General features: G+C 65.2%; 54 protein-coding genes and 1 tRNA gene (1 of these 55 running past the window's edge). 32 read left to right on the top strand and 23 right to left on the bottom strand.

The genetic code is table 11. The features are described 5' to 3' along the window. Nucleotides 1-280 precede the first annotated feature (280 nt). On the bottom strand, nt 281-934 hold the full coding sequence (chpT, locus tag UNPF46_RS27945) for a histidine phosphotransferase ChpT (RefSeq protein WP_181770147.1): 654 nt from the start codon (nt 932-934) through the stop codon (nt 281-283). Nucleotides 935-1,133: 199 nt separating this feature from the next. Here chpT and cysQ point away from each other — a divergent pair, with 199 nt between their 5' ends. Beyond that, nucleotides 1,134-1,949, top strand: a complete 816-nt coding sequence (gene cysQ, locus UNPF46_RS27950; protein ID WP_100178117.1) for a 3'(2'),5'-bisphosphate nucleotidase CysQ — start codon at nt 1,134-1,136, stop codon at nt 1,947-1,949. Here the strand turns inward: cysQ and UNPF46_RS27955 are convergent. Further along, a complete protein-coding gene (locus tag UNPF46_RS27955; protein ID WP_142252140.1) occupies nt 1,943-2,428 on the bottom strand; it encodes a YHS domain-containing (seleno)protein in 486 nt (161 codons plus the stop codon). The genes cysQ and UNPF46_RS27955 overlap by 7 nt on opposite strands. A 139-nt stretch (nt 2,429-2,567) precedes the next feature. Here UNPF46_RS27955 and UNPF46_RS27960 point away from each other — a divergent pair, with 139 nt between their 5' ends. The 4 genes from UNPF46_RS27960 to UNPF46_RS27975 all read left to right on the top strand — a co-directional run bounded on the left by UNPF46_RS27960 (nt 2,568) and on the right by UNPF46_RS27975 (nt 6,089). After that, nucleotides 2,568-3,173 carry a DUF1134 domain-containing protein gene (locus UNPF46_RS27960; protein ID WP_097657748.1) on the top strand — a complete coding sequence of 202 codons (606 nt, stop codon included), beginning with the start codon at nt 2,568-2,570 and terminating at the stop codon, nt 3,171-3,173. 120 nt (nt 3,174-3,293) lie between these two features. After that, nucleotides 3,294-4,586 carry a coiled-coil domain-containing protein gene (locus tag UNPF46_RS27965; RefSeq protein ID WP_142252141.1) on the top strand — a complete coding sequence of 431 codons (1,293 nt, stop codon included), beginning with the start codon at nt 3,294-3,296 and terminating at the stop codon, nt 4,584-4,586. A gap of 161 nt (nt 4,587-4,747) precedes the next feature. After that, nucleotides 4,748-4,822: transfer RNA gene (locus UNPF46_RS27970), tRNA-Val, on the top strand. Between the two features lie 265 nt (nt 4,823-5,087). Beyond that, entirely contained in the window at nt 5,088-6,089 is a 1,002-nt protein-coding gene (locus UNPF46_RS27975) for a winged helix-turn-helix transcriptional regulator (protein WP_142252142.1), read from the top strand. Between the two features lie 25 nt (nt 6,090-6,114). Here the strand turns inward: UNPF46_RS27975 and UNPF46_RS27980 are convergent, their stop codons facing one another. Next, a complete protein-coding gene (locus UNPF46_RS27980; protein ID WP_142252143.1) occupies nt 6,115-7,332 on the bottom strand; it encodes an ABC transporter substrate-binding protein in 1,218 nt (405 codons plus the stop codon). 112 nt (nt 7,333-7,444) lie between these two features. Here UNPF46_RS27980 and UNPF46_RS27985 point away from each other — a divergent pair, with 112 nt between their 5' ends. From UNPF46_RS27985 to UNPF46_RS27995, 3 genes are all read left to right on the top strand, one after another. Beyond that, a complete protein-coding gene (locus tag UNPF46_RS27985) occupies nt 7,445-9,145 on the top strand; it encodes an AMP-binding protein (RefSeq protein ID WP_246668751.1) in 1,701 nt (566 codons plus the stop codon). A gap of 134 nt (nt 9,146-9,279) precedes the next feature. Next, entirely contained in the window at nt 9,280-10,086 is an 807-nt protein-coding gene (locus tag UNPF46_RS27990) for an enoyl-CoA hydratase/isomerase family protein (RefSeq protein ID WP_142252145.1), read from the top strand. 93 nt (nt 10,087-10,179) lie between these two features. Beyond that, a complete protein-coding gene (locus UNPF46_RS27995) occupies nt 10,180-10,689 on the top strand; it encodes a VOC family protein (RefSeq protein WP_142252146.1) in 510 nt (169 codons plus the stop codon). 114 nt (nt 10,690-10,803) lie between these two features. On the opposite strand, the gene UNPF46_RS28000 is transcribed toward UNPF46_RS27995, so the two are convergent. Continuing rightward, nucleotides 10,804-11,577 carry an outer membrane protein gene (locus UNPF46_RS28000; RefSeq protein ID WP_142252147.1) on the bottom strand — a complete coding sequence of 258 codons (774 nt, stop codon included), beginning with the start codon at nt 11,575-11,577 and terminating at the stop codon, nt 10,804-10,806. Nucleotides 11,578-11,728: 151 nt separating this feature from the next. On the opposite strand from UNPF46_RS28000, the gene UNPF46_RS28005 reads away from it, so the two are divergent. Continuing rightward, on the top strand, nt 11,729-12,502 hold the full coding sequence (locus UNPF46_RS28005) for an SDR family NAD(P)-dependent oxidoreductase (protein WP_142252148.1): 774 nt from the start codon (nt 11,729-11,731) through the stop codon (nt 12,500-12,502). A gap of 153 nt (nt 12,503-12,655) precedes the next feature. Here the strand turns inward: UNPF46_RS28005 and UNPF46_RS28010 are convergent, their stop codons facing one another. The 4 genes from UNPF46_RS28010 to UNPF46_RS28025 form a co-directional block, all read right to left on the bottom strand. Next, nucleotides 12,656-13,333 (bottom strand): hypothetical protein, encoded by a 678-nt coding sequence (locus UNPF46_RS28010; RefSeq protein ID WP_142252149.1) that lies wholly within the window; start codon nt 13,331-13,333, stop codon nt 12,656-12,658. 123 nt (nt 13,334-13,456) lie between these two features. After that, nucleotides 13,457-13,939, bottom strand: a complete 483-nt coding sequence (gene greA / locus UNPF46_RS28015; RefSeq protein ID WP_142252150.1) for a transcription elongation factor GreA — start codon at nt 13,937-13,939, stop codon at nt 13,457-13,459. 60 nt (nt 13,940-13,999) lie between these two features. After that, nucleotides 14,000-14,479: a hypothetical protein gene (locus tag UNPF46_RS28020; protein ID WP_142252196.1), complete on the bottom strand. Its 480-nt coding sequence runs from the start codon at nt 14,477-14,479 to the stop codon at nt 14,000-14,002. Nucleotides 14,480-14,660: 181 nt separating this feature from the next. Then, complete coding sequence (locus UNPF46_RS28025) at nt 14,661-14,996, bottom strand: hypothetical protein (RefSeq protein WP_142252151.1); 336 nt, start codon at nt 14,994-14,996, stop codon at nt 14,661-14,663. Nucleotides 14,997-15,275: 279 nt separating this feature from the next. Between UNPF46_RS28025 and UNPF46_RS28030 the strand changes: the two genes are divergently transcribed. Further along, nucleotides 15,276-15,509 (top strand): DUF3551 domain-containing protein, encoded by a 234-nt coding sequence (locus tag UNPF46_RS28030; protein ID WP_100178109.1) that lies wholly within the window; start codon nt 15,276-15,278, stop codon nt 15,507-15,509. Nucleotides 15,510-15,931: 422 nt separating this feature from the next. On the opposite strand, the gene UNPF46_RS28040 is transcribed toward UNPF46_RS28030, so the two are convergent. Further along, nucleotides 15,932-16,129 (bottom strand): hypothetical protein, encoded by a 198-nt coding sequence (locus tag UNPF46_RS28040; RefSeq protein ID WP_142252153.1) that lies wholly within the window; start codon nt 16,127-16,129, stop codon nt 15,932-15,934. 229 nt (nt 16,130-16,358) lie between these two features. On the opposite strand from UNPF46_RS28040, the gene UNPF46_RS28045 reads away from it, so the two are divergent. Beyond that, nucleotides 16,359-16,568, top strand: coding sequence for a hypothetical protein (locus UNPF46_RS28045; protein ID WP_142252154.1), 210 nt, complete (start codon nt 16,359-16,361; stop codon nt 16,566-16,568). Nucleotides 16,569-16,962: 394 nt separating this feature from the next. Here the strand turns inward: UNPF46_RS28045 and UNPF46_RS28055 are convergent, their stop codons facing one another. From UNPF46_RS28055 to UNPF46_RS28075, 5 genes are all read right to left on the bottom strand, one after another. Next, nucleotides 16,963-17,157, bottom strand: a complete 195-nt coding sequence (locus UNPF46_RS28055) for a hypothetical protein (RefSeq protein ID WP_100178105.1) — start codon at nt 17,155-17,157, stop codon at nt 16,963-16,965. Between the two features lie 328 nt (nt 17,158-17,485). Further along, a complete protein-coding gene (locus UNPF46_RS28060) occupies nt 17,486-18,292 on the bottom strand; it encodes a transglutaminase-like domain-containing protein (RefSeq protein WP_142252197.1) in 807 nt (268 codons plus the stop codon). A gap of 78 nt (nt 18,293-18,370) precedes the next feature. After that, nucleotides 18,371-18,562: a DUF3606 domain-containing protein gene (locus UNPF46_RS28065; RefSeq protein WP_142252155.1), complete on the bottom strand. Its 192-nt coding sequence runs from the start codon at nt 18,560-18,562 to the stop codon at nt 18,371-18,373. A gap of 230 nt (nt 18,563-18,792) precedes the next feature. Continuing rightward, nucleotides 18,793-19,311, bottom strand: coding sequence for a hypothetical protein (locus UNPF46_RS28070; RefSeq protein WP_142252198.1), 519 nt, complete (start codon nt 19,309-19,311; stop codon nt 18,793-18,795). A gap of 37 nt (nt 19,312-19,348) precedes the next feature. Next, on the bottom strand, nt 19,349-20,896 hold the full coding sequence (locus tag UNPF46_RS28075; protein WP_142252156.1) for an acetolactate synthase large subunit: 1,548 nt from the start codon (nt 20,894-20,896) through the stop codon (nt 19,349-19,351). A gap of 243 nt (nt 20,897-21,139) precedes the next feature. On the opposite strand from UNPF46_RS28075, the gene UNPF46_RS28080 reads away from it, so the two are divergent. Both UNPF46_RS28080 and UNPF46_RS28085 read left to right on the top strand, forming a co-directional pair. After that, nucleotides 21,140-21,718, top strand: coding sequence for a L,D-transpeptidase (locus tag UNPF46_RS28080; RefSeq protein ID WP_142252157.1), 579 nt, complete (start codon nt 21,140-21,142; stop codon nt 21,716-21,718). Nucleotides 21,719-21,955: 237 nt separating this feature from the next. Beyond that, on the top strand, nt 21,956-22,771 hold the full coding sequence (locus tag UNPF46_RS28085; RefSeq protein WP_181770149.1) for a DUF2927 domain-containing protein: 816 nt from the start codon (nt 21,956-21,958) through the stop codon (nt 22,769-22,771). Between the two features lie 261 nt (nt 22,772-23,032). On the opposite strand, the gene UNPF46_RS28090 is transcribed toward UNPF46_RS28085, so the two are convergent. Next, complete coding sequence (locus tag UNPF46_RS28090) at nt 23,033-24,160, bottom strand: threonine synthase (RefSeq protein WP_142252159.1); 1,128 nt, start codon at nt 24,158-24,160, stop codon at nt 23,033-23,035. 138 nt (nt 24,161-24,298) lie between these two features. Here UNPF46_RS28090 and UNPF46_RS28095 point away from each other — a divergent pair, with 138 nt between their 5' ends. The 5 genes from UNPF46_RS28095 to upp all read left to right on the top strand — a co-directional run bounded on the left by UNPF46_RS28095 (nt 24,299) and on the right by upp (nt 28,991). Next, nucleotides 24,299-24,841 (top strand): hypothetical protein, encoded by a 543-nt coding sequence (locus tag UNPF46_RS28095; protein ID WP_246668752.1) that lies wholly within the window; start codon nt 24,299-24,301, stop codon nt 24,839-24,841. 2 nt (nt 24,842-24,843) lie between these two features. Then, complete coding sequence (locus UNPF46_RS28100) at nt 24,844-25,476, top strand: VOC family protein (protein ID WP_142252161.1); 633 nt, start codon at nt 24,844-24,846, stop codon at nt 25,474-25,476. A gap of 225 nt (nt 25,477-25,701) precedes the next feature. Then, on the top strand, nt 25,702-26,958 hold the full coding sequence (locus UNPF46_RS28105; protein ID WP_100178097.1) for a GTP cyclohydrolase II: 1,257 nt from the start codon (nt 25,702-25,704) through the stop codon (nt 26,956-26,958). 7 nt (nt 26,959-26,965) lie between these two features. Beyond that, the gene (locus tag UNPF46_RS28110) at nt 26,966-28,204 is read left to right on the top strand and encodes a URC4/urg3 family protein (protein WP_142252162.1); all 1,239 of its coding nucleotides are present in this window, start codon (nt 26,966-26,968) and stop codon (nt 28,202-28,204) included. A gap of 157 nt (nt 28,205-28,361) precedes the next feature. Further along, entirely contained in the window at nt 28,362-28,991 is a 630-nt protein-coding gene (upp, locus tag UNPF46_RS28115) for a uracil phosphoribosyltransferase (RefSeq protein ID WP_100178095.1), read from the top strand. A gap of 192 nt (nt 28,992-29,183) precedes the next feature. On the opposite strand, the gene UNPF46_RS28120 is transcribed toward upp, so the two are convergent. After that, entirely contained in the window at nt 29,184-30,296 is a 1,113-nt protein-coding gene (locus tag UNPF46_RS28120; protein ID WP_142252163.1) for a M48 family metallopeptidase, read from the bottom strand. Nucleotides 30,297-30,299: 3 nt separating this feature from the next. Beyond that, nucleotides 30,300-31,445, bottom strand: a complete 1,146-nt coding sequence (locus tag UNPF46_RS28125; RefSeq protein ID WP_181770156.1) for a DUF898 family protein — start codon at nt 31,443-31,445, stop codon at nt 30,300-30,302. 302 nt (nt 31,446-31,747) lie between these two features. Here UNPF46_RS28125 and UNPF46_RS28130 point away from each other — a divergent pair, with 302 nt between their 5' ends. Beyond that, a complete protein-coding gene (locus tag UNPF46_RS28130) occupies nt 31,748-33,013 on the top strand; it encodes a cytochrome P450 (protein ID WP_100178092.1) in 1,266 nt (421 codons plus the stop codon). A gap of 182 nt (nt 33,014-33,195) precedes the next feature. Next, nucleotides 33,196-34,470: a cytochrome P450 gene (locus UNPF46_RS28135; RefSeq protein ID WP_100178091.1), complete on the top strand. Its 1,275-nt coding sequence runs from the start codon at nt 33,196-33,198 to the stop codon at nt 34,468-34,470. A gap of 266 nt (nt 34,471-34,736) precedes the next feature. Here UNPF46_RS28135 and UNPF46_RS28140 read toward each other — a convergent pair whose 3' ends face one another. Beyond that, nucleotides 34,737-35,657, bottom strand: coding sequence for a LysR substrate-binding domain-containing protein (locus tag UNPF46_RS28140; RefSeq protein ID WP_142252165.1), 921 nt, complete (start codon nt 35,655-35,657; stop codon nt 34,737-34,739). Nucleotides 35,658-35,782: 125 nt separating this feature from the next. Between UNPF46_RS28140 and UNPF46_RS28145 the strand changes: the two genes are divergently transcribed. From UNPF46_RS28145 to mdlC, 4 genes are all read left to right on the top strand, one after another. Further along, nucleotides 35,783-36,952, top strand: coding sequence for an acyl-CoA dehydrogenase family protein (locus UNPF46_RS28145; protein WP_142252166.1), 1,170 nt, complete (start codon nt 35,783-35,785; stop codon nt 36,950-36,952). A gap of 9 nt (nt 36,953-36,961) precedes the next feature. Continuing rightward, nucleotides 36,962-38,065 carry a CaiB/BaiF CoA transferase family protein gene (locus UNPF46_RS28150; RefSeq protein ID WP_100178088.1) on the top strand — a complete coding sequence of 368 codons (1,104 nt, stop codon included), beginning with the start codon at nt 36,962-36,964 and terminating at the stop codon, nt 38,063-38,065. 15 nt (nt 38,066-38,080) lie between these two features. Then, on the top strand, nt 38,081-38,926 hold the full coding sequence (locus UNPF46_RS28155) for an HTD2 family dehydratase (RefSeq protein WP_142252167.1): 846 nt from the start codon (nt 38,081-38,083) through the stop codon (nt 38,924-38,926). 175 nt (nt 38,927-39,101) lie between these two features. After that, nucleotides 39,102-40,724 carry a benzoylformate decarboxylase gene (gene mdlC / locus UNPF46_RS28160; protein ID WP_142252168.1) on the top strand — a complete coding sequence of 541 codons (1,623 nt, stop codon included), beginning with the start codon at nt 39,102-39,104 and terminating at the stop codon, nt 40,722-40,724. An 88-nt stretch (nt 40,725-40,812) separates the two neighbouring features. On the opposite strand, the gene UNPF46_RS28165 is transcribed toward mdlC, so the two are convergent. Then, the gene (locus UNPF46_RS28165) at nt 40,813-41,589 is read right to left on the bottom strand and encodes an SDR family NAD(P)-dependent oxidoreductase (protein ID WP_100178085.1); all 777 of its coding nucleotides are present in this window, start codon (nt 41,587-41,589) and stop codon (nt 40,813-40,815) included. A 75-nt stretch (nt 41,590-41,664) separates the two neighbouring features. Between UNPF46_RS28165 and UNPF46_RS28170 the strand changes: the two genes are divergently transcribed. Then, entirely contained in the window at nt 41,665-42,126 is a 462-nt protein-coding gene (locus tag UNPF46_RS28170) for a MarR family winged helix-turn-helix transcriptional regulator (RefSeq protein WP_181770150.1), read from the top strand. Nucleotides 42,127-42,266: 140 nt separating this feature from the next. Here UNPF46_RS28170 and UNPF46_RS28180 read toward each other — a convergent pair whose 3' ends face one another. Continuing rightward, entirely contained in the window at nt 42,267-43,061 is a 795-nt protein-coding gene (locus tag UNPF46_RS28180) for an SDR family oxidoreductase (protein ID WP_142252170.1), read from the bottom strand. A gap of 67 nt (nt 43,062-43,128) precedes the next feature. After that, nucleotides 43,129-43,824: a PAQR family membrane homeostasis protein TrhA gene (trhA, locus tag UNPF46_RS28185; RefSeq protein WP_142252171.1), complete on the bottom strand. Its 696-nt coding sequence runs from the start codon at nt 43,822-43,824 to the stop codon at nt 43,129-43,131. Nucleotides 43,825-44,001: 177 nt separating this feature from the next. On the opposite strand from trhA, the gene UNPF46_RS28190 reads away from it, so the two are divergent. Continuing rightward, on the top strand, nt 44,002-45,471 hold the full coding sequence (locus tag UNPF46_RS28190; RefSeq protein ID WP_142252172.1) for a YcjX family GTP-binding protein: 1,470 nt from the start codon (nt 44,002-44,004) through the stop codon (nt 45,469-45,471). Beyond that, nucleotides 45,468-46,496, top strand: a complete 1,029-nt coding sequence (locus UNPF46_RS28195; protein ID WP_142252173.1) for a YcjF family protein — start codon at nt 45,468-45,470, stop codon at nt 46,494-46,496. Before UNPF46_RS28190 ends, UNPF46_RS28195 begins: the two co-directional genes overlap by 4 nt. 114 nt (nt 46,497-46,610) lie before the next feature. Here UNPF46_RS28195 and UNPF46_RS28200 read toward each other — a convergent pair whose 3' ends face one another. Then, the gene (locus UNPF46_RS28200) at nt 46,611-48,176 is read right to left on the bottom strand and encodes a glycosyltransferase family 39 protein (protein WP_142252199.1); all 1,566 of its coding nucleotides are present in this window, start codon (nt 48,174-48,176) and stop codon (nt 46,611-46,613) included. Nucleotides 48,177-48,588: 412 nt separating this feature from the next. On the opposite strand from UNPF46_RS28200, the gene UNPF46_RS28205 reads away from it, so the two are divergent. From UNPF46_RS28205 to UNPF46_RS28225, 4 genes are all read left to right on the top strand, one after another. Next, nucleotides 48,589-50,322, top strand: a complete 1,734-nt coding sequence (locus UNPF46_RS28205) for an adenylate/guanylate cyclase domain-containing protein (RefSeq protein WP_142252174.1) — start codon at nt 48,589-48,591, stop codon at nt 50,320-50,322. 216 nt (nt 50,323-50,538) lie between these two features. Then, entirely contained in the window at nt 50,539-51,738 is a 1,200-nt protein-coding gene (gene sorA, locus UNPF46_RS28210) for a SorA family sulfite dehydrogenase catalytic subunit (protein ID WP_142252175.1), read from the top strand. Nucleotides 51,739-51,750: 12 nt separating this feature from the next. Then, a complete protein-coding gene (gene sorB, locus UNPF46_RS28215) occupies nt 51,751-52,059 on the top strand; it encodes a SorB family sulfite dehydrogenase c-type cytochrome subunit (protein WP_174719006.1) in 309 nt (102 codons plus the stop codon). A gap of 396 nt (nt 52,060-52,455) precedes the next feature. Then, nucleotides 52,456-52,656: a cold-shock protein gene (locus UNPF46_RS28225; protein ID WP_008563500.1), complete on the top strand. Its 201-nt coding sequence runs from the start codon at nt 52,456-52,458 to the stop codon at nt 52,654-52,656. A gap of 173 nt (nt 52,657-52,829) precedes the next feature. Here UNPF46_RS28225 and UNPF46_RS28230 read toward each other — a convergent pair whose 3' ends face one another. Further along, nucleotides 52,830-53,291, bottom strand: a complete 462-nt coding sequence (locus tag UNPF46_RS28230; protein ID WP_142252177.1) for an Lrp/AsnC ligand binding domain-containing protein — start codon at nt 53,289-53,291, stop codon at nt 52,830-52,832. Nucleotides 53,292-53,405: 114 nt separating this feature from the next. On the opposite strand from UNPF46_RS28230, the gene putA reads away from it, so the two are divergent. After that, nucleotides 53,406-55,688, top strand: partial view of a bifunctional proline dehydrogenase/L-glutamate gamma-semialdehyde dehydrogenase PutA gene (putA, locus tag UNPF46_RS28235; protein WP_142252178.1) — the 5' portion only. Its footprint extends 729 nt past the window's final position; only the first 2,283 of its 3,012 coding nucleotides appear in the window; it begins with the start codon at nt 53,406-53,408; its stop codon lies off the right edge, out of view.

Genomic DNA, 55,688 nt, shown 5'->3' on the forward strand with positions numbered 1-55,688 from the left:
CTGCTCGAACTTCACCAATTGATTGTCCACGGTGTCCAGGCTCTCGCTGGTCTCCGTCAGAAACTCCCGCAACAGATCATCCATGAAAACAGGCCTTCATACAGGAAGGGCGCGCACGAGGTGTGATGCGCCATTTCGGAATGGTGCCAGCTTCACCGCAAAGCGTTTAATATTGGTTGAGTATGTGCAAAAGAACGGAACCAACAAAGAGATAAGGCGCTCCGGACAAGCCGAAGCGCCTCGTAAAGATTTGCTTAAGAGACCGAGCGCGTCGCGCTGTTTACGAAGCGGTAACTGTGATGGCCTCGCCCTCCAGCGCAAGCTTCACGGTGAGTCCGCAGGCCTCTGCCAGCAGCCGCGTATAATAAGGCTGGATCGCGTGCGCATCCGCGGCCGGTCCCCGCTCGCCGCTCAGCAGCTCGGAGATGTTCTGCGGCAGGCGCGCATTGTGTCCGGTTGCGGTGATGCGAAAGCTCATCGTCTCGCCCTCGCCGATCGGGTCGATCGTCAGCATGCCGCCGCGCGGAATCGTGTGCTGGGACACCACCAGCATGTTGAGCAGCAGCTTGACGCGGTTCTTCGGCAGCAGCAGCCGCGGCAGATTCCAGGTGATCGAGCACTTGCCGTCCTCGATGTGGCCCTTCGCCATGGTCTGGGCATCGCCGAGATCGATCTGCGCGCCCGAGGAGCCGGCCGCGCCGAAGGCGAGACGGCAGAACTGGAGCCGGGCGGAGGCGGTCTTGGCGCTCTTGCGAATCAGGTCGAGCGCGAACTCGCGGTCTTCGGGCTTGGGATCGTCGTCGAGCACTTCGAGCCCGTTGACGATGGCGCCGACAGGGCTGATGAGATCGTGGCAGACCCGCGAGCACAACAGTGCCGCGAGTTCGAGCATATCGGGTGCAGTAGCGGTCGCGGGCGACGAGGCGTCAGACATATAAAGGGGTCCTGGAGGGTTCCTGGAATTGCACGGCGCGGGACGCCGCGAATCACGCATGCTTGACGGATGCTGCCGGTTCTAACATTCGCCAGCCCGCGGCAGCTAGCTTGCGATAGGTTCGAAGCGGCCATAAAGGGCTGCGGGCGAATCAACCGAGGGGGCGAGACTTGCTGACGAATGAGGCACACAGGTGAGGATGATCGACGCCGAGGCCGCATCCCGTTTGATGGAGCCGCTCACCGCGCTGGTGGTAAAGGCGGGCGAGGCGATCCTTGCCGTCAACCGCGCGGCGATGCGGGTCGATTCCAAGCAGGACAGCTCGCCGGTAACCGAGGCGGACCTTGCCGCCGACCGCATCATCGCCGAGGGCCTGGCACAGCTCGCAGGCGACATCCCGACGCTCTCGGAGGAACGGGCCCAGCTCGCCTCCCCGCCGTTCGAGGACAGCTTCTTCCTGATCGATCCGCTCGACGGCACCAAGGAGTTCGTCGCCGGCCGCGACGAGTTCACCGTCAACCTCGCCCTGGTGACGTCGGGCGTGCCGCTGCTCGGCATCGTCAGCGCGCCTGCGCTCGGCCTGATCTGGCGCGGCATCGTCGGCCGCGGCGCCGAGCGCGTCAGGTTTGACGGTGCAACCATCGGCGCGGCCGAGCCGATCCACACCCGCAAGCTGCCGGCACACGGCGAGCCCTGGATCGCAGCGGTCAGCCGCTCGCATGGCGATCCCAGGAGCGAGGCGTTCATCGACGACAGGCCCAATGCCGTCCGGAAGACCTGCGGCTCCGCGGTGAAATTCGGCCGGATCGCCGAAGGCAGCGCCGACATCTACCCCCGCTTCGGGCCCACCTGTGAATGGGACGTCGGGGCCGGCTCGGCGGTCGTGACCGCGGCCGGCGGCCGGGTGACCGACGGCAAGGGCGGCGAGCTGCGCTTCGGCGAGCGGCACGCGAGCGGCTTCATCATTCCGGAGTTCATCGCCTGGGGCGACCCGCAGGCGGTAGGCCGTTACTGACCGAGCTGTTCCAGGAGCGCCGGCCAGCGCTTGCCGACTTCATAAAGGAACCGCTCGGGATCGGCGGCGAAGGCATCGCGATTGGCTTCCCGGCTGAACAGGTAAAGCCGCTGCGCCACGATCGCGAAGAAGCGGGGATTGCCGGCGATGGTGACCCCGCGGGCGATGTCGGCGGGATCGTAGCCGCCGAATTGCGGACCATAGACCTCGGGATGGGCCAGGAAGGAGGCCCGGTTGCCCTCGTTGCGGAAGCGCCAGACCGCGCCCCAGAGGTTCGCCTCGAACTCCGCCGTCCCCTGCACCGCCCGGCCATCGACGAAATAAGCGACGGGATCGAAGCCCTCGATGGCGACGCCGGTGAAGCGGTTGACGACGACACGCTCGGTGGTGGCAGCCTCCGCCGGCGCCCCCGAGCCGGTCAGCCATATGCCCGACAGCAGGCAGATGAGAAGGCCGATCAAGGCAATTCCGGGGCGCAAAGGGCTATCTTCCTGCCGTTGTGCCGTCATAGTTGCTGCGGATAACATCCGAGTCGAGGGGACATCCGGCGCAACCTAGGACCGTGCCTGTTGGCGTCAGGTTAAGGAAGCAACCGGATTCGGTACCAGGGGTTCTTTTATGACTTTCGCATCACGCCTTGCTGCGCTCGCGCTTGCCGCGATGGTCGGCTGGATCGTGCCGGCCTCGGCCCAGCAGGCACCGCCGCCCAATCTGCCGCCGCCGCAGCGGACCCCGACGCCCAACACCTACGGGCCCGACGAGCTCGTCGGTGCCGGGCACCGCTTCTTCGGCAACGTCTCGCGCGGACTCGCCTCGATCATCGAGAAGGCGATCAGCCAATGGGGCCTGCCCAACGGCTACATCCTGGGTGAGGAGGGTTCCGGCGCGTTCGTCGCCGGCCTGCGCTACGGCGAAGGCACGCTCTACACCAAGAACGCCGGCGACCTCCGGGTCTACTGGCAGGGCCCCTCGCTCGGCTTCGACTGGGGCGGCGACGGCGCGCGCACCATGACGCTGGTCTACAATCTGCCCGCCACCAACGCGATCTATCAGCGCTTCGCCGGCCTCGACGGCTCGGCCTACATCATCGGCGGCTTCGGCATGACGGCGCTCACCGCCAACAACATCGTGCTGGTGCCGATCCGCTCCGGTCTCGGCCTGCGGCTGGGCGCCAATATCGGCTATCTCAAATACACCCCGCGAGCGACCTGGAACCCGTTCTAGGCTCCCCCTGCTCCATCCAGCGACGGATCAAGGTTAACGACAGAGCGGGGCTGGCTTTTTGCCGGCCCGCCATGGCATGGTCGTTGGTGAATTTTTCCTTAAGCTTGGGAGTTCTGGCCCATGGTCGAACCGATCATGTACCTGGCGATCGGTTTCCTGCTGTCGATGCTGTGCGGGCTCGCGATCGTGCCGCTGGTGCATAACCGCGCCGTGCGCCTGACCACGCGCCGGCTCGAGGCCGCAACGCCGCTGTCGATGGCGGAGATCCAGGCCGACAAGGACCAGCTCCGCGCCGAATTCGCCATGTCGGCGCGGCGGCTCGAGATGAGCGTCGACCAGCTCAAGAACAAGACCACGAGCCAGCTCGCCGAGCTCGGCAAGAAGAGCGACGCCATCAACCGCATGAAGATCGAGCTCGGCGAGAAGAACGCCACGATCTTCGCGCTGGAAGCGCGCGAGAAGGCGGTGAAGGAGCAGCTCCGCGCCACCGAGGAGGAATTCAACGCCAAGACGGAAGCCTTGCGCGCCGCCGAGAACGCGCTGAAGGACAAGCAGAACGAGCTTGCCAAGATCAACTCCGAACTGTCCGACCGCTCGATGATGGCGGAGAGCCGCCAGGTCGAGCTGGTCGCCGTGCGCGCGCAGATCGAGGAATTGAAGAACCGCGTCGGCGATGCCGAGAAGGAATTTGCCGCGACGCAAGCGCGGCTCGCGCAGGAGCGCACCGAATCCGAGACCGCCTCGCGTGAGCTCGGCGATGCCCGCGGCCGGGTCGAGAATCTGAGCCAGCGCGTCACCGAGCTCGATCGCCAGCTGCTGTTGCAGGTGAAGGAAGCCGAGATGCTGTCGGGCCGCGTCGCGGACCTCGAAGGCCGCCTCGCCACGCAGGGCAAGCTGCTCGCCGAGCGCGAGTACGAGAACAACCAGCTGCGCCAGGCCAATGAAGGCAATGAGCGCACCATCAAGGAGCTGCGCGTCGAGATCGCGGGCCTCAGCGGCGGCAAATCGTCGGCCGCGATGGAGCAGCTGCGCGCGGAAAAGACCGCGCTGGAGGAGCAGCTGCGCACCGCCCGCGACGAGCGCGCCAAGCTCCAGCGCGACATCAACGCGATCCAGCAGCAGGCCGAGAGCTCCTGGGCGACCGAGCGCATGGAGAACGCGCTGCTGCGCGAGCGCATCAACGACATCGCCGCCGAGGTGGCCAAGCTCGCGATGCAGCTCGAAGGCCCGAACTCGCCGATCGAGGCGCTGCTCGCGGCCGAGGCCGGCCAGCCGCCGAAGCCGGCGCCCCGTCCGGCCAACGACGCCGCGACCAACGGCGCGCCGAGCCTGCCCGAGGGTGGTGGAACGCTGGCCGAGCGGATCCGGGCGCTGCAGGCCCACGCCTCCCGCGCCCGCCAGCAGGGCGCGTAAGCACCCCAAAACCGGCCGTTCCGTCGCGCGCCGCGTGGTTGCCGCAAGCTTTTCCGGCTTCGAGCCACCTGGAAACTTGACACCTCAAGCCCGCACTTCTAAATCGCGGGCTCCAATGCGTCGGCCGGCCGAACAGGTCCGGCCGTCTGCATGATGGTCCCGGGCGCATAGCTCAGCGGGAGAGCGTTCCCTTCACACGGGAGAGGTCCAAGGTTCGATCCCTTGTGCGCCCACCACGCTTCGCCAAAAGGCTTCGCGTGGCGCAGCCACGCCCAATGATTGCGAAGCGTGTCCGGCATAGCTCGAAGAGCGTCGACGGACCGGGGCGTCTTGCTCCCGCTCCGGCAAAATCGCGAAAACAACCCCATGCACAGTAGCCGGCGCCAGTCGGATCAAGGGGTTACGGCTTTGCCGAATCCCCTGCTGGCCGGTTGCGGAAGAGAACCTACCTAACGGTCGCAAGCTGTGCTTAAGTGAAGGCAGCTCAATCCGCCTGGAAACATGACGAGACAAGTCCAGCCACCTCCGAAGCCATCGCTTTCGCCACTGGATTACGCGCTGCAAGCGATCGGAGACCCGTGGAGCTTCTTGATCCAGCAGGAAGCATTCTTCGGGGTGCGCCGATTCGGCGAATTTCAGCGCAACCTTTCGATCGCCAAGAACACGCTGACCGATCGCCTTTTGCTTCTCGTCGAATGCGGCTTGCTCGAAAAGCAGAAGCTCCCCGATCGGGTGGACCTGCATGAATACCGCCTTACGCAGCGCGGGCTGAACACGTATCCCTATGCCTTGATGCTCATGAAATGGGGCGATGACTGGCTGGATGGCGAGCCGCCGGTCGTTCTATCCCACAAGACCTGCCGAAGCGTTCTGCACCCGAAGGCGATCTGCGCGGCCTGCCGCCGCGAGCTGCGTGTCGAAGACATCAGGACCGACCTCAACGAGATTACCCAGACGGTGCGCGAGGAGAGCGCATCCGTCCGTGTGTCGTCCCGGCCCGAACTCTATACATCGGGCCGTCCGACATCCGTCAGCCGCACGCTCGCGATCATCGGCGACCGGTGGGGTTTCTTCGTGCTCTGGCTCGCGTTGGCGGGCGTCACGAAATTCGAGCACTTCCGGAGTGTGCTCGGGATCGCCCGCACCACGTTGACCTCGAGGCTGAATCATCTGGTGTCAGGCGGCCTGTTCGAGCGTGTCGAATATCAATCGCGGCCACCGCGTCACGAGTATCGGCTGACCGAGAAAGGCAAGGCCGTTTGCCCCGTGCTCCTCACGCTCAACCAATGGGGACTGGATTCGAGGTCGAAAAACGTGCGCGCCGCGACGCCGCTGCATCTGTCGTGCGCGCAGCCGTTGCGCGTCGAAGTCGTCTGCGATGCTTGCGACACACCCGTCCGGCCCCAGGACGTCGAGGTCAAGCAGGTCCGCCCGGTACCGGCCGTTGCGGAGACTGCGCAGACTCACGGAACGACGAAGGTCGCGAAGCGCGCTGCTCGCTGATCGCGCGCCCGCGAAGGTCGCTGGACTATCTTTTCGTCACCGACGAGGCGACATCACCGAAGGTCTCCCAACGCTCTCCCTTCAGCCGGACCATTCTCAGCTCTTTCATCGGAGCGAAGTCGGAGGGGCTGGTGGTGATATTGACCCCAGGCAGCAGCATGTCCGGCCGGAAGTTCAGGTTGGCGGCCTGACGCATGACGTTGGCCCGCGTGAGATCGCTTCCGCATTGCTGAAGCACCTTCACGAGCGTCTGCGACACGACATAGCCGTAAGTGACGAAATAGTCGTTCTTGTCCACGTCAGGCAGGTATTTCGCCAGGAACGCCTCGAATCGCTTGTTGTCGTCGTCATCCTGCCACTGCGGATCGGACGGATCCTTCAGGTACATGGTGGAAATGATGCCTTGGGCGTTCTCAAACCCGGCCGGACGGATGACGGTGCCGATCGACGCACCGATGCTCGAAAGGATGAACATCGGCTTCCAGCCGAGCTCGGCCACCTTGCGGATCGATTGCGCGGCCACCTTGGGCAACGCGATCGAGACGAAAACGTCCGCGCCGCTGGCCCGGAGCTTGACGATATTCGAGTCGATGGTGGGCTGACTGACCTCGTAGCCTTCTTCCATCGCGATGGCGGAAGCGTGCTCCCCAAGTCCGTCCTTCAGACCTTTCAAATAATCCTTGCCGAGGTCGTCGTTCTGGAAGAGCACCGCGATTTTCGCGCCGGGCTTTTCTTTCAGAATGTACTTGGCGAAGATGCGGCCTTCGGCCTGATAGTTTGGTTGAAATCCCATTGTCCAGGGAAACCCTGCCGGGTTGTCCCAACGGGTCGCACCGCCTCCGACAAATAGCTGCGGCACCTTCTTCGAGTTCATGTATTTCTGGATGGCGGCGTTTGTCGGTGTGCCGACAGGGTTGAAGATCAGGAGCACCTCGTCGCTCTCGACCAGCCGCCGCGCCTGCTCGACGGTTTTGGGCGGGCTGTAGGCGTCGTCATAGGAGATGAAGTTGATCTTCCGTCCGTTGATGCCGCCTTCGTCGTTGATCTTCTTGAAATACGCGGCTTCGACGCGGCCGATCACGCCGAGGCTGGAGACCGGCCCGCTATACGCCAGGATGTTTCCGACCTTGATCTCGGTATCGCTCGCGCCGGGATCGTAGGTCCCTTGAGCCGAGGCGCCGGATGCGAGGCCCAACGGCGCGAGAAGTCCGAGCACGAGTAAACTGATCGACCTGATCCGCATTCTGATCCTCCCGGGTGCGACGGCCTTGATGGCAGTCGGTTGCACAACGATACTCTACATGATAAGTAGCGGTATGCAACCGCCATCCTCGCCCTGGCCATGGAGCGATGTCTTGACCGACGTACGAAACCCCAACGGCAGCTGGTTCCGCGGCGACAGGTCGACCAAGCTCATCGAGAGCACGATCAGCAGTGCCCTAGACGAGACAATCGCGCGATTCCCCAATGCGTTGGCCCTGGTGGTGCGACATCAAGGGATCAGGTTGACGTACGAGCAGCTCGGGCGGCGGGTCGACAGCGTCGCAGCCGGCTTTTGGAAGCTTGGTCTCAGGCCGGGCGAGCGCATCGGCATCTGGGCGCCGAATTGCGTCGAATGGACGCTGACGCAATACGCTGCGGCAAAGATCGGCCTGATCCTGGTGAACCTCAATCCCGCCTATCGCGCCAATGAAATCGGCTATGCGCTCGCCAAGGTTGGCTGCAAAGCCCTGGTTTGCGCACACACCTTCAAGGACAATCGTTACGTGGAGATCCTCCGGAGCCTCGTGCCGGAGCTGGCGGGTCCAGCATCGCGCGAGCTGCGATCAAGCGCGCTGCCCGGACTCAAATCGCTGATCTGCACGTCCAGCGACGAATTCGAAGGCGTTCACAGATTTTCAGACGTCGAGGAGACGGGGCGTTCGGCCTTGACGGAGGGCTTCGACGCATGGCCGACGGAGCTGAGAGCGTCCGACCCGATCAACATCCAGTTCACCAGCGGCACCACGGGCGCACCCAAGGCCGCGACACTCAGCCACCGCGGCCTGCTCAACAGCGCCTGGTTCACCGGCGAGATCTGTCAGGTGCGCAGCCACGACACGATCTGCATGCCGCTTCCGCTCTTTCATATCTTCGGCATGCTGACGGGAAACCTGCTCTCGATGCTCCGTGGCGCGACCATCGTTTACCCGAACGAGGCTTTTCTGGCGGACGACGTGCTGCAGGCCGTCGAGGAAGAGAACTGCACGTATCTCTACGGCGTACCGACCATGTTCATCGCGGAGCTTGCGAGCCTCGAGACCCGGCCGCGCGACCTGTCCTCGCTACGCGGCGGCATCATCGCGGGCTCCGTCGTGCCCATGGAGCTGCTCCGCCGGATCATGGCAGAGATGAACATGAGCGGTGTGGTGAACGGCTACGGCATGACCGAGACCAGTTCGGCGATCATGGTGACGTCGCCGGCCGACACTCCGACGAGGCGCGTAACTTCGGTCGGCCGGGTCGTCCCGCACATGGAGGCGAAAATCGTGGATCCTGCGGGAGCGGTCGTTGCGATCGGCGAGCCCGGCGAGATTCACGTGCGTGGCTATGGAACGATGCTGGGCTATTGGGAAGATCCCGAGGCGACGGCGCGGACGATCGACGAAGGCGGATGGTTGCGAACCGGCGACATCGGATCGTTCGACGAGCACGGCTACGGACGGATCGTCGGACGCCTGAAAGAGATGGTGATCCGCGGCGGCGAAAATATCTCTTGCGGTGAGATCGAAGACTTCCTTGCGGGACACCCCTCCATCAGCGGCGTTCAGGTGGTCGGCGTTCCCGATCCGAAGTACGGCGAGGAGCTTTGCGCATGCGTCATTTTGAAAGCGGGCGCGGAAATGAGCGTCGAGGCCTTGCGCGCATACTGCAAGAGCAACATCGCGCATTACAAGGTGCCGCGCTACGTGAGGTTCGTGCAGTCGTTTCCGCTGACTGCAAGCGGCAAGGTGCAGAAGTTTGTGCTCGCATCCGCCTCTGCGCAGGAATTGGGACTGGCGCCTCCCGGCACCTGACGCTCACCCGCGTTCGATGAGACAGCTGCGGACCGCTCGCCAAGCACGGAAGAGTTTCCCACGATAATGGTTGCATAGCTGGACTGACTATGTTTTGTTAGTATCGCTACGCAACCACAAGGAAGGAACGCGCTTTGTCCTACAAGCACATCATCTTCGAACGTGAAGACACGATCTCGCGCATCACGTTCAATCGCCCACAGGCCCACAACGCACTCGACCGCGACATGTCCGACGAACTCGCGGACGCCGTGCGCAAGGTCAAGAAGGATCGGCAATGCCGCATCCTCGTCTTCCGCGGAAATGGCGATACGTTCTGCGCCGGCGACGACATCAAGGACTTTCTCGCCTGGAACGACGAGGACCCGTACTGGCAGTGCCGCCAGTATCAGGAGACGGCACAGATGATCGAGGATCTCACTTGCATCACGATCGCGGCCGTCGACGGCGTGTGCACGGGCGGCGGCCTCGAGCTGACGCTGACCTGCGACTTCGTCGTCGCGACCGACCGCAGCCGTTGGGGCATGCCGGAGATCGACTGGGATATCACGCCCGGTTGGGGTGGCGTCACCCGGCTTCAGAAATTCGCGGGCCGTCGCAAGACGAAGGAGTGGAATCTGATCGGTCAGCTTTTCGATGCCGCGACCGCGGAGCGCTACGACCTCATCAATCGCATCTGCAAGCCGGCTGATCTCACCAAGGAGGTCGATGCCCTGATCGCCGTCATCGCCGCGAAGAATCCCGTGACGCTGCGGCGCTCGAAGTTCGTCCTCAACAAGAGCGCGGATCTGCCGACGCACGCTGCGATGGCCTTCGAGGTGCCGATCCAGCCGTTCGACAGCAAGCCCGGGCGTTTCGCGACCGACGGCATGGAAGATTTTGCCAAGCCGGAAACGCGCGCTGCTCGCCGCAAGGTTTCAAAGTCGTTCTGGCAGACCTGAGCCTGCACGAAGTGCAATTCACACAGATCGCAAAGGGCCGCTCAGGCCCTTCGCTTTCGGGAACCGCATGTCAATTCAGCGCCGAGGCATAGGATGAGCAAGATCGTCATTCGTCAGTGGGTCCACGCGAACATCTGCGTTCGCAGTCTGGAGCAAAGTATCCCCTTCTATGAAATGCTGGGCTTCGAGACGTTCGACGACAACACGTTCGAACGGGGCGCCGGGGTCTGGCAGGGTCTGGGTCTCCCGGACGGCAGAAGGTTTCGTGCGGTCTTCCTCCGCATCCCCGGGGGCGCGCCACGCCCATTCCTCGATATGATCGAATTCATCGATCCGCCGACGGCGGGAGAAGCGTATCCGACGCTGCACAATGTCGGCATCGGACGGCTGTGTTTCGAAGTCGACGACCTGGTTCAAGTCGAAACCCTGCTGAAGGCCAACAACGTCCCCTTCGTGGGTCCCATCTCGCGTTATGAGACGGCAAAGGGCGTCAAATCGCACGGCATCGACTGCGAATTCCTCTGCTTCGAGGATCCGGACGGGACTGTTCTGGAATTCATCGCCTTCAGACGGCAGAATGTGACCCCCGCCTGGGAAAGCTGAAGCCGACATCGCGCGCGGATCGGGTAGCTGGCGTCCGTAGCCAACGGCGGCTCGGACGGCATCTCCGCAGGGACAGCCGGCGGCTGGAAACTCAGCAGGACAGCGGCACCTGCCCTAGTATTTCGCGATGATGGGGCCACCCCAGCGATAGTTCAATCGCACGAGGCCGATGTCGACATCCTGGCCGATCCGCTCCCTGCGCGTAAAGGCGCCGGCAGCCACGCCGCCAAAAGCGCCCGTCCCGGTGAAGGTGACATCGCGATGGCCGAGGAAGATGTGGTCGTACTCCACGCCCAGCGTCCAGTTCGGTGCCAAGCCGAATTCAAGGCCGCCGCCGATGACGCCGCCCCAACGCGTTTCGCTGGCCCGATCGAATGCCAGGCCGGTGACGACGTCGTTGGTGCGGTATTTGTCGGCCACTGCCGCGCCGCCGCCCTTCACGTAGAGAAGGACGTTGTTCCAGGCATAGCCGATCTGCCCGGTGATCAGGCCGAACGCTTCGATCTGGGACCGATTGCGAAGACCGGTGGGCGGGAAGAGCGCCGTGCTCACGTTATCGCCCGTGAAGTCGGCCCAGTTGCCCTGGCCTTCGATGCCGAACACCCAGTTGACGGACTGCCACCGAAACCCGATCTGCCCGCCGGCCGTGCCGCCCGTAGCATCGTGGCACCCTTCGGGAACGATGACGCCGAGCCCGGGAGAAATCAGATCCCAGCACTTGCGGCTCGATCCGCCGCCGCCGTTGACGCCGATGTAGAAGCCGCTCCAATCGTAGACGGCGGCGATCATCGGCGGCGCCTTGGTATAGGGACGCGCCGCAAGATCGGCGGCGTTGGCGCCGGTGCAGGCCATTCCAAATGCTGCGATGGAAAGCAGGAACTTCTTCATCAGCGTCCCCCACGAATCTTATGCGTCATGCAATTGGGCGTGAGCTTATCGTTTTTTGGCTGGTTGTATGTGATCCGCATGCAACACCTTGGGGCGACCTTGCCGCGGCGGGCATCGTAGAGTGCGCGCTGAAATATCCGAGGAGAACCGCATGGCGACCATCTTCATCACCGGCAGCACCGACGGCCTCGGCCGGGCGGCGGCGCAATCGCTGCTCGACCAGGGACACCGCGTGGTTTTGCACGCGCGGTCGGCCGATCGCGGCCGCGCGCTCGGCGAGCTGAGCACGCGAGCCCAGGGGATCGTGGTCGGCGATCTCAGCAGCGCGGCCGAGACCAGGGCGATTGCCGATCAGGTCAACGCGATCGGGCACATGGACGCGATCATCCACAACGCCGGCGTCTACACCCGGCCCGGCCGCGGCGCGACGGCGGAAGGCCATGCCGAGACCTTGGCCATCAACACGCTTGCGCCGTACATGCTGACGGCGCTGATCGAACGGCCCGGCCGGCTGGTGTATCTCAGCAGCGGCTTGCACCGGGGCGGAGAAGGCTCGCTCGACGACCTCGACTGGACCAGGCGTCCCTGGGATGCAGGCACGGCCTACGCCGAGAGCAAGCTGCACGTGGTCGCGCTGGCCTTCGCGCTGGCGCGGCGCTGGCCCAAGGTTCTCTGCAACGCCGTCGATCCCGGCTGGGTGCGCACGAAGATGGGCGGCGCGGGTGCGCCGGTCGATATCGCGACGGGGGCACGGACACAGAGCTGGCTCGCGGCGAGCGAGGATCCCGCCGCCTTGGTGTCGGGTCGCTACTGGCATCATCTCGCGCAGCAGCAGCCGGCCAAGCAGGCGACCGATCCGGAATTTCAGGACGAGCTCATCGACAGATTGAGCAAGCTGACGGGCGTCGAGCTGCCGGAGGCGTAGGGCGATGATCCTTCGTCATTGCGAGCCAACGGGTCCGCGCGAAGCGCGGCCCGATGACAGGCTCCGCGAAGCAATCCGGAATCTGTCCAAGGTGGCAGCCTGGATTGCTTCGTCGCACGAGCTCCTCGCAATGACGGTGGAGAGGGCGCCGCGTCACACCGCCCGCCCGGTCCGCCACACCGTGTAGAGACCAGCGAGGGTGCCGATCGCCACCAGCGCTGCTGCGAGCAACAGCTGCAATTCCCCGTCATCGGTGGGGCCGACGGACGACACCAGCCTGGTCACGATGACGAACAATATGCCGACGGCGGCCGCGGCCCCCGCGCAGAGATAGGCGAGCTCTCGCGTCAGATTGCGGCCGAGCAATCCGAGCGCGGTGAAGTACATCGCGCTGGCGTTGGGATGAACGAACAGTGCAATGCGCGCGTAAGCGCCATAGGCATCGAACAGGGATTCGCAGCGGCGCAGAGCCGCCTTCGAGGCGACGCGCTGCAGGAACGGCCGAAAGAAACGCGCCTGTCCGTAGCTGAGGACGGCACCCACGATGATGGCGAGCCACGCCGCGACGAAGACGGAGCCATCCACGGCCTTCGGACTGAGCGCCACCGACATCAGGATCAGGGCCGTGCCGGGAAAATAGCCAAAATACGGGAATACCGCTTCCAGCAGCACGCAGACGAACATGAAAGCCGGAAACCATGCCGACCCGGTCGCGCCATGGACGATGGCGTTCAGGTCGAAAAGGCTCGTCCTGTACAGGACGAGGTACATGCACATGGCCAGTCCAGCCAGCGCGTAGAACGGCAACGCTCCAGATAGAAACCGTCTCATCCGACCATCAGGCTTTGCTTGGCGGAGACGACGGCCTCGCGCAGTTGCGGATCATGCATTAGGCGAATGACACTGCTCCTGTCGATAGCGCCCTTTGCCACGCAATCCTTGCCGCGCCGGCCCCTACCCGATCGACAGGATCTCGATCTCCTGCGCGCCCGCGCCGACGACGTCGCCCACCGCCTTCCCCATCAGCGACCGCGCCACCGGCGCGACGAACGAGATCGTCCCCGCCTTCGGGTCGGCTTCGTCCTCGCCGACGATGCGATAGGTCTGCACGCGGCCGTCGGCGCGGCTGAAGGTCACGGTGCTGCCGAAGGCGACGACGTCGCTCCCGACTGGATCGGGAACCACCTGCGCGGTGCGCAGGCGCTCCGTCAGATAGCGGGCATCGCGCAGCGGCACCGCCGATTGCCGGCGCTTCTCGTTGACGTCCTCGATGGTCTGCGCGGCTTCATAGGCTTCGCGCGCCTGCCGAAGCTGCGTTTGCAACGCCTGCAGGCCGGCCTCCGTCACGAGGTTGGGATGCGGCGAGATCGGGCGATCCGGCAACAGCGTCTCGGACGCGGTTTCGGCGCTTTCTTCCTTGGTAAAGGCGACGCTCAATTCGAAAATCCTGTCGAACTCTTCGGGGTGGCGACGCCACGCGTCGCGGATTGTCCCGGACTATATCTCAAGTTCGACGAAACGACGGAGCTTGAAGACGATATCCGGCATGGTCTGGCGGAACCGCGTCGCGTTCTGGAAGCTGGTCGAGAACGGCGCGAAGGTGAGCATGGCGTTCCAATGCCGGTAGCCATAGACCGTGACCGAGACGCCGGTGGCCGGAAAATCCTCCAGCTTGCGCAGCTCGCCCAGCACCAGATCGGCGATCGCCTCGGCCGGCAGCAGCTGCTTGCCATCCCGCGTCGTGACGATCCTTGCGGGCTGCTCGGCCGGCTCCACGGTCGCCGGGGCAGCTTCAGGAGGCTTCTCCTGTTTGATCGGGGTCGGTTCGGTGGCGGACGCCGCTTCCGCTCCGTTCGACGGGACGGTCGGCGGCCCTTCGGTGAGCGGCGGCGGTGCAACAGGGTCTGTACGCTTGCTGCCTCCGAGGATGCTGCTGATCATGGCCACGAGGCCAGCATCCTTCACGTCGTCACTCATCATTCCCCCCGGGATTCGGCCTACTCTAGCATTGCGCTCGCAGACCGCCACCAGGGATGTGAAGCCGCCCGGCGGAGGCGGCTCGTCACAGGCTGTTCGGCTCGCCTCGTTCGTCGACGGGCCGTTGGTCGAAGGCACCAGCGGCGCGAAGCCGATCACTCCGCGCCGCGGTGCGGGTCCGCTACTGCTTCTCGAACGGAATATACTGCTGGTACTGCTTGGGCACCGAGCTGCGGTAGCGCGCCGGCACGGTGCCGGTGTCGACGGAATGATCGATCTCCTGCTGCCGCGTCATCTTCTTCTTCGCCGGCTTCTTCGACGCGCTCTTCTTGGAGTCGGATGACTGGCCGGAGCCGTCGGTGGTCGCAGCCGGTGCCGCCGTCGTTGCCGGCGCGGCGGTTGTCGCCGCAGGCGCCGTGGTCGCACCGGCGGCCGGTGCGCTCTGCGCCGGTGCGAGCGACGTTTGCGCGAGGAGCGCCAGCGCTGCTGTCGCAGCCAGCAAATATGACCTTTGCATCAGAACCTCCAAAAATGAGCCGACCCGAATCAGGAAAGCGTGAGCCGTACGGGAGCAACGCGGGCAAGTCCGGTGACGATAGGCCGGAAAGCCCGTGGCGAACTGTGGCGGAGATCACATTGCTCGCTGCGGCTTGGCGCATCATAAACGCACGTCGAACGCAATGCCCACTGCGGACACCAAGACAAGTACGACAAAGTGTCGGGCAGATCCCGGAACCTGCAGATCGAGCTGCGTGTTCCCTCTTTCAACCGCTCCCGCAACCCAATGGAGACTGAAATGCGTCGCACCATCCTCTCGCTTGCCTCGTTCGCGGCCCTGATGGCCGCCATGGCCCCGACGGCCCAGGCCCACCCCGCAAACGACAGATACTGCCTGCAGGGCCGCATGTGGGGCTATCCCGGCAACTGCCAGTTCGCGAGCTATCAGCAGTGCCAGGCCACCGCCTCCGGCACCTCGGCCTATTGCGGCATCAACCCGCGCTACGCGTATTCGCAGCAGCGCTATTACTGACGACGTTGCGGCGTGCGCGCATCACGCGCGCGCCGCCACACTTTTCACGTGCAGATGATCCGCCGCGCCTGGAAAACTCCAGGCCCTCTTCGTCGGGAAACGGCTCGTCCTCGTCACGCAGATCGAAGTAATAGATTGGCGTCGCAAAGCGCTCACAGACCGTAGCGTAGGCGGGAGCGTGCGTCTCTCTCGGCCACCGGATGCCAGCAGCTGGGTGATGGCCGGTGATCGGAGCCAACCGGAAGAACGTCGGAAGGTTGCTCACGAATTCGGGCATTCAGGCCTTGGCAAACAAAAACGCCGCCCGCTTAAATGAAGCGCAGGCGGCGGTTGACCAGCCCCGGGAGGGAGATTGTAAAATCCCGATATAAGTCTGTCTCCACGTGGAGAGCGAAGGTTCACCGCATCGGGCAAGAGCCAATTCAGGACGGTGCCTGAAGTCCCGGCGAAGTCAGCCATTTGTTGACTTCTCCGGCGACATCGATCTGCCGCGCCTTGCGCAGAAGCTCGTTGCGTCGGACGCGAAGAGGCATTTCCTTGGCCTGCGTGCGGAGATTGATGGCCTCTTGCGCGAGGCGAAATTCGAGGGTGGACGAGTGTCCTGACGGCCGTCGCGCCATGCTTGATGCTCCGCTGCGGGGTTGAGCGGGAGCGCGACCTGCGTCCACACCACCGATAGTTGCTAAGAGCCGCTCGGTGGTGATGCGACAGTGCGCCTTTGTCCGGCGGATAGCCAGCGCTTTGTTTCGGTTCCCGGCAGGAACCATTTTGAGAAATGGCCGAGCGCGAGCCGCGCGCCTCTCGGTCATGCGGCGCGCGCTGTGAGCCAGCCTCCCTTGAGCGCGTCTATTGGTGCTGCTGCTCCCTGAGCAAGATATCGATCGCACGCCGAACAGCGGCGACTGCCTCGGCTCGATTGACGGCGATTCCCGTTCTGGGGGAGCGGCCATGTCGTTCAAACGACCATTTCCAGCCCGGCGGATTGATGGTCTGGACCACCATGTATTCAATCCCCCGATGTTCGTGCGCCATCATCACCCCATGTCGAATCCATCCTGAGCAGCGTTCGCTGGCGGAGCAGCCGACGACCTCCGGCTTCTTCCTGGGTCATCTCATCGAGCTATGAAGCAGACATGTTCGGCTCGACGGCGCTGTCGGCGAAACTCAGCAACCGCGGCAGATATTCTTCAGCTTTGCGGCGGTTCGGGCTTCTTCCGCGAGGAAGGGGTCCTTGTATCCTGACGACGGGCCGTGGCCGGTTTCGGCAGGTTTCCCGGGTTTGGGTGGAAACGCCGCGTCGTAACAGGAGAGGCGTGCACTGGTGCTCTCGATCGCCCGGCAGTTCGGTTCCGCGGCGGATGCGGCTGGCGCTGACGCGCCCAGTGCCGATGCAAGCAAGAGCGCAATCGTCCATGCGGCGGCTCGCACTGTCTTCATGCCGAGTGTCCCATCGCTACCTGCTTTTGCTGGCCCAGGCCGGCTTCTCGCCGGTCCAGGCTGGAAGAGAATCCCATTCAGACCAGCGCATCCGGCGCTCCTCATCTCCGACTTTCACGAAGACGAAAGGTGCATCGTCGCGGCCTGTTTTGGAGCCGACGAAGATCGCCGGAACTCCATAAGCGTCCCTGATGATTGCCGTGTTTGCCATTTTGGGCTCCCGTTTCGCTTGAACTGGCCCCGCCCCGGGCTGCAGTTCGCACGCCGAATGAACTTGCCCCTACAGAACGGCCGCAACCGCGATCATCAGAACGATGAAGACCGGCACCAATATCGGTGGCACGAGCCATTCACGAATTTCGAATTTCGCGGGATCCGACATTTGACCGCCTTGGCTTGGGCTAAGGCGGGAGCGCGAAGCTCTCAGTCACCGATAACAGCCACGAAGCGCGCGGTGATGCCTGCGGTGTAACAGTGTTCTCGCCAATTGGCGAGATCAATCTCGGACCGATCGGCGCTTAACCGCCGGGGCAAGCGCGCTACACGAGTTCATCGGTCCACACCTTGAAGCTGACCAGCGTGTTGGGTCCGAACGTGTGGGTGATCGGAACATCCGCCGCATCGCGGCCCTGCGCGATCAGGACGCGGCCAATTCGCGGCGTGTTGTTGCGCGCATCGAAGGTGTACCAGCGACTGTCAAGATAGACTTCGAACCAGCCTGCAAAGTCCCCGGGAGCGTGAGGCGGAGGGATGCCGATGTCGCCGAGATATCCCGTGCAATAGCGCGCAGGAATGTTCATGCAACGGCAGAATGCGATGGCAAGATGAGCATAGTCGCGGCAAACGCCTTTGCCCTCGTTGAATGCTTCCCATGCCGTCTTGGTGGCTCGCGCGTGCTCGTAGCCGAACGCGATGTGATGATGCACGAAATCGCAGATCGCCTGGACCCGCAGCCACCCCGGCGCCGCCTTCTCGAACAGCTTCCACGCGATGTCCGAAAGTCGATCGGTCTCGCAGTAGCGGCTGCCGAGCAGATAGACGATCGTATCGGGTGGAAGATCCTCCACCGGGTGTTGCGAAGCTGAAGGGGCGATCACGTCAGGCAAACCGCTATCGCGCAAGATGCCGTTGGCGGAAAGGCGCATGCGGCCGGCCGGCGCAACCAACCGACTGCACCAGTTTCCGAAGCCGTCGCGGTAGGCCGAGACCGGCACGGAGGGCTCGGTCGTGAGGTGGTCCGGCACAATGACGTCGGATGCCCGGGTGAAATGCGTTCCGACCACCGCAATCAACGGCGTCGCTTGCGGGAAGTCGTAAATCATCTCGAAGCCGACACGTATCTTCATGCTTGGGCCCGACTCCAACTGCACCGGCGCGAACCGCCCGCGCGGAAGACGCACGCCGGCAACATCCCCGGCGGCTCGCTACTTCGAGGCACAGACTTCCTTCAAGGCGGAGGCCTCCTTGGTGATGGCGGCGATCGAGCTGCCAGACTTGCGAACGACGCTGGCGAATTGCTGATCCGACAGCTTGAGCCGCTTGCGCAGGACCTTGACCTGCACTTTATCTCTCAAATCCAACGAATTGCGGAAATAGGTCGGCTTGTGTCTGAGCATCTCGTCTTCTCGCGATGAAGGGATGAAACGATCGCGACCGGGCGGGCATTACGCCGCTCCGGCCGCGATGGTGACTGTCCCGCTGCTCGCGAAGATTCGGTCTCCATGGGTTCAACATTCCCCGAGCATCAACGTTCCACCGCTTCCGGAATTAACCCGGCGTCGGCGCTGGCGGGCCAGGCAAGCGACCGCGGCTTTGTCATCGAATCCGACGTTTGCACGCACACGCCCTATTGCGCCCCCCCGAGGCCGATCTCCTGCTGTCGCGCCGCGAACCAGCGCGACAGCGGGTCGTCGACGAAGCCGCTGACATAGACCTCGGACATCGTCACCTCGCCCTTGTCAAGCACCAGCAGCACGCCGATCCAGTAGGGAAACCAGACGTTGACGTCGGTCAGCGCCCGCAGCTTGTGCTGATCGTGCTCCAGCGGCGTGTGATTGCTCGCCTTGCGGATCTCCACAGCGAGCAGATTGTTCGGGATCTCGCGCTGATGCACGACGACGTCGGGGTAGATCGACTTTCCCAGATGGTCGTCGGTCGAGATGACGGTGCCGTGCGGCAGATGCAGCGTGCGTTCGCCGAGCCGGTCGTAATTGCAGTCGACCGACCAGCCGGAGAACTGCTTCTCCAGATGCACGGCGAAGCGGTGCGTGACCGCGCGCTCGCCGACGTCCTTCTCGAACAGGAAGCCTTCGTGGGCGTAGAAGTCCCGGAGCGCCGCGATTACCTTGTTCAGCTCGGTCTGCATCATGCCTCCGGGCCCTCGGCGCTCTGGATGCTTCGCCCTACATCTGGACTTCGATCAGCCGCGGGCCGGGCTCGGCGACGGCCTCGGCCAGCGCCTTGTTGAACTCGTCGGCATTGGTGACCGCGCGGCCCGGCACGCCCATGCCCTTGGCCAGCGCCACGAAGTCGAGCGTCGGACGGTCGAGCCGGAGCATGTCGTTGGCGCGCTGGCCGGGTTCGCCGGCGCCGACATTGTCGAACTCGCCGCGCAGGATCTGATAGATGCGGTTGGCGAACACGATGGTGACGATGTTGAGATTTTCTCGCGCCTGCGTCCACAGCGACTGGATCGTGTACATCGCGCTGCCGTCGCCGACCATGGTGATGACCTTGCGGTCCGGGCAGGCGATCGCAGCGCCGATCGACAGCGGCGTGGAGAAGCCGATCGAGCCGCCCATGTTCTGCAGCCAGTCATGGGGAGCCGCCGCCGCGGTCGGTGGGAAGAAGCCGCGGCCGGTCGTCAGGGACTCATCGACCATGATCGCGTTCTCGGGGATCGCACATGCGATCGCCTGCGCGATCGAGGCGAAGGTCAGCGCGCCGGTCGGCATGACCAGTTCGGCCAGGGCCTGCGGCTTGACGTCCCTGGCGCTGGCCTTCACGGCGCCGGCGAGCGCTTCGAGGGCTGCGACCGAATTCTCTCCCCATGAGGTCATGCGATGCACGTCGCAGCCTTCGGGCCTGAGCACGCTCGGCTTGTTCGGATAGGCGAAGAACGCGACGGGATCGTCGGACTCGACCAGCACGATGTGACGGAATTTCGCCAGCATCGGCAGCGCCTGGTCGATGACATAGTGGATGCGGTCGATCGAGAAGCGGCCACGGCCGCGCGCCATCTTGGGGCGGAAGGTCGGGCCCATCACGGTGCAGCCGGTCTTGCTGGCGATGCGCTCGGCCAGCGCGAGGCCCTGCTCGCTCAGGGCGCTGCCGGTCATCAAGAGCAGCGTGCCCTCGCCGTCACCGTGCAGGATCTTTGCGGCCTGCTCGACCGCCTGCGGCGAGTAGCTGGCGCGCTGCTGCTCGGCCGGCACCTCGGCGATGCCGTCGGCCTCGTTCCAGGCGGTGTCGGCCGGCAGAATGAGGGTGGCGATCTGCCCCGGCGCGCTCCTGGCGGCGGCGATCGCCGCGGCGCCGTCGGCGGCAACCGACTTCGAATCCGGCGAGGTGCGGACCCAGGACGACATCGGCCGGGCCAGGCCCTCGATGTCGGAGGTCAGCGGCGCGTTGTAGCCGATGTGGTAGACGGCGTGCTGGCCGACGATGTTGACGATGCCGGAATTGGCCTTCTTGGCGTTGTGAAGGTTGGCAAGGCCGTTGGCGAGACCCGGGCCGAGATGCAGCAGGGTCGAGGCCGGCGTGCCCTTCATGCGGTAATAGCCGTCGGCGGCGCCCGTCACCACGCCCTCGAACAGGCCGAGCACGCAGCGCATGCCCGGCACACGATCAAGGGCTGCGACAAAATGCATCTCGGAGGTGCCTGGGTTGGTGAAGCAGACATCCACCCCACCCTTGACCATCGTCCGTACCAGGCTTTCCGCACCGTTCATCCCAAGCTCCCGCAGCATGTCCAGATATTCGTTCGGTCAATCATTGTTCGCGCTTCCCGTCAAAGCAAGAGCCGCCATCGCGGCCCTGCCCCGCGCGGCGACGCGCCGGCCTGGGGCAAGCCGGCATGGTTGCCGATTTGATAACGCCGGTCCGGGACGAGGCCCTCACGGGGCCGTGGCTTGCGGAAAGCCCGCAAATATGGCCTGTGGCCTTTGTTGAATCGATTTTTTCTGGGGGAGACAATGATCCGGTTTTTTGCCGCGCCGATTGCCGCCGTCGCACTGCTGTCGGCCACTGCGGGCGGCGCGCTCGCCGAAGAGTTCGACTCGCGCGACATCATGGGCGGCGGCCCGAACTTCTTCCGTTCCGGCGCCAATCCGATCCCCCGCACCACCGTCATGTACAACGGCAATTACGCCCCCGGCACGATCGTGGTGAACACCAGCGAGCGGCGGCTATATCTGGTGCTCCAGAACGGCCAGGCGCTGCGCTACGGCATCGGCGTCGGCCGCGACGGCTTCCGCTGGGGCGGGGTGCACAGGATCACCGCCAAGAAGGAATGGCCGGACTGGACGCCGCCCTCGCAGATGCTGGCCCGCCGGCCCGATTTGCCGCGGCACATGAAGGGCGGCATCGACAATCCGCTCGGCGCGCGCGCGATGTATCTGGGCTCGACGCTGTACCGCATCCACGGCTCTAACGAGCCGGAGACGATCGGCCAGGCGGTCTCCTCGGGCTGCTTCCGCATGACCAACGACGACGTCAGCGATCTCTATAGCCGCGTCGGGGTCGGCACCACGGTGGTGGTGCTGAACAACTGACCAGGCGAACTATTACAGCTGCCGTAGGGTGGGCAAAGCCGGAGGATCGCGCGAACGCGTGATCCTCAGGCGTGCCCACGACTTAGAGATGGTGGGCACGGCGCTTGCGCGCCTTTGCCCACCCTACAGCACTACGGCATCTGTAACTCATTTGCGACACACACCACCGGGAACCCGCAGGCCGCGTAAATCTGCGGTCTTGTGCGCCCGACGCGAATACGGCAGCGTCGTGCGACGATGAGCGCATTGAATCCGTCCTCGGCTGCCCTACGCATCGCGCTGCTGGCGTTCGCCGCGCTCGCATGCGCGCCTGCCCCCGCGGCCACGGCGGTGGCGGGCGAACTGCCCGCGATCTCCTCGCGCCAGCGCGCCGAGAAGAAGACCTTCACCGACGGCGAGATCGTCGACGGCTTTCTGAAGACGGCGTTCGGCGCCGAATATCATCTCGCCGGCCGGGTCGACCGCATCCGCAAATTCGACGGACCGGTGCGCGTCTACGCCGAGAGCGACCGCGCCGACCGCAAGGCGCAGCTGGCCAAGGTCGTGGCCGACATCGGCAGGCGCGTGCAGCATCTCGACATCGACATGATCGCGACCTCCGAAGCGGCGAATGTGCGCGTGAAGCTGGTGCGCGACCGCGATCTGTTCCGCACCCTCACCAGCTTCTACGGCGTGGAAAAGGCGCGCGAGATCCGCTCTTCGCTCGACCCGCAATGCCTGTCCGGCTTCCGCAAGAACGACAATTTCGAGATCGAGCACTCCGACGTCATCCTCACCGTCGACAACGGCGATTTCACCTTCCTCGACTGCGCCTACGAGGAACTGCTGCAATCGCTCGGGCCCATCAACGACACCGCGAGCGTGCCCTGGACCATGTTCAACGACAACGTCTCGATGGGCTATTTCGACGTCTACGACCAGTACATCCTCAATCTCTTGTACGATCCCCGCATCAAGGCGGGAATGACCGTGGCCGAGGTCAAGGCGCTGCTGCCCACCGTGCTCGCCGACGTGCGAACGTGGGTGAAGCAGGTGAATGATCTGAAGGAGTGAAGTCATCCGTCATCCTGAGGCGCGAGTGGCGCGATGCAGAAGCATCGCGCCGGGAGCCTCGAAGGATGAGCGGCCTCGCTGCAGCAGTTGGGCCGTCGCCCTTCGAGGGCCGCTGAAGAAGCGGCCGCCTCAGGGTGACGGTCAGCGACCGTGAGTGTGGATTAGCCTTAGCGTCACCAACGTCCTTATTTGTTACGGCAATAGACGTGTGGGTTACGCCGTGCGGTCTGCGCCGCGCACAGTCCGCACAGCCAACCCGCGCTACTGCACGAGATCCGCCACAGTCGTCGCAGCCTTCAGTCCCGTGCCGGTCAGCACAACAACCGTCGTCTCGCTGGCCGTGATCGCTCCCGCTGCAGAAAGCTTGTCCAGCGCCGCGGCGGCGCTGGCGCAGGTCGGCTCGGCGAACAGGCCTTGCCGCGCAAGGCGGCGCAGCGCGGCGACGATCTCGTCCTCGGTCAACGCGATGGTGCCGCCGCCGCTTTCGCGCAAGGCGCCGATGATCTCGCGCAGGCGCAGCGGGTGCTTGATCGCGGTGCCCTCGGCGATGGTCTTGCTCACCTCGCGCACGACGGGCGTGTCGACGCCCGCCTTGAAGCTCGCATCGATCGGCGAGCAGTTCAGCGGCTGCGCCGCGAACAGGCGCGGCAGTTTTGTGATCTGGCCGGCTCTCATGAGCTCGCGGAAGCCGAAGGCGCAGCCGAGCAGGCTCGAGCCGGCGCCGACCGGCATGATGACGTTGTCCGGCGCGCGGAAGCCGAGATCCTCCCAGATCTCATAGGCGAGCGACTTGGTGCCCTCCAGGAAGAACGGCTGCCAATTGTGGCTGGCATAGAAGGTCTGGCTCGACTGGCGGATCGCTTCGGCTTCCGACTCCTCGCGCGGGCCCTCGACGAGTTGTACCGTGGCGCCATAGGCGCGCACCTGCGCGATCTTGGCCGGCGACGTCGAGGCCGGCGCGAGAATCTTCACGCGCATGCCCCCGGCCGCCCCTAGCCCCGCCATGGAGGAGCCGCCATTGCCCGAGGAGTCCTCCAGGATGGCATCGACGCCGATCTGGCGCAGGAAGGACAGCATCACCGCGGAGCCGCGGTCCTTGAAGCTGCCGGTGGGGTTGAACCATTCGAGCTTGAACAGCGGGCGCAGATCACCCCAGGCCTGCGCGACCAGCGGCGTGCAGCCTTCGCCGAGCGTGATCGGATTCGCGATCTCGACCGGCAGCGCGGCGCGGTAACGCCACAACGAGCGCGTCCGGGGCTCGATGTCGTCGCGCGCGATGCCGGCGCCCGGCGTGACGAGGAGCGGCGTGCGTTCGTCCGAGCACCAGCGCGGCTGCTCGAGCGGATAAAGCTTGCCGTTGCGGGGATCGATGTAGCTGGCGGTGGGCATAAAGGTCTCCGGGGCAGAGCCGATCCCCTCGATATGTCGGAAGACGACGGTTTTATCCAGTCACCTGTTCGGAGGGTGTGGACACGGCCGATTTGTGCAAGATAGGCGATCTCTTCACAGGGAATGTGTGGACAATCGATGGCGGTTAATTGGACCAACGGTTACAGCCAGGATGAACTCGACCGGGCGCAGGAGCGCTTTGGTCTGATCTTCCCACCGGACCTTGTCGCACTTTTAAGAGATAGACGCCCCGTCGAAGGACATGACTGGAATGACGACGCCGCCATCAGGCGGGCACTCGACTTTCCTCTCGCCCGGTTGCTCGGCTCGATCGAACACAATCCGCACTGGTGGCCCGAGTGGGGCGAGCGGCCTGCCGATATACAAGCCCGAAAGGAAATCGTGCGAGATGTCGTCTCCCGCGCGCCCAAACTAATCCCGTTGATCAGCCATCGATACCTGCCGGAGGAGCCTCATGAGGCGGGCAACCCAGTCCTTTCGGTGTTCGGCTTCGACACCATCTACTACGGGACAAATCTGGATGACTATTTCGAGAGGGAGAATGCCCCATCAGATTTCCGGGTGCCGCTGAGCCAATTCAAGCATATCCGCTTCTGGTCCGACCTCGTCGCGCGATATGGCTGCAGCCTGGAAGAGATTCAGGACATGTTGGACCGTTAGTCATGCTCCATCTCGACCACATCACCGTCGCCGCCAACGACCTCGCCGAGGGCGTCGCCTATGTCGAGACCGCACTCGGCATCGCGCCGCCGGCCGGCGGCGCGCATCCGTTGATGGCAACGCACAATCACCTGCTGCGGCTGAGCGAGACGTCGTTTCTTGAAGTGATCGCGCCGGACCCGGCAGCGGCCCCCAAGCGGCCGCGCTGGTTCGCGATGGACGATCCGCGCACGCAGGCGGTGCTCGCGACCTCGCCGCGGCTCCTGACCTGGGTGGTGAATACAATGGACATCGCGGCCGCGCTCGCGAGGATGCCGCAGGCCGCGAGGCCCGCGATCCCAGTGACGCGCGGTCAGCTGGAATGGCTGATCTCGGTGCCGCCGGACGGTTCGATGCCATTCGGCGGCGCGTTCCCGACCGTGATCCAGTGGCCGCAAGGGCCGCATCCGGCATCGCGGATGGCCGATCTCGGCTGCTCGCTGCTGGCGTTCCAAATCCGGCATCCCGAGGCCGACGCGATCCGCGCGGCGCTGGCCGGGGTTCTCGAGGACCCGCGCGTTCGCTTTGCCAAGGCCGAAACGGCGTCATTCCGGGCCGTGATCCGGACGCCCCAAGGCGACCGGGAGCTGGCCTAGCGGTCTTAAAAACCGCAAATCATTTCATAGATATAGAGGGAAGGACGGGCAGTCCGCCGTCTTTCGCGCGGCCGTGAAGGCCCAACGCGCGGCCTCGCCCGCACGATTAACTTGTCTGTCGCGACTGGCCGCTACAATATGTTGGATTGCACCGCCGGCAATTGGCGGCGCGACCGAGCCAGGCCCGTCCGAGCGGCGGGCCGTTGGTTTTTTGGGAGTTTGGTCATGAGCCGCGCGAACCGTACCGACCACATCCGCCTCACCTCGCATCCGGAGCCGGGCCGCAAGTCCGCCTTCCCGATCCATTGGGGCGCGGCCGACGCACGTGCCCGCGGACCGATCATCGGCACGGTGTCACGCGCAGGCGATCGCAACGTGATCGGCAGCCATGGCGGCTCCTACGCGATGTACCGCGCGCTCGCGGTGTCCGCCGGCGCGCTCGATCCGATTCGCAGGCCCGATCTCACCAACACGTTTCCGGCCGCCACCATCGGCCCGTTCGATCAGTGGCGCGATCCCGCCAAGATCGTCGCGCTCGATCCCTGGGGGCATCTGGTCGCGGAAAACTTCCGCCAGGAGATCGCCGAGGGCGCCGACATCCGCCCGAGCATCGCGGTGACGCGGGCGCGGCTCGACCTGCCGGAGATCCGCGAAGCGCTCGCGGCAAAACGGCTGCGCGCCGACGGCGAGGTCGTGCATGCCAATGGCAGCGTCTCCGTGGTGAAGATCGCGATCGATCCGGTCTGGTACCTGCCCGGCCTTGCGGCACGCTTCGGCACCAGCGAGACCGAGCTGCGGCGCACGCTGTTCGAGCAGACCGCCGGCATGTTCCCCGAGCTCGTCACCCGGCCGGACATGAAGGTGTTCCTGCCGCCGATCGGCGGCACCACCGTCTACATGTTCGGCGATGTGACGAAACTGCCCGATCATCGCACCAAGATCACCTGCCGCGTGCATGACGAGTGCAACGGCTCCGACGTGTTCGGCTCCGACATCTGCACCTGCCGGCCCTATCTGATCCACGGCATCGAGGAATCCGCGCGCGGCGCGCAGGAGGGCGGGCTCGGGCTCGTGGTCTATAACCGCAAGGAAGGCCGCGCGCTCGGCGAAGTGACAAAGTTCCTGGTCTACAATGCGCGCAAGCGCCAGGAGGACGGCGACGCGGCCGCCGCCTATTTCGAGCGCACCGAATGCGTCGCCGGCGTGCAGGACGCGCGTTTCCAGCAGCTGATGCCGGATACCATCCACTGGCTCGGCCTCAAGCGCATCGACCGCTTCCTGTCGATGAGCGACATGAAATACGACGCGCTGACCTCGCAAGGCATCGACATCGTCGAGCGCGTGCCGATCCCGCTCGAGCTGATCCCGGCCGACGCCCATGTCGAGATCGCAGCCAAGAAGGCCGCGGGCTATTACACGACCGACATCGCGCCGGAGAAGGACGTGAACGGCGTGGTCGGACGTTCGCTGGAAAAATACTGATCGCGCGATGGCGGATGCTTTGGAACAACAGGCCCGCTCCCTGCTCAGCGCAGGAGCGGTTCGCGCGCGTGCGGGCGAGATGCTCGGGATCGGCCTTGCCGGCGGGCTCAATCACTTCACCGTCGATCTCGACCGTATCGATGGCGTGGCCGATGCCGTGCTCGCGGTGACGCGAAAAGCCTATCCCACGCTGGACGTGCCCTTCCACGCGCGGTGGCGGCATTTTGTCATCGGCGGCGTCGACCGCTGGGCAAGCCTTGCAAATGCGGCCGCGTGGCCGGATCGCGCCGCGCGGGCGCGCGCGGAGTTCGACCTCGCCATCGTCAGCGTGCTGCTCGATGCCGGCGCCGGCGCCGCCTGGCGATATCGCGACGCCGCGACGGGCGAGAGCATCGGCCGGTCCGAGGGGCTTGCCATCGCGAGCCTCGACATGTTTGCGAGCGGTCTCTTCTCGCACGATGCCCGCTCGCCATTCAGGGCCAATGCGGACGTGCTGGCAAGGCTGCCCCTCGCCTCCCTCACATCCGCCTTTCAGGTCAACGATGCCAATCCTCTGGTCGGGCTCGACGGGCGCACCGATCTGTTGCGGCGTCTGGGCCGGCACGTCGCGGAGCGCCCCGACGTGTTCGGCCTGCACGATACGCCGCGGCCGGGCGGCCTGTTCGATCACATCGCGGCGCGAGCGAATGGCGGTGCCATTGCCGCGCCCGCGATCCTGTCGGCGGTGCTGAACCAGCTCGGGCCGATCTGGCCGTCACGGCTCGAGCTCGCCGGCGTCCCGCTCGGCGATTGCTGGCGGCATCCGGCGATCAAGGCAGACGACGCAACGGCTGGCCTCGTGCCGCTGCACAAGCTGTCGCAATGGCTGAGCTATTCGCTCATCGAGCCGCTGCAGCGCGCGGGATTGGCCGTCACCGACATCGACGGGCTGACCGGCCTCGCCGAATACCGCAATGGCGGCCTGTTCGTCGATCACGACGTGCTGCGCCTGCGCGATGCCGCCGACGCCGCGCGCGCGCATGCGGTGGATTCCTTGCTCGTCGTGGAGTGGCGCGCGCTGACTGTGGCGCTACTTGATCGGCTAGCGGAGCTGGTTCGCGTAAAACTCGGCCGCACGCCCGAGACCTTGCCGCTCGCCAGCATTCTGGAAGGCGGTAGCTGGGCCGCCGGCCGCGCCATCGCCTTTTCGCGCCGTCCCGACGGCTCGCCGCCGCTCAAGGTGATCAGCGACGGCACGGTTTTCTAACCCTCTCCCCTTGTGGGAGAGGGTGCCTCGCGAAAGCGAGGCGGGTGAGGGGTCTGTCTCCGCGGGCATATCTCTCAGTGAAGTTCGCGGAGAGAACCCCTCATCCGGCGCTTCGCGCCACCTTCTCCCACAAGGGGAGAAGGAAGAAAGGCATCCCATGGAAGGCGTCACGATCGTCGATCATCCGCTGGTGCAGCACAAGCTGACGCTGGTGCGGGACAAGTCCATCTCGACAAAGTCGTTCAGGGAGCTGATCAAGGAGATCGGCATGCTGCTCTGCTACGAGGTCACACGCGATCTGCCGCTCGCCGACACCGTGATCGAGACGCCGCTGGCGACGATGCACTCGGCCAAGATCGCCGGCAAGAAGCTGGTGTTCGTGCCGATGCTGCGCGCCGGCACCACTTTCGTCGACGGCATGATGGATCTGGTGCCGACCGCGCGCGTCGCCCATATCGGGCTCTACCGCGAGCCACACAGCTTTGCCGCGGTCGAATATTTCTTCAAATCGCCCTCCGACCTCAGCGAGCGCCTCGCCATCGTGGTGACGTCGGTGGTCGCCACCGCCAACACGGCGGTGGCCGCCATCGACCGGCTGAAGGAGCGCGGCGCCAAGGACATCCGTCTCGCCTGTCTGATCGCGGCGCCGGAAGGACTCGAACGGCTGCGCGGATTCCATCCGGACGTGCCGGTCTGGACTGCCGCAGTGGACGAAGGTCTCGACGAGAACGGCTACATCCTGCCCGGCCTCGGCGATGCCGGCGACCGCGCCTACGGGACGCGGTGATCGCTTGACTGCTCGGCAAGGCCGGAGCAAGCGCCTCGTCCTTCGAGACGACCGCTTCGCGGTCTCCTCAGGATGAGGCTGAGTGACATTGGTGTTGGTGGAAACTGCCGCAGCGTACTCCACCCTCATCCTGAGGGCCCGCCAAAGGCGGGCGTCTCGAAGGATGGCCGCGGGGAAGGTTGAAACTCCGCCTCACACCTTCCCGCTGCCGCAGATCAGCTTCAGCGACTGCCACTCCTTGTCCGTCAGCAGCGGCGGGCCGGAGGCCGGGCGGTCTTCCCTGGTCATGCGGGCGAGACGGTCCTCGGTCAGCGGGTGGCTGGCGAGGATCGTCGTGAGCGTCGAGCCGCCTTCCTTGCCGGTGATGCGGTACATCAGCTCAAAAGCAGGTTTTGGCGAGCGGCCGAGCTTGTGCATGATCTCGATCGCGAAGGTGTCGGCCGCGGTCTCGGCTTCGCGCGAATAGGAGGCCTCGACCACGCTGCGCGAGGCGAAGATCACGGCGGACGAGCCGGTGACGTCGCCGAACAACAGGCCGATCAGGAACGACGTGCCGCCGTTGTAGATCAGGCCGCGCATGTTGTCGTAATGCTTGAGATGGCCGAGCTCGTGGGCGAGGATGCCGGCGAGTTCGTCGGGGGTTTGCGCCTTGTCGAGCAGGCCCCTCAGCACATAGACCTTGCCGCCGGGCAGCGCGAACGCATTCGGCACCGCGGTCGGCAGCACGCCGGCCGTCATGGAATCGTCGTCGAGGCCGGCGGCATCGCGCAGGCGGTTGACGAGCTTCGTGAACGCGGCCTTGCCGGCGGGGTCTGCGCAAGCCTTGCCGCCGAAAATGGCTTTGACCTGGACTTCGGAGGCATCCCCAATGCGCCGCTCGATCGGCTTCGGCACCAGCGGCGCGAGACGGTCGGCCGCGAGCGGCACGCCGAACAGCACGACGCAGACGATTGAGGCGGTGGCCGCGACCGACCAGCCGACGATCTTGGCGACGCCGCGGCGCGAGGTCCGGTGCTCGTCGAGCCGCATGCAACGGGCGGTCACGTCGGCCGCCAGCACCGCGTCGCGAATCTCGAGCCGCGCCAATGGCGGCGCGGTGGTGCAGGCCAGACGCAGGATCCCGGGCGGACTGTCGGCGCGGCGGATGTCGGCATAGGCCCAGCGAACCGGCGCCTCACCCTCCTCGGTGATCTCGAGCGCATCAGCGAACGTCAGCGTCACCTGCCGCCGGCGGCTCGACGTGCCGTCGAAGAAGATGGTCGGCTTGGTCGATTGCGCCGGCGCCTCGGCAAATACGTCACTCACAGCTCAGAATCCCGCAACATCGAGCCCATCGGCAAAACCTTCGCCGAGCGCGCTGGCAAGCTGGCCGCTGCCGCGCACATCCGCCGCGGCCGCGATGTTGTGCACCTCGACGGTTTCCAGCACCTTGGCCCAGAGATCACGCTGGAGATAGACGCGCATCACGATGTTGACCGCAAGCGCCAGCGCGAAATAGCCGATCACCATCATCACCACCATGGGGATGCTCTTGGCGGCATTGTCGGAGCCGAACATTTGATCGGCCGGAACGCCGCTCAGCTGCACGAGCAGCAAGGCGCCGCCGCCCATATAGGCCGAGAAGGCCATCGTGAGCAGCATCCACCAGCCGATCACCTTCCAGTACAAACCGTAGAAGGCGTCATGAGGCAGATTGGAGGACAGGCTGACGCCGCCGATGCGGATGCCGTCGAGCCACCAGCGCCACTCGCGCGCCTTGAACTCGGCATAGAAGAACGGCGCCAGCGGGAAGATGAAGAGCGCGATCGGGCTGAGCAGCCACAGCCACCAGGCGCGCTTGAAGAAGGTCCAGCCGTCGCCTTCGAAATCGCCTGAGAGATCGCCGTAATGGCTGTGCTGCATCTTGTAGCGCTCCAGCGCGGCCTCGCGCCACGGCAGCGCCAGGCCGAGCGTCAGCAGCACGAGCAGGCCCCACGCCATGGCGCGGAACGAATAGGCCCAGCCGGAGCCGTCCATCCAGAAGCGGACCCCGCGCCAGACCGTGCGCGTCAACCGGTAACGTCGCGCGCGAAAGATCGCGAACTGGCCGAAGGCATAGAAGCCGAGAAACAGCGGCGTCGAGGCAAAGCCCTGCCAGCGCTCGAACTCGATGCCGATCAGGAAGTAGGCGAGGTAGATCGGCACCAGGATCGCGAGCGCGAACAGGAAGCCGACCAGGAGCTCCTTGGCCCGGCCGGTATATTCGGCGGCATCGCCGTCGATCGCGGTGTTCGCCCACAGATGCCGGCGGATGTCGGTGACGAGCCAGAACCGGTAGAAGCCGAAGGTGACGAGCTCCAGCATGGCACCCTTGGTGACCATTTTCCGGAATTCGGAGCGATTGCCGGAAAAGTCGACCCGCGTGGGCGGCAGCGGCGGCGGGATGGGCTCGGAGCCGATGGGGGTCCATTGCATGTCGTTCACGGCGGCAACCTCGGGATGCGGTCTTGATCCGGTCAAACTATAGATCAGAGGTTAGTCGGTACCCAAGATGGCGGGGTTCGATTTCCCTCGATTCCAGTCGGTTTCTGGCACGATTTCACGACAAACGGTGTGCGGGGGATCACGCTGATGGAGGCGCCCCAAGATCTCTCGCAACGGTTGGATGTGGCAAAACTCTCCCTTGCTCCGGCGCAGACAACCGGCTGTAATTGCAAATCAAATACCGCAGCGCAGAATTCAACGAGAACGCGCGGTTGATGCCAGGGAGAACGGTCATGCATGGGACCATCGAGAACGCGGCCAAGCTCGACGCGCTACGCGCACGCGCCAATTCACTGCCGCTGGAGCAGTTCGACCCGGGCGATCCCGAATTGTTCAGGACCGATACGTTCTGGCCCTATTTCGATCGGCTCCGCCGCGAAGACCCCGTACACTATTGCAAGGACTCGATGTTCGGCCCTTACTGGTCGGTGACGCGCTACAACGACATCATGGAGATCGAGACCAACCACGCGGTGTTCTCCTCGGCCTCCTCGCTCGGCGGCATCACCATCCGCGACATCGATCCGGACCTGCGCCGCGAGAGCTTCATTTCGATGGACCCGCCGCGCCACGCCGCCCAGCGCAAGACCGTGGCGCCGATGTTCACGCCGACGCATCTGGACAATCTCGCCCTCAACATCCGCAAGCGCTCGGCCGAATGCCTGGACAATCTGCCGCGCGGCGAGGTGTTCGACTGGGTCGACCGCGTCTCGATCGAGCTCACCACCCAGATGCTGGCGGTGCTGTTCGACTTTCCCTGGGAAGACCGCCGCAAGCTGACGCGCTGGTCGGACATCGCCACCACCATTCCCGGACCCGACGGCCTCGTCGCCACCGAGGACGAGCGCCAGGCCGAGCTGACGGAATGCGCCGGCTACTTCGCCCGCCTCTGGAAGGAGCGCATCGCGCAGCCGCCGAAGAGCGACCTGCTCTCGATGATGGCGCATGGCGCCGCCACGCGCGACATGGACGCCAAGAACTTCCTCGGCAATCTCATTCTGTTGATCGTCGGCGGCAACGACACCACGCGCAACACCATGTCGGGCTCGCTGCTCGCGCTGAGCCAGCATCCGGAGCAATATCGCAAGCTGCGCGAGAACCCGGCCTTGCTCGACAGTTTCGTCCCCGAAGTGATCCGCTGGCAGACGCCGCTGGCGCATATGCGCCGCACCGCGCTCTCCGACTTCGAATTCCGCGGCAAGCAGATCAAGAAAGGTGACAAGGTCGTGATGTGGTACGTCTCGGGCAACCGCGACGAGGAGGCGATCGAGAAGCCCTACGAATTCATCATTGACCGCGCCCGCCCGCGCACGCATCTGTCGTTCGGCTTCGGCATCCACCGTTGCGTCGGCCTGCGGCTTGCCGAGCTGCAGCTCAAGATTATCTGGGAAGAGATCCTGAGGCGTTTCGACCATATCGAGGTGGTCGGCAAGCCGAAACGGGTCTATTCGAGCTTCGTCAAGGGACTGGAAGAGCTGCCGGTGAAGATTGCGGCGTAGGAATTCTCCCTCTCCCCGTTCTTACGGGGAGAGGGTCGGGGTGAGGGGCTCTCTCCGCAAACACGCTGAGAGACGGATTCGCGGAGAGTCCCCCTCACCCGGAATTTGAGCTTCGCTCGAATTCCGGCCTCTCCCCGCAGGCGGGGAGAGGCGAAGAAAGAGAACCAACTGGAGCCACCACGATGAACATCCAAGCGCCGGTTAAAGTGGACAAGGCCGAACGCATGCGCAGGGCCCGTGAGGAGGCCTATGCGACGCCGCTGTCGCAATTCCACCCCGGCGCGCCCAGGCTGTTCCAGGACGACACGCTGTGGCCGTGGTTCGAGCGGCTGCGCAACGAAGAGCCGGTGCACTATTGCACCAACGCGCCGATCGAGCCGTACTGGTCGGTGGTGAAATACAACGACATCATGCATGTCGACACCAATCACGGCACCTTCTCCTCGGACTCCACGCTCGGCGGCATCTCGATCCGCGACGTGCCGCCCGGCTACGACTATCCGAGCTTCATCGCGATGGATCAGCCCCGGCATTCGTCGCAGCGCAAGACGGTGTCGCCGATGTTCACGCCGACACATCTGGACGAGCTGGCAAAGCTGATCCGGCAGCGCTCGCAGACCGTGCTCGACAATCTGCCGCGCAACGAGACCTTCAATTTCGTCGAGCGCGTCTCGATCGAGCTGACGACGCAGATGCTCGCCACCTTGTTCGACTTCCCCTGGGAGGAGCGGCGCAAGCTGACGCGCTGGTCGGACGTGTCGACCGCGCTGCCCAAGAGCGGCATCGTCGCCTCCGCCGAGGAGCGCCGCCGCGAGATGGACGAGTGCTACGCCTATATGTCCAAGCTCTGGAACGAGCGCGTCAACTCCGCGCCGCGCAACGACCTCTTGTCGCTGATGGCCCATAACGACGCCACGCGCCACATGGACCCCGACAACCTCATGGGCAACATCATCCTGCTCATCGTCGGCGGCAACGACACCACGCGCAACACCATGACCGGCTCGGTGCTGGCGCTGAACGAGAACCCCGAGCAATACGACAAGCTGCGCGCCAATCCGGAGCTGATCGATTCCATGGTGCCTGAGGTGATCCGCTGGCAGACGCCGCTGGCGCATATGCGGCGCACGGCCTTGCAGGACACCGAGATCGGCGGCAAGCAGATCAGGAAGGGCGATCGCGTCGTGATGTGGTACGTCTCCGGCAACCGCGACGACGAGATGTTCGACAGGCCCAACGAGTTCATCATCGACCGCCCGCGCCCGCGCACCCACCTCTCCTTCGGCTTCGGCATCCACCGCTGCGTCGGCATGCGCCTCGCCGAGCTGCAGCTCAAGATCGTCTGGGAGGAGATGCTGAAGCGCTTCGACCGCATCGAGGTGGTCGGCGAGCCCAAGCGGATCTATTCGAGCTTCATCAAGGGATATGAGACGCTGCCGGTGAGGATTCCGGGCTAGGTAGGCTCTGCTCTGCTCTGCTCTGCGGCGTGCTGAGGCAGGGCGCCTCTCCATACTCCGCTGTCATCGCCCGCGACGGCGTGGCATCCAGTACGCCGCGGCGTATCGGCTCCAGCCGCACCGCCTCTGGAATGCTGGATCGCCCGCCTTCGCGGGCGAAGACAGCGGAAGATGGGGCGGCCCAGCTATAAAATTCCGGCATGACAGCTCGCACAACATGCGATGGGCCGCACGCGCTCTTCTGGCCTAAACCGCCTTGAAAGCATTCAACTCAATTTGATGTCCCACACGCCATCCTTGCGGCAGGCGGCGACTTCCTCGCGCAGCAGCGCCGTGACGGCGAGCGAGGCCGTCGAGACCGGGCGGTCGATCGGAGAAGCGAAAATGAGCTCGCGCGTCATCGGCTTCGAGACCGCCGTCGTCTCCAGCCGTCCGTCCGCGACCTCGCCGTGGACCGACGATGGCGGCAGCAGCGCGAAGCCGAGGCCCTCCTCGACCAGGCTGGTCAGCACGCGGAACGAATCCGCCTCGAGCTGGACGTCGAGCTTGATCTTGCGCTGGGCGGCCGCGTGCTCGATCAGCGCGCGGAGGCCATGCGAGTGAGAGGGCAGCACCAGCCGTTGCCGCAACAGCCAGCCGATATCGACGCTCTTCTTGCGCGCAAGGCCGCAGCCGCGCGGGCCGACCGCGACGATGTTGTCGCGGCCGAGGCTCTGCACGTTGAGATGCAGGTCGGCCGAACGGCCGTAGAGAATGGCGAGGTCCATCTCGCCGCGATGCAGCCACTCGACCAGATGGCCGCTATAGCTCTCGACGATGCGCAGCGAGATGCCGGGAAACTTTTCGACGCAGCGCCGCGCAAACCGTGCCGACAGCACGCAGCTCACGGTCGGGACCAGGCCGAGCACGACCTGCCCGGAGGGCGGTCCCTGGGACGACTGGATGTCGTCGCGGATCTGGTCGATCTGCCGCACGATGCCGGAGGTGCGCGCCAGCAGCAGCCGCCCGGCCTCGGTCAGCACCATGCCGCGGCCGTTGCGGGTGAACAGCTCGGTGCGCAGCTCGTGTTCCAGCAGCTTGATTTGCCTCGAGAGCGCCGGCTGCGCCACGCGCAGCGTGTCGGACGCCTTGCTCAGGCTGCCGAGCTCCGCCACGCAACTGAAGGTCCTGAGCTGCCGGAAATCCATGCTTGCCAATCCTGGAAGGCTACTCCATACGCTATAACAAATGAGCATAGGGGGCGGGCATTGTTTTCACAACGCCTGAGGGTCGGCCGGCGTTATCTTAACTGCCGCTAAGAACTGGAAACGCCATGAGTGAAGAACACCACACTGAAGATTACGCCGACATTCGCGACGCCGTCGCAAAATTGTGCGCGCAGTTTCCCGGCGAATATTGGCGCAAGCTCGATCGCGAGATGGCCTACCCCAAGGCCTTCGTCGATGCGCTGACCGAAGCCGGCTATCTCTCGGTGCTGATCCCGGAAGAGTATGGCGGCGCGGGCCTGAAGCTCTCGGCGGCGGCTGCGATCCTGGAAGAGATCCAGCGTGCGGGGTGCAACGGCGGCGGCTGCCATGCCCAGATGTACACGATGGGCACCGTGCTGCGGCACGGCAATGCCGAGCAGAAGGCAAAGTACCTGCCGAAGATCGCCAGCGGCGAATTGCGCCTGCAGGCCTTCGGCGTCACCGAGCCGACCAGCGGCACCGACACCTCCTCGCTGAAGACCTTCGCGCGCAAGGAAGGCAACGACAGCTACATCGTCAACGGCCAGAAGATCTGGACCAGCCGCGCCGAGCATTCCGACCTGATGGTGCTGCTGGCGCGCACCACGCCGAAGGAGCAGGCCAAGAAGCGCACGGATGGTCTGTCGGTCTTCATCGTCGACATGCGCGAGGCCAAGAACAACGGCCTCGAGATCCGCCCGATCCGCACCATGATGAACCACGCCACCACCGAAGTTTTCTTCACCGACATGAAGGTGCCGGCGGAGAACCTGATCGGCGAGGAGGGCAAGGGCTTTCGCTACATCCTCTCCGGCATGAATGCCGAGCGCATTTTGATCGCCGCCGAATGCGTCGGCGACGCCAAATGGTTCATCGCCAAGGCCACCAACTACGCGAAGGAGCGCAGCGTGTTCGGCCGGCCGATCGGCCAGAACCAAGGCATTCAGTTCCCGATTGCCAAGGCCTATGCCTCCATGCGCGCGGCCGAGCTGATGGTGAAGGAAGCCACGCGCAAATACGAGGCCGGGCTCGACTGCGGCGCGGAGGCCAACATGGCCAAGATGCTGGCGGCCGACGCGTCCTGGGAAGCGGCGAATGCCTGCATCCAGACCCATGGCGGCTTCGGCTTTGCCGAGGAATACGACGTCGAGCGCAAATTCCGCGAGACGCGGCTCTATCAGGTGGCGCCGATCTCGACCAACCTCGTGCTGTCCTTCGTCGCCGAGCACGTGCTCGGCATGCCGCGCTCGTACTGAGGTCGCGCCATGGGAGCATTGGACGGGATCAGGGTGATTGCGGTGGAGCAGGCGGTGGCGGCGCCGTTCTGCTCCTCGCGCCTGGCGGATGCCGGCGCGGAGGTGATCAAGATCGAGCGGCCCGAGGGCGATTTCGCCCGCGGCTATGACGCGGCGGCCAAGGGCCAGAGCAGCTATTTCGTCTGGCTCAACCGCGGCAAGCAATCGGCGGTGGTGGATCTCGCCACCAAGGAAGGTTGCGCCGAGCTGGAGAAGCTGATCGCCAGCGCCGATGTGCTGATCCAGAACCTGAAGCCGGGCTCGATGGACAAGCTCGGCTTTTCGCGCGAGCGGCTCCTGAAGGACTATCCGAAGCTGATCTCGTGTACGATCACAGGCTATGGCGACGAGGGCCCCTACGCCCACCGCAAGGCCTATGACCTCCTGATCCAGGCCGAGAGCGGCCTTGCCTCGATCACCGGCAACCCCGACGGCGCCTCGCGCGTCGGCATGTCGATCGTCGACGTCGCGACCGGCGCCACCGCCCATGCGGCGATCCTGGAGGCGCTGATCGCGCGCGGGCGCACCGGCAAGGGCTGTGACATCCGCATCTCCATGTTCGACGTGATGGCGGACTGGTGCACCGTGCCGCTGCTCAATTCCGAAGCCGGAAATCCACCCAAGCGCATGGGCCTGCGCCATCCCTCGATCGCGCCCTATGGCGTCTTCACCTCGAAGGACGGCAAGGACATCCTGATCTCGATCCAGAGCGAGCGCGAATGGAAGACGCTGTGCGCGAAGGTGCTTGATCAGCCCGACCTGCCGGCCGACCCCCGCGTCGCCAACATGGTCGAGCGCGTGCGCAACCGCGACTTCACCGACACGACGGTGGCGGATGCCTTCGGCAAGATGACGCGCGACGAGCTGTTGAAGCGGCTGTCGGACGCCGACATCGCCTTTGCCGAGGTCAACACCATGGCCGACCTCACCAAGCATCCGCATCTCAGGCGTATCGAGGTCGACACGCCGAACGGCCGCGTCAGCTATCCCGCGCCGGCGCCGATCATCGTCGGCGAAACACGCAGCTATGGCGCCGTGCCTGCGATCGGCGAAAAGCCAAAATCAAGAAAGTAACAAGAGCGAGGTATCATGACCGAGAAGCTCGACATCGACCACTTGCGGCAATGGATCGGCCGCAGCACGGAAGCCACCGACATCGTCACCGCGCAGCTCGTCATGGGCCTGCGCGCGACGCTGTTCCAGGAGGTCGGCGAGCCCAAGAAGGGCGACGCCGCGCCGTTCACGGTGCATTGGTGCCTGGCGCAGCCGGTGTTTCCGATGTCGATGCTCGGCCCCGACGGCCACCCCACCCGCGGCGGCTTCCTGCCGCCGGTGCCACTGCCGCGCCGGATGTGGGCCGGCGGCGAGATCGAATTCCTGCAGCCATTGCAGGTCGGCGATGAATCGACGCGGACCTCGCGCATCGCCGATGTGCAGGTCAAGACCGGCTCGACCGGCACGCTGTGCTTCGTTTCGGTCGAGCACAGCATCTCCTCGCCCCGCGGCACCGCCATCCGCGAGCGGCAGGACATCGTCTATCGCGAGATGACGAGCAGCGCGCCTGCGAGCGCGAAAGCCCCGCCACCGACAGCGCAGCACCGCGAGACGCACGTGTCCGATCCCGTGCTGCTGTTTCGCTACTCCGCGCTGACCTTCAACGGCCACCGCATTCATTACGACCGCGACTACGTCACCAAGGTCGAGGGCTATCCCGGCCTGATCTTCCACGGCCCCTTGCAGGCGGCGCTGATCATCGAGCTGGCGGCCAAGCTGCACGGCGGCAAGGCGCCGAAGAAGTTCACCTATCGCGGGCTGCAGCCACTGTTCGAGGGCACGGAGTTCTCGGTGAACGCCAACGAGACTGAGGCGGGCATGGAGCTGTGGACCGCGAATGCGGAAGGGCAGCCGACGATGAAGGGCACGGCGGTGTGGTGAGCCACCGCGCTCTCCCCGTCATTGCGAGCGTAGCGGCGATGTAAGAACGTAGACCCTCACCCTGAGGAGCCGCGCAGCGGCGTCTCGAAGGGCGAGGCCACCAGCCGGGCCTTCATCCTTCGAGACGCGCGAAGACGCGCTCCTCAGGATGAGGAACTAGAAGGGGACGGAAACCATGGCCAAGAACGGCAAGAGCGGCGGCAAATCCGTCACCGTCAAGCAGGCGACGCTCGACCTCTTGCGCTCGTTCGGCATCACAAAAGTCTTTGGCAATCCCGGCTCGACCGAGCTGCCGTTCCTCTCTGACTGGCCCGACGACATCGACTACGTGCTGGCGCTGCAGGAGGCCTCTGCAGTCGGCATGGCCGATGGCTATGCGCAGGCGACGCGCAATGCCGGCTTCGTCAACCTGCATTCGGCGGCAGGCGTCGGCAACGCGCTCGGCAATATCTACACCGCGCATCGCAACCAGACGCCGCTCGTGATCACCGCCGGCCAGCAGGCGCGCTCGATCCTGCCGCTGCAGGCCTTCCTCTATGCCGAGCGCGCCTCGGAATTTCCCCGGCCTTACGTGAAATACAGCGTCGAGCCGGCGCGGCCCGAGGACGTGCCGGCCGCGATCGCGCGCGCCTATTACACCGCAATGCAGCCGCCGTGCGGGCCGACCTTCGTGTCGATCCCGATCGACGACTGGGCCCACGCCTGTGCGCCGGTCGAGGCGCGGAAAGTCAGCCGCGAGATCGGGCCCGAGCTTGATCCGATGAAGGCGCTGGTCACAGCGCTCGGTTCGGCAAAACACCCGGCGCTCGTGGTCGGCCCCGGCGTCGACCGCGCCGGCGCGGTCGATCTGATGGTGCGGGTCGCCGAGAAGGCCAAGGCCTGTGTCTGGGTCAGCCCGTTCTCGGCGCGCTGCTCCTTCCCCGAGCGTCATCCGCAATTTGCGGGCTTCCTGCATGCCTCACCGGCCCAGCTCTCCGATGCGTTGCGCGAGCACGATTTCGTCGTCGTCATCGGCGCGCCCGTGTTCACCTTCCATGTCGAGGGCCATGCCGCGATCTTCGACGGCGGCGCGACCATCTTCCAGATCACGGATGATGCGGATGCCGCCGCAGTGACGCCGGTCGGCACCAGCATCATCGCCACCATGAAGCCGGCGCTGAGCCTGCTGCTCGACTTATTGCCGGAGAGCAAGCGCGCCACGCCGAAAGGCCGCACGCTACCACCGGCGCCGCAGACCGCCGACCCGCTGCCGGTCGAATTCCTGCTGCATTCGCTGTCACAGGCGATGCCTGAAGGCGCCTCGCTGGTCGAGGAAGTGCCCTCGCACCGCCCGGCGATGCAGAAGTTCATGCCGATGCGCGGCCAGGATTCGTTCTACACCATGGCGAGCGGCGGCCTCGGCTACTCCCTGCCGGCCGCCGTCGGCATGGCGCTCGGCAAGCCGAAGCAACGCACCGTGTGCCTGATCGGCGACGGCTCGGCGATGTATTCGATCCAAGCGCTGTGGACCGCCGCGCAGCGCAAGCTGCCGTTGACTGTCGTCGTCATCAACAATTCCGGCTACGGCGCGATGCGCTCGTTCAGCCAGGTGATGCAGGTGCGCAACGTGCCCGGGCTGGAGCTGCCCGGGATCGATTTCGTCCGGCTCGCCGAAGGCATGGGCTGCCACGCTGTCCGGGTGACGAAGGCCGCGGAGCTCGGCGAGGCGCTGAAGCGCGGCATGGCGTTCGAGGGGACGAGCCTGGTGGAAGTCGTCGTGGATTCGGCGGTGCCGGTGCTGTACGGGCAGAAGCACTGAAGGGCCGTAGCCCGGATGAAGCGAAAGCGAAATCCGGGAATCGTGCAACGAGCAAAGCGGTCCCGGATTGCGCTTCGCTCCATCCGGGCTACGAAGCGAGAAATCCCCCGTCCGCCGCCAGCACGTGTCCGACCACATAGGACGACGCATCCGACGACAGCCACACCACGGCTTCCGCCACCTCCTCCGGGCTGCCCATCCGCCGCAGCGGCAGACCGGCGCTTACCGTTGCGATATCGCCGACGCCGGCGCGCAGCATCATGTCGGTGACGACGCGGCCCGGCGCGATCGCGTTGATGCGGATGCCGCGCGGGGCATTCTCCATCGCCGCCGAGCGCGTCAACGAGATCGCCGCGGCTTTCGAGGCCGAATAGAGCGAGAAGCCGGGATTGGGATTGCGCATGCCACTGACGGAGGCGTTGACGACGATGCTGCCGCTGCCTTGCGCCAGCATGGCCGGCAATTGATGGCGCAGGCACAGGAACAGCGCGCGGACATTGGTGTCGAACACGGTGTCGTAGACGTCGGTGCCCTGCTCTTCCAGCGGCGCGCGGCGCTCCTGGAAGCCGGCATTGTTGAAAGCGACGTCGAGCCGGCCGCAGCGTTCGATCGCCGTGCGAACCATCCGCGCGACCTCGTCCTCGCGCGTGATGTCGGTCCGAAGCGCGATCGCTTCCGCGCCAAGCTCACGGCATGAAGCGGCGGCCGCCTCGATCTCGGCCTCGCGCCGTCCCGCCACGATGATCGCCTCGGCGCCTTCGGTCGCCATCCGCAGCGCGGTGGCACGGCCGATGCCACTGCCGCCGCCCGTGACGAGGCACACCTTGCCCGTCATCCGCATCGCCGCAGGCAAAGCTTCGCTCATCGTCCGCTCCAAAACGCTTGCGCGCGCCGCTCTGCGCATATAGTTGTATGATACAACTATATGCCGGGAGTCAAGATGGCCGAGCTTGCATTGATCGACGACATCCGCGCCGCCTCGCGCCTGATGGTGCGCGAGCTCGGCTTCATGGATGCGACGGTGGCGGCCTCGGACTATCCGCCCTCGGCCGTGCACACGATCCTGGAGATCGGCATCCGCGGTCCCATGAATTCGGGCGAACTCGGCGATTTCCTGCGTCTGGAAAAGTCCAGCGTCAGCCGTCTGGTGCGCAAGCTGATCGATTGCGGCGAGCTCAGGGAGACGCCGGATGAGACGGATGCGCGCAGCAAAAGGCTGTCGCTGACGGCGAAGGGCCGGCGCACGCTGGAGGCGCTGCATGCGTTCGGCCGTCAGCAGGTGCGCGGCGCGCTGGCGGCATTGACGGAAGCCGAGCAACGCAAGGTACGCGAGGGCATGATGCTTTATGCAAGGGCGCTCAGGCAGAGCCGGGTGGAGGAAGAGGTGGAGTCGGTGGCGTAGCCACACTCTCGGTGTCATCGCCCGGCTTGACCAGGCGATCCAGTAGTCCGAGACGGTTGTGGTAGAACCGACGGGCCGCGGCGTACTGGATTCCCCGCCTTCGCGGGGAATGACAACAGCGTGGGCGGCACCAGCCTTCCCTACTTCCCGAAATCTTCCCGCATCTTCGCCTGAATCTTGGCCATGCCGCCGATCCAACGGTCGTAATTCTCGGTCTTCTTGCGCATGTAGCCGAGCACCTGGGGGTGCGGCAGGATCAGGAACGTCTCCTGCGCGAGGCCGGCGAGCACGTCTTTCGCCACCTGCTCCGGCGTGAGATCGCCGTCGCCGGATTGCGGGCCCTTGGGGATCGAGCGCAGCATGTTGGTGTCGACGCCCTGCGGGCAGAGGATCGAGACCTTGATGTTATGGGCCTTGTGCGAGATCGCGAGATTCTCGGCAAAGCCGACTGCAGCATGCTTGGTCGTCGAATAGGCCGGACTGCCGACTTGCGACAACAGGCCCGCGGCGGAGATGGTGTTGAGGAAATAGCCGCCGCCGCGCGCCTTCATGCGGGGGATGAGATGCCGCGCCGCATAGACATGGGCCATGACGTGGATCGCCCAGCTGCGCTGCCATGGCTCGTCGGAGGCGCCGCCGGCGTTCTCCGACATCGGATCGAAGCCGCCGCCGATGCCGGCGTTTGAGCAAAAGAGATCAATGGGTCCGAACTGCCGCTCGGTCTCCTCGATGACATGCGAAATGTCCTTTTCCTGCGCGACGTCGCATTTGAACGCCGCGCCGTCCACCATGGCGGCCACCGCCCGCGCATTGGCGGCGTCCATGTCCGCGACCACGACCTTGGCCGCCCCCGCCGCGTGAAAGGCTTCGCACAGCGCCCTGCCGATGCCGTTTGCGCCGCCCGTGACGACCACGACCTTGCCGGTCACCTGCATGCGACGTCTCCTCTTGTCTTTTACCGCTTGTCGGCCGCTTCGCCTGTCCCGGCGTCGCGGTTCCTGCTCAGCTCAACACGAGGTCGAGCACCGCGGTATAATGGCACGCCGCGCCGGCCAAGACAAAGCCGTGCCAGATCGCATTCTGGAAGCGCAGCCGCCGCCAAGCGTGAAAAATCACGCCGAAGCTGTAGAGCAGGCCGCCGGCTAGGATGAGGCCCAGCACCAGTGCCGGCAGTGCCTTGACCACGGCGTCGTAGAGCATCACGCCGCTCCAGCCCATCGCAAGATAAATGCCGACCGAGACGCGGTCGAACCGGCCGGGGTAGAACAGCTTCAGCACGATGCCGAGGACGGCGACGCACCAGACGCCAGCGAGCAACACCAGCGCGAACACGCTGTCCTTCACCTCCAGGATGAACGGGGTGTAGGTCGCGGCAATCAGCAGATAGATCGCGGAATGGTCGAACCGCCGCAGCAGCCATTTGGCCGGCGACACCGGCCAGAGATTATAGGTCGCCGACAGCACCAGCATCGAGAGCAGCCCGGCGACGTAGATCGAGACGCCGACGATGTTGGTGGCGTCGGCATAGATCGCCGTCAGCACCACCAGCACGGTCGCGGCGACGATGCCGGACAACACGCCGATCGCGTGGACGATGCCGTCGGCAATGAGCTCGGCACGGTCGTAATCCCAGCCGATCGCGTCGGCGGCGGCATGGACGGAATTCGATGCAAATTGTTTCAGCTGGAAGACGGTCATGGCAATCCGCACGTTGTGGTAATGCCTTCTTCTATGGGTAGTTCGAGATCGGCGCGTCGTTCAAACGGGTGATTTCCGACAAAGGCGGTGGAAGTATGGAGCTTGATTTTCCCCACGCAATTGCCACTTTTGTGAACGGACACACATTCCGCCCGCCCCGGATCCACTAACGTTCATATGGCATTCAGTTTCCAGGATATGGTCGAAGAAGCGCGGCTGTCCGCGCAGGCGCTGATCGACTATGGCGAGCACTTCTTCAATCCGACGGTACGGCTCGGGGTCACGGGCCTGTCGCGGGCCGGCAAGACCGTGTTCATCACCGCGCTGATCCACGGCCTCACCCGCGGCGGCCGGTTTCCGGTGTTCGACGCCTACGCCTCGGGCCGGATCGCGCGGGCGCATCTGGCGCCGCAGCCCGACGATGCCGTGCCGCGCTTCGCCTATGAAAACCATCTGCGTGCGCTGGTCGAGGAACGGCGCTGGCCAAGCTCGACCGTCGACATCAGCGAGCTCAGGCTTGTCATCGACTATCAACGCCCGAACGGCGCCGACCGCACGCTGACGCTGGACATCGTCGACTATCCCGGCGAATGGCTGCTCGACCTGCCGCTGCTGCAGAAGAGCTTCGAGCAATGGTCGGCGGAGAGCCTTGCCTTGTCGCGCGAGGCACCGCGCGCGCATCTTGCGAGCGAATGGCACACGCATCTCGCAACACTCAAGCCCGAAGCGCGCGAGGACGAGCAGGCGACGCTCACCGCTGCAAAACTCTTCACCGATTATCTGCGCGCCTGCCGCGACGAGCGCTTTGCCATGAGCCTGTTGCCGCCCGGCCGTTTCCTGATGCCCGGCAATCTCGCGGGCTCCCCCGCGCTGACCTTTGCACCGCTCGACGTGCCGGTTGGCGGTCAGGCCCCGGATGGATCGCTGTGGGCAATGATGGTGCGCCGCTTCGAGGCCTACAAGGACGTCGTGGTGCGGCCGTTCTTCCGCGATCATTTTGCCCGGCTCGATCGCCAGATCGTGCTGGCCGACGCGCTCGCCGCGTTCAACTCCGGTCCCGAGGCGCTGCACGATCTCGAAGCCGCACTGGCCGGCATTCTCGACTGCTTCAACATCGGCCGCAGCACGATCCTTTCCAGCCTGTTCCGGCCGCGCATCGACCGCATCCTGTTCGCGGCGACCAAGGCCGATCATCTGCATCATTCCAGCCACGACCGGCTCGAGGCCGTGCTGCGCCGCGCCGTCGCGGGCGCAGTCGCGCGCGCGGAAAATACCGGCGCGGCCATCGACGTGGTGGCGCTGGCCGCGGTGCGGGCGACGAGGGAGGCGCAGGTCGCGCGCGGCCGCGACAAATTGCCGTCGATCCTGGGAACGCCGGCCGCAGGCGAAAGCGCCGGCGGCGAGTTCTTCGACGGCAACACCGAAGTGGCGACGTTTCCGGGCGACCTGCCGCTCGACCCCGAGCCGCTGTTCAACGGCACCGATGCGTTCCGTGGCCTCTCCACCGAGGCCGCCGAAAGAAGTGATTTTCGTTTCCTGCGCTTCCGCCCGCCCCCACTGGACCGCGAAGGCACCGAGCCGCCGACGCTGCCTCACATCCGCCTCGACCGTGCCTTGCAGTTCCTGATCGGAGACAAGCTCGCATGAACGACCGATCGAAGCCACGGCGGCCGGCGACGTTCCGGCTCGACGATCCCGGCGTCGTCGTCACCGAAGCCGACGAGACCAGCCGGCTCAGCCGCGCCACCATCCAGATCACGCCGGAGCATGACCCGCAGGCGCTGCCGGTGCCGATCGCGGCCGCCGTTCCCGCACGGCGCAGATTTCCCTGGGGCACGCTGTTCTGGTCGGGGCTGGGCGGGCTGACGCTGCTCGGCACCGGGCTCGGCGTCGTCCGTCTGATCGAGGATCTGTTCGCGCGCAGCGAAACGCTCGGCTATGTCGGCCTTGCCTTCGCTGCCGTCACCGCTCTGGCGCTCGCGGTCGTGATCGGCCGCGAGGCGTTCGGGCTCGCGCGCCTTGCCACTATCGAGAAACTGCATGCGCGCGCGGCGGCCGTGCTTGCCAGCGACGACCGCAAGGAAAGCCGCGTCATCGTGCGGGATCTGCTCGAGATCGCGCACCAGAACCCGCAGCTCGCCCGCGCCCGCGCCGCGCTGGAGAGCCACACCGGCGAGATCATCGACGGCGCCGACATGATCCGGCTCGCCGAGCGCGAATTGATGTCGCCGCTCGATGCGGAAGCGCGGCGACTGGTGTCCTCAGCCGCGCAAAAGGTCTCGATCGTCACGGCGGTGTCACCGCGCGCGGCGATCGACGTGCTGTTCGTGTTCGTCGCAGCGCTGCGCCTGATCCGCCAGCTCGCCTACCTCTATGGCGGCCGCCCCGGCGCGCTCGGCATGATCCGCCTGCTCCGCCACGTCATCACCCATCTCGCCATCACCGGTGGCATGGCCGCGAGCGACAGCCTGGTGCAGCAGATGCTGGGACATGGCATCGCGGCGAAGCTATCGCAGCGGCTCGGCGAAGGCGTGCTGAACGGATTGCTGACGGCGCGGCTGGGCCTTGCCGCCATCGACGTCACAAGGCCGCTGCCCTTCGCCGCCCTGCCGCCGCCGAAACTGTCGGACCTCGCGACGGATTTGTTGCGGAAGAAGGACGAGGAGGAGTAGCGGGCTCTTCCTTACCCTCCCCTGGAGGGGGAGGGTCGGCTCGCAGCGCGCCAGCGATGCGAGACGGGGTGGGGTGACAGTCTCTCCTCCTTGAACGCTGCCCGAGTGGAGAGATCACCCCACCCCGCTCGCGCTGCGCGCGATCGACCCTCCCCCTCCAGGGGAGGGTAAGAGAAACCGCGCGAGTCTCGCGCTGAATCCCCCCGCCAGCACCTTCCACTGGAACAGCGGCGAATCCTTCGGCGGTGACAGCTCCGGCGTCCATCCCGTGAGCTTTTCGATCACATAGTTATCCGCGCGAACACCCCGCCAGCTTCGTTCGACCTCTCCGAGCGGCTCGCGCTTCGCCGGAATGTTCTCCCAAAGCGACGAACGATCGTCCGGCTCGCGCCCGACATAGATGCCGGCGTGGCCCTTGATCCGGTCCATGCCGGGATCACGGAAATCCTGGAAGCGGCCGCGCTCGTTGAGCTCGATGACGGGCACGCGGCCGCGGAACAGCCAGCGCATCATGGCGTAGGTGCGGTAGTCCGTGGTCGCGATCCAGGTCGCACCGGTCTCATCGAGCGCCGCCTGGGCATGCGCGGCGACCTGCTCATAGCCGGCCTCGGCGCCGATCGGATCGATCTTGCCGAGCAGATTGAAGGGCGCGGCGACATAATAGAGGAACACGATGACGACGAAGGCGAGGCCCGAGCCGACGGCGGTCCTGGCCCAGAACACCGACGATCTCAGCATGCGCGCCGACCAATCCTCCTTCATCATGGCCGCGAGGTTGACCGCGGCTGCAGCGAAGCCGACCGGCCACATGAACATCGGCCAGGTGTCGCCAACCCGGAGCGTCGACGACTTGAAGAGAAAATAGGCGAACGGCACCAGCACCGCGGTCGACAACAGGATCGCAACGGGCTCGCGCGTGCGATAGCCGCGCCATGCCGTCAGCACGAGGCCCGTCAGCACCACCGGCAACATGACGAAGCCGACCAGGCCGAATTGCAGGCCGACGTAATCGCCGATCGTGCGCAGCGAGATGCCGTAATTGGCGGTGGCGCGCACGCCCTGGAAACGAAACGAGGCCCAATCGTGCTGCGCGTTCCAGATCAGCACCGGCGAGAACACGAGGATTGCGACCAGGACCGCGAGATAGGGATACGGACTGCGCAGCCAGCGCCAGCGCCAATCCGGCACCAGCAGAAAGGCGGCAACTGCGGGGGCAAACATGACCGCGGTGAATTTCGACAGCATCGACAGGCCGGCGAACAGGCCGGCCGCCAGCCACCAGCGTCCGTCGCCGCTCTGCGCTATCAGCACCAGCGCCCACATCATCGCCACCGCGAACGGGATCATGGCGACATCGGGCGCGACCTTGGCCATCAGCAGACCGTAATAGAGCGCAGCTTCCGGCATCAGCACCGCGAGCACGATCGCGCGCACATCATGGGTGAGGCGGCGGACGATGTCGGCCAGCAGCAGCTGCGTCAGCAGCATCGCGACGATGCCACCGAGGCGCACCCCGAGCGTGGTGTCGCCGAGGATTGCGGTTCCCAGGCGGATCAGCCAGGCGATGCCCGGGGGATGATCGAGGAAGCTCAGCGCGCCCTCCTTCGACCAGGTCCAGTAATAGGCCTCGTCGGTGCGCAGCTCGATCGCGGAGGCATAGACGACGCGAAGCAGCGTCATCGCGGCGATGACGGCCACGGCGATCAGGATGAGACGGCGTTCGGCGCCGTCTGGCTTCGCAGAGATGTCGGGAGCGATCGTCACGGCCGCGCTTTTCCCCAACTTGGGAGGGGGAGTCAATGCGGGGGGGACCGCGCTACAAATACCGCTGTCGTCCCGGGCAAGCGTCAGCGCAGACCCGGGACCCATGACCCCAGGGCGGAGTTTGGCGATGACTCGGAGTTGCCGGCCCGCCCCGCAACCGCTCTCCGGGGTTATGGATCCCGGATCGGCGCGCGCCAGAGGGCGCGCTTGTCCGGGACGACAGCGGAGTGGGAGGCGCCTTGCCGCGCATGTGATCTCACAGCCTGTCCACATCGGGAATTAACCGCTACGCTGGCTGTTCTCCTTGGTGAACTGATACAACCACATCATGGCCATCGCATCTGCACAATTGTCCGAACTCGTCCGCGCGACCAGCGTGCGGCAGGTGCGGCTGGTCTGCGGCTTGATCCTGTTCTCCTACGTGATCAGCCATTTCCTCAACCATGCGCTCGGCAATATCTCGGTCGAGGCCATGGAGGCCGGGGTGTACTACCACACCGCGTTCTGGCAGTTCCTCCCCGTTGCGATCGTGTTCTACACCGCCGCGCTCACCCATATGGGGCTCGGCATCTACGCGCTGTATCAGCGCCGCCAGTTCCGCTGGCGCACGATCGAGCCGCTGCAGCTCGTGCTGGGCCTCAGCATACCCGCACTGGTCATGGCGCACGTGGTCGGAGTGCGGCTCGGCTACACGCTGTACGGTCATCAGAAGCTCTATCCGCAGGAGCTCTATCTGTTCTTCGTCGCCGCGCCCGGCCGGCTGTGGCAGATGACGATCCTGCTGCTCGTCGCCTGGGTGCACGGCTGCATCGGCCTCTATTTCTGGCTTCGTCTCAAGCCGTTCTTCACGCGTGCCGCGCCCTATCTGCTCGCCGCCGCCGTGCTGGTCCCGACGCTGTCGCTGCTCGGCATCTATCAGGGCGGCCGCAACGTCGCCTTCGAAGCCGATGACGGGGAATGGCGCACGCACAATCTCACCCGCCGTCAGGTCGGCACGACGGCCGAGGCCGCGACGCTCGACCGCATCACCGGCGCTTTCACCATCACCTATTTCGGGCTGCTGGGTCTGGCGCTGGCGGCGCGCGGCGTGCGGGCCTGGCGCGAGCGGCGCGGCGGCATGATCGCGCTGTCCTACGGCAACGGCAGGACGGTGCGGGTCCCCAAGGGCCTCTCCGTGCTGGAAGCGAGCCTGCGGCACAATCTGCCCCATGCCAGCGTCTGCGGCGGCCGCGCCCGCTGCTCGACCTGCCGCATCCGCGTCATCGGCGATCATGCCGTCCTGCCCGAGCCGTCGCAGCGCGAGGCCTTCGTGCTCACCCGCGTCGGCACCAACGATCCCTCGATCAGGCTGGCCTGCCAGTTGCGGCCGACCTCCGACCTCTCCTTCTTCCAGCTCTTCACGCCGCAAACATCGTCTACGAGCGCACACGCCTCGGCGCCGGCGAGCATCGGCCAGGAGCGCTATCTCGTTAGCCTGTTCGTGGACATGCGCGGCTCGACGCAGCTCGCCGAGAAGCGGCTGCCGTTCGACACCGTGTTCATCGTCAACCGCTTCCTCGGCGCGGTGTCGCAGGCCGTGATCGAGAATGGCGGCCAGCCGAACCAGTTCGTCGGCGACGGCATGCTGGCGCTGTTCGGGCTCACGGCCGATCCGCAAACCGCTTGCCGCCAGGCGCTGAAGGCGGCTAGCGGCATCGCCACCCATATCGACGAACTGAACCAGCTCCTGAGCCACGATCTTCGCCAGCCGATCCGCTTCGGCGTCGGCATTCACGGCGGCGAGGTCATCATCGGCGACATCGGCTATCGCGATCACATCGTCTTCACCGCGCTGGGCGATGCCGTCAACGTCGCCGCCCGCCTGCAGGACATGACCAAGACGCTGGCCTGCGAGGCGATCGTCTCGGACGAGATCCGCAGCACGGCGGGCCTCGCCGACGATGCGCTGCCGCAACAGGAAGTCGCGATCCGCGGCCGCGACGAGCCGATGGCCGTGCGCGTGGTGACGGACGCAAGGGAGCTGGCGGCGCTGGTCGATCGCAGGGAGCGCGTCGCGGCCTGATGTTCGCCTCTCCCCGCAAGCGGGGCGAGGGAGCCCACCGCCGCCGCAGAGAGAACTTGGCCACATGCTTGTCTCCGTGACACCGGCCTGCTGCAACGCAGCGGCATGGGCCTGCTGCGAAAGCACGAATTGACTTCATCTCATTCGTTGCGACAGATGAGCGCAGGATCGCGGTGATGACCGCTGATTCAACGAAAAGCTCCGGGAGGAGACCCTATGTTCGATCGACGCGACCTGCTCAAAGGGGCGGGCTTTGCCGCACTTGCGGCCACACTGAATTCCACCAGGACCTTGGCACTCGACACCGTCACGCTCCCCTTCGCCAATGGCGAACGGCCGTTGGTGAAATATCCGCAGAAGCGGGCAATGATCGGCCTCACCAGCCGGCCGCCGCAGCTCGAGACGCCGTTTGCGATCTTCAATGACGGCCCGATCACGCCGAATAACGCGTTCTTCGTGCGCTATCACCTCTCCGACCTGCCCTACAATCTCGACCCCGACAAGTTCACGCTGGAGGTCAAGGGCAAGGTCGACAAGCCGCTGAAACTGTCGCTGAAGGACATCAGGAAGATGAAGGCGACGGAGATCGTCGCCGTCGCGCAATGCTCCGGCAACAGCCGCGGCTTCTTCGAGCCGCGCGTCGCCGGCGGCCAGCTCGCCAACGGCGCCATGGGCTGCGCGCGCTGGCGCGGCGTGCCGCTGAAGGCCGTGTTGGAGATGGCCGGCGTGCAGAGCGGCGCCAAGCAGGTCACGTTTGGCGGCATGGACGGCCCGGTCAGCGACAAGACGCCCGATTTCGTCAAGGCGCTCGACATCGCTCACGCCAGTGACGGCGAGGTGATGCTGGCCTATGGCATGAACGGCGAGGATTTGCCGTTCCTCAACGGCTTTCCGCTGCGCCTGATCGTGCCCGGCTATTACGGCACATACTGGGTCAAGCACCTCAACGAGATCACCGTCATCGACAATGTCTATGACGGCTTCTGGATGAAGTCGGCCTATCGCATCCCCGATACGCCTGATAATTCGATCGAGCCCGGCACCGCGCCGAAGGCGACGATCCCGATCAACCGCTTCACCATCCGCTCCTTCATCACCAGCGTGCCTGACGGTGCCAAGCTGAAGGCCGGCCGCACGACGCTGCGCGGCATCGCCTTCGACGGCGGCAAGGGCATCAAGGAGGTCCAGGTCTCCACCGACGGCGGCAAGAGCTGGGTGAGCGCCAAGCTCGGCAAGGACCTCGGCAAGTACGCCTTCCGCGAATGGAAGCTGCCGGTGAAGCTCGCGGCGGGCAATGTCGAGCTCAAGGTGCGCGCCACCGGCAATGGCGGCGAGACGCAGCCGGATACGCCGCGCTGGAACCCGGCGGGTTATCTGCGCAACGTCGTCGAAACCGTTCGCGTCAGCGTGGCGTGAGGGAGAATGATCATGCAGCGCACCGTCCTCCTCGCCATCACGCTTGCCCTCGCCACCGGCCTTGCGGCCGCGACCGCGGCGCCCGTCAACTACCAGCTTCCGGACGAGGTCGCCGCCTTCAAGCCGGGCCCCAATCTCGAGGTCGTCAAGGGCAATTGCAGCGCCTGCCACTCGGCCGACTACATCAAGACGCAGCCGCCGATGAAGGACAGGAAAGGCTTCTGGCAGGCCGAGGTGACCAAGATGATCAAGGTCTATGGCGCGCCGATCGACGATGCCGACGTCGGCAAGATCGTCGATTATCTGGCCGCGACCTATTGACGGACGGCGCGCGCTTTATTCTCACCCTCCCCTGGAGGGGGAGGGTCGATCGCGCGGAGCGCGAGCGGGGTGGGGTGATCTCTCAACACGAACAGCGCTCGATGCGGAGAGACTGTCACCCCACCCCGCTACGCATTGCGCTACGCTCCATGCGTAGCGACCCTCCCCCTCCAGGGGAGGGTAAGAAAGAACGTTACCGCAGCCCGCCACTCATTTGACCGCGAAACGGGCAAAACCGGCAAAAGCGCCGCGAAGTTGAGCGGAATTCGGCGAAATGCCGATGTGGTTTGAGCTACCAAGCCCGCCACATTCCGCGTATCCTGTTAGGACCGAACCGGCCGGTTGGCGGGGACTGGCGGTTCGAGATCTCGGAGGAAGACCCGCGGAGAAGTCGTGATGGCTAAAGGTACGGTCAAGTGGTTCAACCCGACGAAGGGTTATGGATTTATCCAGCCTGCGTCGGGGGGCAAGGATGTGTTCGTGCATATCTCGGCAGTGCAGAAAGCCGGTTTGTCCACGCTCAACGAGGGACAGACGGTGGAATACGAAGAGATCGCAAACCGGGGCAAGACCTCCGCAGAGAACCTCAAAGTATAAGCCCGCCAGCCTTTGCTGCCTCCCGGAACAACTTCCGGGAGCGGGCCAAAGAAAATTTCAGAAGACGGCCAGTGCATTCGACGACAGGCGTTGCGATTGCACGAGGATAACTATTTTTCCTGGGAAGACCGCACGTTCAACGCCACAGCAATGACAATCGCGACGGCATGTCGTCAGCCCACCGGCAACGGTGCGTCGCGCTTGATCTCTTCCATCACCGCATAGGTCCGCGTCTCGCGCACGCCCGGCATCGACAGCAGGGTCTCGCCGAGAAAGCGTCGATACGCCGCCATGTCCGCCAGCCGCGCCTTCACAAGATAGTCGAAGCCGCCGGCAACCATGTGACACTCCAGAACTTCAGGCGCGAGCTTCACCGCGCGCGCGAACCGTTCGAAATTGTCGGGCGTGGTCTTGTCGAGCAGCACCTCGACGAACACGAGCAGGCCGAGGCCAAGCCGGTGCGGGTTGAGCCGCGCGCCATAGCCTTCGACGAAGCCCTCGCGCTGCAGGCGCTTCAGCCGCTCCCCGATCGAGGTCGGCGACAGCCCGATGCGCTCGGCGAGCTCGACATTGGCGATTCGCCCATCCTCCTGCAAAATCGAGAGGATCTTCCGGTCGCTTCGATCCAATTCCATAGTTTATCTGGCCAATCCGCCCTTCATCCTCATTTTGTAAGGCATACGGTCTAATTTGTCCATCGAACTACGGTCAAACGGACCTTATCCTGGATTTCAGCCACAGGACATGCCATGCCGAACATCCCGCCACCCTTCACCGCGCCCTACGCTCCTGACGATGCCGAGATCGCCGCCCGCCTGTTGCCGGCCTCGCATCTGGCCCCGCCGCAGGAGGCGCGGATCGACCGCACCGCGACGCGGCTGATCGAGGCGATCCGCAAGCGCGACGACCGGCTCGCAGGCAATCTTGGTGGCGTCGAGGACATGCTGCGGGAGTTCGCACTCTCGACCAAGGAGGGCCTCGCGCTGATGGTGCTGGCGGAAGCACTGCTGCGCGTGCCGGATGCGCGCACCGCCGACCAGTTCATCGAGGACAAGCTCGGCGAGGGCGACTTCATCCACCACGAGACCAAGTCCACCGCCTTCCTGGTCAACGCCTCGGCCTGGGCGCTCGGTCTCTCCGCGCGGGTGATTCAGCCCGGCGAGACGCCCGACGGTACCATCGGCCGCCTCGTGAAGCGGCTCGGCGCGCCGGCGGTGCGCACCGCGACTCGCCAGGCGATGCGGCTGATGGGCAATCACTTTGTCCTCGGCGAGACCATCGAGCAGGCGCTGGAGCGGGGTAAGCCGCGCTCCGGCCAGAAGTCGCGCTACTCCTTCGACATGCTCGGCGAAGGCGCGCGTACGGCGGCCGATGCCAAGCGCTATTTCGATGCCTATGCCAGCGCGATCGAGACCATCGGCAAGGCGGCTGGCGCGCACCCCCTGCCCGACCGGCCCGGCATCTCCGTCAAGCTCTCGGCGCTGCATCCCCGCTTCGAGGCGATCAGCCGCGACCGCGTGATGTCCGAGCTGGTGCCGCTATTGCTGGACCTCGCCCAGCACGCCAAGGCGCATGACCTGAACTTCACCGTCGATGCCGAGGAAGCCGACCGGCTGGAGCTGTCGCTCGACGTGATCGCGGCGACGCTCGCCGATCCCTCGCTTGCCGGCTGGGACGGATTTGGCCTTGCGATCCAGGCCTATCAGAAGCGCGCGAGCGCGGTGATCGACTATGTCGATGCACTGGCCCGTGCGCACGGCCGCAAGCTGATGGTGCGCCTCGTCAAGGGCGCCTATTGGGACACCGAGATCAAGCGCGCGCAGGAGCGCGGGCTCGACGGCTATCCCGTGTTCACACGCAAGGCGATGACGGATCTGAACTACCTCGCCTGCGCGTCGAAGCTGCTGGCCTTGCGGCCGCGCATCTTCCCGCAATTCGCCACCCACAATGCGCTGACGGTCGCGACCGTGCTGGAGCTCGCAGCAGACGGCGGCGCCTTCGAGTTCCAGCGCCTGCACGGCATGGGCGAAGCGCTGTACGAGCAGCTCGCCAGGGACCACCCTGAGATCGCATACCGCACCTATGCGCCGGTCGGCAGTCATCGCGATCTGCTGGCCTATCTTGTGCGGCGGCTGCTGGAGAACGGCGCCAATTCCTCGTTCGTGGCGCAGGCCGCCGATTATCGCGTGCCCGTTACGGCGCTGCTGCAGCGTCCGGCGGATGCGATCCTCCGGCCGCAAGCGGCGGCGCATCCCAAAATTCCGCTGCCGGGCGATCTGTTCGCGCCGGAGCGGCGCAATTCGCGCGGCGTCGAGTTCGGCGCACGCCTCGCGCTCGATCAGTTGCTGGCAGATGTGAAGGCCGAGGCCGCCGACCTCAAGCCCATTGCGGATGCCACACCGGATCAAACCAACGCGGCGGTTGTCGCGGCGTGTGCCGGCTTTGCGGCCTGGAGCCGGATGCCGGCGGGCACGCGCGCGGCGGCGCTGGAGCAGGCGGCGCATCTGCTCGAGAGCCGTGGCGCGCATTTCATCGCGTTGCTCCAACGCGAAGGCGGCAAGACGCTCGACGATGCGCTGTCGGAGCTGCGCGAGGCCGCCGACTTCTGCCGCTATTATGCCGCGCAGGGTCGCAAGCTGTTCGGCAGCGAGATGGCCATGCCCGGCCCGACCGGCGAGAGCAACGCGCTCGCCATGCGCGGCCGCGGCGTGTTCGTGGCGATCTCACCCTGGAATTTTCCGCTGGCGATTTTCCTGGGCCAGGTCACGGCGGCGCTGATGGCCGGCAACTGCGTGGTGGCGAAACCGGCCGAGCAGACGCCGCGCATCGCGCGCGAGGCCGTCGCCCTGCTGCACGAGGCCGGCATCCCCAAAAGCGCACTGCAGCTGGTCACCGGCGACGGGCGCATCGGGGCCGTGCTGACCGCGCATGCGGACATCGCGGGCGTCGTCTTCACCGGCTCGACCGAGGTGGCGCGCTCGATCAACCGGACGCTCGCCGCCAAGGACGGGCCGATCGTGCCGCTGATCGCG

It is taken from the genome of Bradyrhizobium sp. UNPF46, assembly GCF_006658625.1.
In the GTDB taxonomy this organism is placed as follows: domain Bacteria; phylum Pseudomonadota; class Alphaproteobacteria; order Rhizobiales; family Xanthobacteraceae; genus Bradyrhizobium; species Bradyrhizobium nitroreducens.

Bases quoted from the DNA above. Each gene is read 5' to 3' on its own strand.
- UNPF46_RS28170 (WP_181770150.1), top strand. From the start codon at position 41,665: ATGGCCGAGCTTGCATTGATCGACGACATCCGCGCCGCCTCGCGCCTG.
- UNPF46_RS28010 (WP_142252149.1), bottom strand. From the start codon at position 13,333: ATGAGACGGTTTCTATCTGGAGCGTTGCCGTTCTACGCGCTGGCTGGA.
- UNPF46_RS28190 (WP_142252172.1), top strand. From the start codon at position 44,002: ATGGCATTCAGTTTCCAGGATATGGTCGAAGAAGCGCGGCTGTCCGCG.
- UNPF46_RS28130 (WP_100178092.1), top strand. From the start codon at position 31,748: ATGCATGGGACCATCGAGAACGCGGCCAAGCTCGACGCGCTACGCGCA.
- UNPF46_RS28085 (WP_181770149.1), top strand. From the start codon at position 21,956: ATGAGCGCATTGAATCCGTCCTCGGCTGCCCTACGCATCGCGCTGCTG.
- UNPF46_RS28165 (WP_100178085.1), bottom strand. From the start codon at position 41,589: ATGAGCGAAGCTTTGCCTGCGGCGATGCGGATGACGGGCAAGGTGTGC.
- UNPF46_RS28145 (WP_142252166.1), top strand. From the start codon at position 35,783: ATGAGTGAAGAACACCACACTGAAGATTACGCCGACATTCGCGACGCC.
- UNPF46_RS28230 (WP_142252177.1), bottom strand. From the start codon at position 53,291: ATGGAATTGGATCGAAGCGACCGGAAGATCCTCTCGATTTTGCAGGAG.
- trhA (WP_142252171.1), bottom strand. From the start codon at position 43,824: ATGACCGTCTTCCAGCTGAAACAATTTGCATCGAATTCCGTCCATGCC.
- cysQ (WP_100178117.1), top strand. From the start codon at position 1,134: ATGATCGACGCCGAGGCCGCATCCCGTTTGATGGAGCCGCTCACCGCG.
- UNPF46_RS27975 (WP_142252142.1), top strand. From the start codon at position 5,088: ATGACGAGACAAGTCCAGCCACCTCCGAAGCCATCGCTTTCGCCACTG.
- UNPF46_RS27980 (WP_142252143.1), bottom strand. From the start codon at position 7,332: ATGCGGATCAGGTCGATCAGTTTACTCGTGCTCGGACTTCTCGCGCCG.
- UNPF46_RS27960 (WP_097657748.1), top strand. From the start codon at position 2,568: ATGACTTTCGCATCACGCCTTGCTGCGCTCGCGCTTGCCGCGATGGTC.
- UNPF46_RS28140 (WP_142252165.1), bottom strand. From the start codon at position 35,657: ATGGATTTCCGGCAGCTCAGGACCTTCAGTTGCGTGGCGGAGCTCGGC.
- UNPF46_RS28040 (WP_142252153.1), bottom strand. From the start codon at position 16,129: ATGGCGCGACGGCCGTCAGGACACTCGTCCACCCTCGAATTTCGCCTC.
- UNPF46_RS28110 (WP_142252162.1), top strand. From the start codon at position 26,966: ATGGCGGATGCTTTGGAACAACAGGCCCGCTCCCTGCTCAGCGCAGGA.
- upp (WP_100178095.1), top strand. From the start codon at position 28,362: ATGGAAGGCGTCACGATCGTCGATCATCCGCTGGTGCAGCACAAGCTG.
- UNPF46_RS28100 (WP_142252161.1), top strand. From the start codon at position 24,844: ATGCTCCATCTCGACCACATCACCGTCGCCGCCAACGACCTCGCCGAG.
- UNPF46_RS28205 (WP_142252174.1), top strand. From the start codon at position 48,589: ATGGCCATCGCATCTGCACAATTGTCCGAACTCGTCCGCGCGACCAGC.
- UNPF46_RS28200 (WP_142252199.1), bottom strand. From the start codon at position 48,176: ATGACGCTGCTTCGCGTCGTCTATGCCTCCGCGATCGAGCTGCGCACC.
- UNPF46_RS28180 (WP_142252170.1), bottom strand. From the start codon at position 43,061: ATGCAGGTGACCGGCAAGGTCGTGGTCGTCACGGGCGGCGCAAACGGC.
- UNPF46_RS28075 (WP_142252156.1), bottom strand. From the start codon at position 20,896: ATGAACGGTGCGGAAAGCCTGGTACGGACGATGGTCAAGGGTGGGGTG.
- sorA (WP_142252175.1), top strand. From the start codon at position 50,539: ATGTTCGATCGACGCGACCTGCTCAAAGGGGCGGGCTTTGCCGCACTT.
- UNPF46_RS28005 (WP_142252148.1), top strand. From the start codon at position 11,729: ATGGCGACCATCTTCATCACCGGCAGCACCGACGGCCTCGGCCGGGCG.
- UNPF46_RS28000 (WP_142252147.1), bottom strand. From the start codon at position 11,577: ATGAAGAAGTTCCTGCTTTCCATCGCAGCATTTGGAATGGCCTGCACC.
- UNPF46_RS28135 (WP_100178091.1), top strand. From the start codon at position 33,196: ATGAACATCCAAGCGCCGGTTAAAGTGGACAAGGCCGAACGCATGCGC.
- chpT (WP_181770147.1), bottom strand. From the start codon at position 934: ATGTCTGACGCCTCGTCGCCCGCGACCGCTACTGCACCCGATATGCTC.
- UNPF46_RS28090 (WP_142252159.1), bottom strand. From the start codon at position 24,160: ATGCCCACCGCCAGCTACATCGATCCCCGCAACGGCAAGCTTTATCCG.
- UNPF46_RS28020 (WP_142252196.1), bottom strand. From the start codon at position 14,479: ATGAGTGACGACGTGAAGGATGCTGGCCTCGTGGCCATGATCAGCAGC.
- UNPF46_RS28060 (WP_142252197.1), bottom strand. From the start codon at position 18,292: ATGAAGATACGTGTCGGCTTCGAGATGATTTACGACTTCCCGCAAGCG.
- sorB (WP_174719006.1), top strand. From the start codon at position 51,751: ATGCAGCGCACCGTCCTCCTCGCCATCACGCTTGCCCTCGCCACCGGC.
- UNPF46_RS28225 (WP_008563500.1), top strand. From the start codon at position 52,456: ATGGCTAAAGGTACGGTCAAGTGGTTCAACCCGACGAAGGGTTATGGA.
- UNPF46_RS28065 (WP_142252155.1), bottom strand. From the start codon at position 18,562: ATGCTCAGACACAAGCCGACCTATTTCCGCAATTCGTTGGATTTGAGA.
- UNPF46_RS27995 (WP_142252146.1), top strand. From the start codon at position 10,180: ATGAGCAAGATCGTCATTCGTCAGTGGGTCCACGCGAACATCTGCGTT.
- UNPF46_RS28080 (WP_142252157.1), top strand. From the start codon at position 21,140: ATGATCCGGTTTTTTGCCGCGCCGATTGCCGCCGTCGCACTGCTGTCG.
- UNPF46_RS28105 (WP_100178097.1), top strand. From the start codon at position 25,702: ATGAGCCGCGCGAACCGTACCGACCACATCCGCCTCACCTCGCATCCG.
- UNPF46_RS28095 (WP_246668752.1), top strand. From the start codon at position 24,299: ATGGCGGTTAATTGGACCAACGGTTACAGCCAGGATGAACTCGACCGG.
- UNPF46_RS28150 (WP_100178088.1), top strand. From the start codon at position 36,962: ATGGGAGCATTGGACGGGATCAGGGTGATTGCGGTGGAGCAGGCGGTG.
- UNPF46_RS28125 (WP_181770156.1), bottom strand. From the start codon at position 31,445: ATGCAATGGACCCCCATCGGCTCCGAGCCCATCCCGCCGCCGCTGCCG.
- UNPF46_RS28055 (WP_100178105.1), bottom strand. From the start codon at position 17,157: ATGGCAAACACGGCAATCATCAGGGACGCTTATGGAGTTCCGGCGATC.
- UNPF46_RS28070 (WP_142252198.1), bottom strand. From the start codon at position 19,311: ATGCAGACCGAGCTGAACAAGGTAATCGCGGCGCTCCGGGACTTCTAC.
- UNPF46_RS28155 (WP_142252167.1), top strand. From the start codon at position 38,081: ATGACCGAGAAGCTCGACATCGACCACTTGCGGCAATGGATCGGCCGC.
- UNPF46_RS28030 (WP_100178109.1), top strand. From the start codon at position 15,276: ATGCGTCGCACCATCCTCTCGCTTGCCTCGTTCGCGGCCCTGATGGCC.
- mdlC (WP_142252168.1), top strand. From the start codon at position 39,102: ATGGCCAAGAACGGCAAGAGCGGCGGCAAATCCGTCACCGTCAAGCAG.
- UNPF46_RS27965 (WP_142252141.1), top strand. From the start codon at position 3,294: ATGGTCGAACCGATCATGTACCTGGCGATCGGTTTCCTGCTGTCGATG.
- UNPF46_RS28025 (WP_142252151.1), bottom strand. From the start codon at position 14,996: ATGCAAAGGTCATATTTGCTGGCTGCGACAGCAGCGCTGGCGCTCCTC.
- UNPF46_RS28195 (WP_142252173.1), top strand. From the start codon at position 45,468: ATGAACGACCGATCGAAGCCACGGCGGCCGGCGACGTTCCGGCTCGAC.